This is a genomic window from Streptomyces sp. NPDC048192, assembly GCF_043202415.1.
Lineage (GTDB): Bacteria > Actinomycetota > Actinomycetes > Streptomycetales > Streptomycetaceae > Streptomyces.
The window spans coordinates 573,806-631,476 of record NZ_JBIDAL010000001.1 but is presented as its reverse complement, the minus strand read 5'-3'; the positions used below and the strand labels follow the sequence as shown (position 1 = coordinate 631,476).

The following is a 57,671-nucleotide window of genomic DNA, read 5'->3' as shown; positions in this document are numbered from 1 at the left end:
GTGAGACGAGCGGCGCCCCCGCTCCTCCCCCCGCCGCATCCGTGGCTCCCGACTCCCTCGGCCGAAAGGTCCGTTCGGCGGCCCGGTGGAGCCTGATCAACACCGTCGTCCTGCGCCTGGGCAACTTCGCGACCGGCATCGTGCTGGCCCGCTTCGCCCTGGGCCCCGCGGCCTGGGGCGTGTACGGCGTCGCCCAGACCGTGCTGCTGGTCCTGCTGTCCGCGAACGAGCTGGGCGTGGGCCTGGCCATCGTGCGCTGGGAGGGGGACGCGCGGCGGTTCGCGCCGACCGTCCTCACCCTCAGCACCGTCTCCAGCGGCCTGCTGTACGCGGCCCTGTTCGCGGCCGCTCCGGCGGTGGCCGGCCTGCTCGGCTCGCCGGACGCCGCGGGCGTGCTGCGGGTGATGTGCCTGTGCGTGGTGATCGACGGGGTGGCACAGGTGCCCGGCGGCTTCCTCACCCGCGAGTTCGCCCAGCGCAGGCGGCTGATCGTCGACGGGCTGAACTTCGTGGTCGCCACCGCGGTGACGCTGCTGCTGGCCTTCGCCGGCTGGGGCGCGATGAGCTTCGCCGTGGGCGCCGTGACGGGCAACGTCGTCACGCTGGTCGGCTGCTGTCTTGCGGCGCCGGGCACCCTGCGGTTCGGCTGGGACCCGCAACAGGCCCGGGCGCTGCTCAGGTTCGGGCTTCCGCTCGCGGGGGCGAGTCTGCTGGCCCTGGCGGTGGTCAACGTCGACACCATGGTGGTGGGCGCGACGCTGGGCAACGTGTCCCTGGGGTTCTACGTGCTCGCCTTCAACATCTCAGGCTGGCCCGTGCGGATCATCTCCGAGGCCGCCCGCCGGGTGTCCTTCGCCGGGTTCTCCCGCCTGGCCGGCTCGCCGCAGGCGCTCGCGCGGGGCTTCAGCCGCGCCCTGGGCGTGCTGATCACCGCCACCGTCCCGCTGTGCGTGCTGCCGGCCGCGCTCGCGGAACCGGTCATCCGGCTGATCTACGGCGACCGGTGGACCCCCGCCGCCGCCGCGCTGCCCTGGCTGATGGCCCTCGGCCTGATCCGCATCGGCAGCGAACTCGCCTACGACTGCCTGGTGGCGACCGGGCAGCGCCGTGCGCTCTTCCTGGTGCAGGGCCTGTGGCTGGCGGCCCTGGTCCCGGCGCTCGTGGTCGCCGCCCGCCTCAACGGCATCGTCGGCGTGTCGCAGGGCCATGTGCTGGTCGCCGGCGGCCTGGTGGTGCCCGTGTTCCTGATCGCCCTGCGCCGTGGCGGCATCGGCGTCGGCCACGTCGCCAGGGCCTGCGCGTGGCCGTTCCTCGGCGGGGCGGTGATGGCCGCGGTCGTCCTCGGCCTGGAGCGTCCGCTCGGCGACGGCCGGTTCGCGCTCCTCGCCGTCGGCGCGCTGGCCCTGGCCGGCTACACGGTGTGCGTCCTGCCCAGCCTGGACTTCCTGCGCGGCACCGCCCGCGCCGACCGGCCCCGACGCGGCCGGCACCGGTCGCCCGCACCGGTGCGATCGGCCCGACAGGACACGAGGTGAGCCGGATGCCACGACGTACCAGCCGCAGCCCGCTCGTCGGAGTGCTGCTCGCCGCCCTGCTCACGGCCCTGTGCGCGGCCTGCTCGAGTACGCATCCGGTCATCCGTCCCGAGCCCGATCACGTCAAGGCGCCGACGCGCTCCGCCGCGCCGCCCTCCGCGTCGGTGCAGCCCTCGGCGGCGTCCGGCACGCCCGGCGCGGGTGGCCCCTCCCGCACTCCCGCGACCGGGACCGCTACGGGGGCCGGGGCGGGGGCCGCCTGTTCCTCTCCGGCCGCCTGCGGCTTCCCCGACGCCCGTACGACCGGGCCCCGTATCCCGCTCAAACCCCACAGGACCGGGTATCTGGCCGTCCGCACCGACGGGCTGGTCATACGCGGCTGGGACATCACCGGCTCGCTCGACGTCTACGCGAACGACGTCACCGTCATCGACACGAAGATCACCTCCGACAACTGGTGGGGCGTCAACCTGCGCCCCGGCTACCACGGCCTGCGGGTGCTGCACTCCACCATCACCGCCGTGCCCGGCAAGGGGCCCGACAACGGCGGCGTGGACTACGCGGTGTCCAACATGGGAGGCAGCTCCATCGAGGTCGGCTGGTGCGACGTCTCGGTGTTCGGGGACGCCCTGTCCATGGGGCAGGGCCATCTGCACGACAACTACGTCCACGACATCGTCCCGTTCGTCAACCAGGGCGGCGAGTGGCAGCACACCAACGCCGTGATCAGCGGCGGCGGCAACACCGGGCAGCTGATCATCCGCCACAACACCCTGCTGAACCCAACGAGCCTGAAACAAGGGGCCTCAGGCAGCATCGGCCTGTTCGCGGACACCGGAGTGGTCCGCAACGTCACCGTCGACCACAACTGGATCGCGGGCGGCGCATACGCCCTCTACGGCGGGGACACGGGCGCCACCGGGATCAGGGTCACCGGCAACGTCTTCTCCACGCAGTACCACCCCGTCTCCGGCGGCTACGGCGTGGTCGGCCACTGGAACGCGGGCGGCGCCGGAAACGTGTGGCGCGACAACCGGATGTCCGACGGCCGGCCCGTCACCCCGGAGCCGTCCTCGTGAGCGCGGCCCTGGCGCGCCGCGCCGCGCGGGCGCCCTGGACGCTGCTGAAGGCGGCGTTCGGCTGGCTGGTCCTCTTCGAGGCCAGGAACAAGCTCCTGCTCGCGCCCTCCGCGGTGCGGCTGCGCCGTATCGAGGACGCCGAGACCCGGCGGCTGGCCGCCGTCCTGCCGGCACCGCCCTCGGCGCTGGTCGCGACGGTGATCGCCACGCACCGGCGCCCGGAGGCGCTGCGCGCCGCCGTGCGCTCGGCCCTGGACCAGACGGTGCGCGACCAGGTCGTCATCGTGGTCGACGACGGCGCCGGACTGCCCGAACTGCCCGCCGACCCGCGGCTGTTCGCCGTCTCGCTGACCCGCAACACCGCTGTCGCGGGCGTCGTGCGCAACGTGGGCATCCGCCTCACCCGCTCGCCTTACGTGGCCTTCCTGGACGACGACAACCGGTGGGAACCCGACCACCTGGAAAGAGCGCTGGCGGTCCTCCGGTCCCCCGGCGGCCCCGACGGCGTCTACACGGCGCTGCGCCGCGTCCTGCCCGACGGCAGCGAGAAGGACGTCCTGTCGGTGCCGTTCGACCGGCGCCGGGCCGCCCGCGAGGCCTTCCTGGACACCAACGCCTTCGTCGCCCGCCGCACCCGCTCCCTGCACTTCAGCCGGCTGCGCCGCACACCTCGGGTGCTGCCCCGGGAGGACTGGGAGCTGATCCGCCGCTACGGCCGCGGCCACCGGGTGCTGCACGTGCCGCATCCGACCGTCCGGTACCTGGTGAACCCGGCCAGCTTCTACACGGACTGGTGACGGCCCGTGCCCTGCACTCCTGTTCCGCTCCTCTTCCGCTCCGACGTCAGGTGGTCGATGCCATGCCCCAGTCCCGCGCCCTCAGAAACAGATTCGTCGACGCGCCCGGCTCGCTGGGCGAACGACTGCGCACCGCCCGCTGGGAACGGTTCCGGCGCTGCTTCCCCGGCATCGAGAGCATGCGCGTCGTGGACCTGGGCGGGACGGCCGAGATGTGGCTGCGCGCACCGGTGCGCGCCAAGCACGTCCACCTGATCAACCTGGAGGAGCACCCCGCCGAGCTGCCCGACTGGATCACCGCGGAGGTCGCCGACGTCACCGATCCGGCGGTCGCCGCCGAACTGAGCGGCAGCGGCGGCTACGACCTGGTGTTCTCCAACTCGACCATCGAGCACGTGGGCGGCCCGAGCCAGCGCCGGAAGTTCGTCGCGGCCGTCGAGCAGCTGGCGCCGCTGCACTGGATCCAGACGCCGTACCGCTACTTCCCGGTCGAGCCGCACTTCGTGGCGCCCGGCTTCCAGTTCCTTCCCCTGGCCGCCAGGGCGCGTCTGGTGCGGCACTGGCCGCTCGTCCACAGCCGCCCCGACAGCGCCGAGTCGGCGATGAACGCCGTGATCGGCATCGAGCTGCTGACCCGCGCCGAGATGCGCCACCTGTTCCCGCGGTCGGCGCTGCTCGGCGAGCGGGTGCTCGGCGTGACGAAGTCGCTCATCGCCGTGCGGAGGGAGCCGGGATGCTGAACAACCTGGTCAACAGGCACGACGCGGACCGGCTGCTGCGCAAGGTGCGCAAGCGGGAACTCGACCGGGTGCTCGCCAAGCTGCGGGTGCGCGGCGGCGCGCGCGTGGTCCGGCACTGGTCCCAGGTCGACCCGTCGCTGACCGAGTGGTGGGCGATACCGGCGGTGATCAAGCGGTGGAACCTGCTGATGACCGGTGACGCGGACACCTCGTTCCCCGCGTACGTCGCCGCGAAGCACTTCGCGCCGCGCACCGGGCTGCGCGGCCTGTCCCTGGGGTGCGGCACCGGCGGCAACGAGCTGCTGTGGGCGAAGACCGGTGCGTTCTCCCTGCTTCAGGGCGTGGACGTGGCGCCGGAGCGCATCGGCTTCGCCACCCGCGCCGCCGCCGAGCACGGGCTCGCCGACATGCTGCGCTTCCGGGTCACCGACGTCCACCGGATGACCGGCGACGGGGAACGCTTCGACGTCCTGCTGGGCCTGCAGTCGCTGCACCACTTCGACCACCTCGACGAGACGCTGCCGCGGCTGGCCCGGCTCATCGAGCCGGACGGGCTGTTCGTGGTGGACGAGTTCGTCGGGCCGACCCGGTTCCAGTGGAGCGACGGGCAGCTGGATGCGGCCAACGCGCTGCTGGCCATCCTGCCCGAGGAGCGGCGGCGGTTGGCCGACGGGCGGATCAAGCGGCGGGTCGTGCGGCCCAGCAGGCTGTCGATGGTGCTGGACGACCCCTCGGAAGCGGTCGACGCCGCTTCCCTGCTGCCCGGGCTGCGGCGGCATTTCGAGGTCGTGGAGGAACGGCCCTACGGCGGCACGGTGCTGCACATCGCGTTCTCCGGGATCGCGCACAACTTCCGTGACCAGGAGCCGGAGACGCTGGCGCTGCTGGAGCGGTGCTTCGCGATGGAGGACGCCGCGTTGAAGGACGTGGGGCACGACTTCGTCGCGATGGTGTGCCGGCGACGGAGCCCTGCCTGAGGACGGCGATGAGTCCCTTCGGGAGGCCCGTCACGGCCCCGGCGTCCCGCGCAGCGCGCCCGGTCGGAGCAGGGCCGCCGCGGCCGCTCGGCTGGCCGGGCGGCCCAGCACGGCGCGGGAGGTCTCCCGGAGCAGGACCGCGGCGCGGAACACGGCCGTGGCCAGGGGGCCGTGACGACGCCGGTACAGGCGGACCCGGTTGAGGGTGAGCAGGGTCCACAGACGGGGTGACACCTGGGAGTCGCCGCCCAGGTGGACGGCTTCGGCGCCGGGCTCGAGCTGTGTGGCGTACCCCCGGTCGCGTGCCCGCAGGCAGAACTCCGTCTCCTCCGAGTACAGGAAGAAGGACTCGTCCCAGGGGCCGCACGCGGCCAGGCACTCCCCCGAGACGGCCATGAGCGCGCCGGTCGCCCAGTCGGCCCGGGTGGGACGCCGGTACGCGGCCGGGTCGGTGACGAGTTCGCTCAGGGCCGGGAAGCGGCCCGCCCGGGTGTTGCCGATGACGGCCTCGCCCAGGGCGCGCAGCACGCTCGACTCGCGGCGCAGCGAGTGGTGCGGCGTGTCCCGGCCCTCCTCGTAGAGAAGGGGTACGGCGATCCCCACGCCGTGCCCGAGCCGGCCGACGAGGCGTTTGGCGCAGCCCTGCCGCATGCGGATGTCCGGGTTGCAGACGAGGACGGCGCCGTACTCGCCGGCCGCGCCCAGCGCCGCGTTGACACCGGCCGCGTATCCGGCGTTGCGTCCGGTCTGGACGACCGTGGCCTCGGGTGCCAGCCTCCGCAGCACCTCGACGGTGTCGTCGCGGGAGGCGTTGTCGGCGACGACGAGCCGCCAGTCGAGGCCGGCCATGCCGTCGGGGAGCGCGGCGAGGAACCCGGGGAGCACCGAGGCGCTGTTCCAGGTGACGACGAGGACGGCGACAGGGCTCATCGGGACTCCGCGAGGTGGGGAAGCCGGTCGGATGCCGGGCGTGGAGCGGGAAGGGCGGCGGCGGCCGCCTCGCGGCGGACGAAGCCGAGGTAGCTTCCGCCGGCGCCGAGGGTCAGGAAGAACATGCCCGCGTACATGGGGAAGCTGAGCGCGTCGAAGGTGGCGCTGATGACCAGGGCGACCAGCGCGGAGGCGAGGAACGCCTGCCCGAGTTCCCGGTCGGACTCGGTGCGGGCGAGCCGGCGGATGGCACCGCCGGTGTGGATCCCGGTGACGAACAGGACGAGCAGCGCCACCAGGCCCACCACGCCCGTCTCGGCCAGGGTCAGCATGTACTGGTTGTCGGTGAAGAAGTACAGGTCGGGCGTGAAGGTGCCGAACCCCCGCCCGAACCAGGGGCGTTCGCTGAGGTAGGGCACGATCGCGCTGTACTTCACGGTGCGTGCCTGGGTGCTGCTGTCGGAGTTGGACAGGAAGCTGGCGAACAGGCCGGTGATGGTTCCGATCAGCCCCGGAATGATCACCTTGAAGCCGGCGACCGAGCCGAGGATCAGCCCGATCGCGGCCCAGCGCCGCTGCGGCTTCCAGCGGGGCACCATCACCAGGATCACGATGAAGACGCCGATGATGGACGTCCGGGACACCGTGAGCGGCAGCGCACCCGCCATGATCGCCACCGGGGCCCAGCGGCGCAGCGCCCCGGCGTGCCGCCGTACCGGATCGAACGCCTGGTGGACGGCGAAGGGCACGAGGATGGCCAGCATCCCGCCGAACTCCAGCGGATGGGCGGTGGTGGAGCGCGGCCGGGTGAAGGAGCCGCGGCCCATCGCGCTGATCCCGGCGGTGCTGGAGTGCAGGCCGGGGATGTGGATGGAGTCGGCGATGTTGGTCGCGGCGAAGAAGTCGTAGTAGCCGATCAGGGCGACGACCGTGCCCAGGACGACGAGGCGGCGCATCAGGGTCTCCAGCCGGCCGCGCTCCTGGATGCCGGCCGAGGCCAGCACCACCAGCGCCACCCACACGCCGAGCCCGATGAGCCCGCGGTCGGCGCCGAGGACCTCCTCGTGGGAGCTGTCGCGTGTGGCCTCCGCGAGGTACGACAGCAGCACGGCGGCGGCGAGCACGCACATCGCCACGCGCGGCAGCCTGGTGCCCGGCGCCGGGAGGATGCGGCCGCCGAGCCAGGTGGCGAGGTACCACAGAAGTCCCAGCAGGGCGAAGACGTTGGCCGGGGTGCCGACGCCGCCGAGCGCGGGCAGGGTGAGGTTCGACGGGATGAAGAAGGCCAGCACCAGATAGCCGGTGAGGACGGTCGTGGCGTCCAGCCTCCGCACGAGCAGGCCCTTGGGGCGCTCGGGCGGCCGGGCGCGGTGGCGCCGGGGTACGTACCCGGCCAGGGCGCGTCCGCGGCGGCGGACCACCGCGACGCCCTCGGCGAGGATGGACAGCAGGAACGCGCCGACCATGCCGACGATGACGACCGCCGCGATGCCCTGGTAGCGGCCCTTGGACTGGGAGACCGGGGTCTGCGGCAGGACCACCGGCGCGGTCTGCACCGCGTACACGGCCGGCACCTTCGACGCGGCCTGCAGGGCCTTGAGCTGCTCCCCGGTGAACTTGGTGAGGGTGGTGGTCTCCCGGAGCACCTTCGCCCGGTCGGTGCCGGTGACGCTCAGGGTGAGCAGCGGGCTGTCGGCCTGCGGCGCGAAACCGACCGTGTACTGGTCGGTGACGCCGCGGGAGTGCAGTTCCTTCGCCGAGTCGCTGGACTGGAGCGTCCTGATCAGCACGTCGGCCGTCACCACCAGTGAACCTCCCGCGTTCGACAGGGGGTTGCCGAAGGTCGGGGCGAGATCGGCGATCGCGGTGGAGTCGAGGAGCGTGACGGAGCTCTGCGACTCGTAGGAGACCGGGATGGTCCGGTACAGGTATCCGCCGGCGAGGACGCTGAGCAGCGTGAGCGGCACCATGAAGTACCAGCGCCTGCGCATGATCGCCAAAAGGTCGGCAAGGCTCATGAGATCTCCCTTTTGGTGGCGAACCGCCCGTGCGCCTGCGAGGATCGGTGCCGACGGAAGGAATCCCCGTGTCGCCTCGTGACGTCGCCGAAGCGCTGCTCCGCCGCTGGTACGTGCTGCTGCTCGCGCTCCTGCTGACGGCCGCCGGAGCCTACAAGGTGCTGCACCCGGCGCCGCGCTATCTGAGTTCGGCGGTGGTCGTCCTCAAACCGCCGGTGACCGGCTCCCAGCCGAACCAGCTGACGAACCTCCAGCCGCCGCTGGCCACGCTGTCGTACGGCGTCATCCAGCAGCTCCAGTCGCCCGCCGGGCGCAGGGAGCTGGACGCCGCCGGCGTGCACGGGCCGTACCAGCTCGTCCCGCGCAACAGCGGCACCAGCGCGACGCCGCGCTATCTGATCCCCTCGGTGCAGGTCCAGGCGCAGCGCGGTGGCGCCGTCGAGGCCGACACGGCGGTGCAGCGGGTCGTCGACGCCTACTCCCGGCACGTGGCGCGGTTGCAGGACGCGCAGGGCATCGCGCCCGCGGCGCGGATCAGCGCGTCGGTCCTGGTGGCGCCGAGCGCGGCTCCGGTGCAGGGCACGAGGTCCCGTGCGCTGGCCGGCACGGGTCTGCTGGGCGCGACGGCCGGGATCCTGGGCGCGCTGTGGTGCGACCGGTACCTGCTGCGGCGCCGGCGCGGGACGGCGGGCCCCCCGGAGCCGCGGCGCCATGGCGACGAGGTCGCGGCGGTGGGCTGAGTTCCTTCCGCGCATCAGATGCCGCGGCGCTTCCAGGACTCCCACCACAGCCACTCCCGGCCGCGCTCGGCCACGGCCGACCACACCAGCGGCTGCAGGTACGGCATGGCCTTCGGGCCGATCCGTCTGCGCAGCCGCAGGGCGCGGTACTCGGGCAGCTTCCGGTACTCCGGAAGGCACCGCTCGGCGAACGCGACGCATTCGTCGACCGGTACGACGGCGGTGCGCCCCCGGTCGTAGGCCCGGTACGCCCGGCGCAGCGCGTGGCGGGCGAGCCGGGTGTGGACCTGTTCGGCGAGGCGGTCGGCCTGGGGCAGCCGGTCGGCGCATTTGGCGAGCACCGAGTCGAAGGCGACCAGGCGCTGGCGCAGGTCGTCCAGTTGGCCACCGAAGTCCGTGGTGGACATGTTCTTGCCGTGGACTCGGTAGAAGGCCTGGTCGGCGCCGCGTACGTAGCCGACGTCGGCGTGTGCGGCGAGCCGCATCCACATCTCGATGTCGCCGGCGTGCGGCAGCTTCGGGTCGTAGCCGCCGACCGTGCGCTGCAGGCTGGTGCGGACGACCACCTCCGGTGAGGTGATGCAGCCGGTGCCTTCCCTGAAGCGCCGTTCCAGCCACCACTGCCCGGGGTAGACGACCGCACCGGTGCTCCGGGTGCGGGCCCTGGGCAGGGGGCCGCCGTGCCGGAAGCGCAGGGGACGCCCGTAGGCGAACCCCGCCTCGGGGTGGGCGTCGAGGAGCGCGGCGGCGCGGACCAGGGCGCCCGGGACCAGCCGGTCGTCGGCGGAGAGCAGGGCGACGTAGTCGCCGTCGGCCCACTCCAGGAGCCCCTCGTTGTAGGTGGCGATGTGGCCCTTGTTGGCCTGGTGGACCCGGACCTCGATCCTGGGGTCGGCTGCGGCGAGTTTGTGCGCGGTCTCCGCGGAGTCGTCGGGCGAGGCGTCGTCGATGATGAGCACCCGGACGTCGACGCCGTCCTGCTCGTCCAGGACGCTGCTGACGCAGTCGGCGAGGAAATGGCCGTACTTGTAGCAGGGGATCACAACACTGACGGTGCTCATCGGTGGCGAGGCCAATCCCCGGTGGCGGCCTCCGCGTCGGGCGCAGGCCGCCACCGGTGCGCTGTGGTGGGTCAGTTCTTCTTCTTGCGGACGGTCTTGCCGGTCAGCGTCCAGCTGTGGGACTTCACCGGGTGCCGGTGCTTGTCCCGGGCCGTGACGATGATCTTGAACCGGGTGCCGTCCGGCAGGGGGGCGGACAGGTGGACGGACGCCTTGTGGCCGGCCCGGTCGTAGGAGACGACGGCCATGACGTGGAGCTTCTTCGCGGCCTTGGTGCCCTTCAGGACGGTCACGGTCGCCGTGACGGACGACACCGCCGTCCTGCCCGGTACGGTCATGACGAGGGGGCTGGCCGCGTCGGCGGTGTGCGCCACCGAGGAGGCGGTCACCTCCGACGCGGTGGCCGTCGACAGGGACGCGCTCGGGTTGTCGGCGGTGAAGACGGGCCCCACCCAGTAGTTCGCGGAGCCGTAGGAACCGGTCGGGAAGGCGGGGTCGGCACCGTACTTGTAGAGCCCGTTGTGATGGGCGGTGGTGTCGGCGGTGGCGGTGAGCGGGTAGGACTGGTGGGCCGCCGCGAAGTAGCCTCCGTCGACCGCGTAGTTGCCGTTCGGCGCGTGGTAGGAGACCACGTACGGGGTGCCGGCGGTGATCGCCACCGGGGTGGCGAAGGTCAGCGTCTGCCAGCCGGAGGCCGTCTCGTTGGTGAAGGTGCCGGCGGCGAGCAGGGTGCCGTCGTCGGTCCACAGGCTTCCGGTGTGGGTGCCGGTGTTGCCGGTGCCCTTGTAGAAGGTGACACCGGTGACCCAGCCGTCCGCCGACGACGTGAACCGGGTGCCCAGCTCGACGGAGTTGGGGTCGCCGGTCATGTCGGTGGTCGCCGGCAGGGTGCCGGAGTTCCACAGGCCGCAGGGGCAGGTCACCGCGGGCGGGGTGGAGCTGGTGGTGAAGGACCAGGTCACCGGGTCCGCCATGGTGTTGCCCCACAGGTCGGTGGCCTGGACGGAGGCGGTGTACCGGGTGTTCAGGTCCAGTTCCGTCGACGGCGTGAAGGTCGCCTTGTTCGACACCGGAAGCGTCGTGCTGCCCGGGACGGTGCTGCCGTCCGGGCCCTTCAGGGTGAAGGTCAGGCTGTCGGCGTCGACGGCGGAGCTGAAGACGGCCGACATCGGCGCGGTGATCGACACGCCGGTGGCCCCGGACGTCGGCGAGGTGGAGCTGACGGTGGGCGGGGTCGTGCTGGCCGTGGAGGTGTCCAGCACCACGTCGACCCAGTAGTTGCTGCCGGAGGACTGCGAGGACGGGAAGGCGCTGCTGGAGCCGTAGTGGTAGACGCCGTTGCCGCCGTCGGTGCCGGACTTCAGCGCCGTGAGCGGGGCCAGGCCGGCGTCGCCGTTGCCGAAGTAGCCACCGTCGTAGGAATATCCGCCGTTGGGGGCGAAGTACGAGGCGACGTAGGTGGCGTTGGCCTTGACGGGCACCGGCGTGGCGAAGTTCAGCTGCTGCCAGCCGGAGGAGGTCTCGTTGGTGAAGGTGCCGGTGGCCAGGCGGGTGCCGGAGGCGGTCCACAGGCTGCCGGTGTGGGTGCCGGTGTTGGCGGGCGACTTGTAGAAGCGCACACCGGTGATCGAACCGGGCACCGTGGTGCGGAACTTGACGCCGAGCTCGACCGAGCCGCCGTCGCCCGCGTTGACGGTGCCGGGCACGGCGGAGGCCGGCCAGACGGTGCACGGGCAGGCCTGGGGGCCGACGGTCAGCGGGACGGTGGTGACGGCGCCGATGTTGACGCTGTCGTCGACCGCGCGGACCTCGACCGACGCCGGGCCGGGGGTGGTGGGGGTCCAGCTGTAGCTCCAGGACGTCAGGCCGGTGGCGGCCTTCCAGGTGGTTCCGCCGTCCGTGGAGACCTCGACGCGGGCCACCACGCCGCCGCCGGAGTCGGTGGCGGTGCCCTTGATCGTGACAGGTTTCAGGGCCGGGACGGTCACCCCGGAGGCCGGGCTGGTCACGGTCACGGCCGGTCCCGTGGTGTCGGTGGAGGCGGAGGCGGCGACGAGGTTGCTCTGCCGGGTCGCCGGCTGGACGCCCATGTCGGCGAGGACGTTCATCGTCGCCTGCTGCATCCGGGAGTCCTCGGTGACCACCGCGTTCGCGGGATCGCTGGTGGGCACGTTGGTCAGGCCCCACGACCACTGCACGGTCCCCGAGCCGAACACCAGGGCTCCGGAGTCCTGGTCGCGGAACTCGACGAGGTTGTGGGTCGCCGTGCCGTTGCCGTAGATGTTGCCCCAGTCCGTGCGGAGCTTGCCGTCCTCGATGTCCACCGTGGTGGAGGAGACGTCGATCGCCCCGGCGGGCCGGGTGCTGTTGTCGATGTCGCTGTCCCACTCGTAGCCGAGGGTGCCCGTCGGGAACGTGGCGGTCTGGCCGGCGGTGAGACCGGCGATGGAGGTGTTGCGCCAGATCCGGTTCCTGCCGTACGAGCCGGGGACGGTGATCGCGTCGCTGCGGTAGCCGTTCACCTGGAACATCGAGCCGGTGAGGATGTTCGGCGGCTGGTAGGTCTGGCCGTACTGGGTGCTGGCCGGGTCCATCCAGGTGCCGGTCCAGACTCCGCTGGGGTCGGCGATGCCGTTGTTCTGGGCCATCTTGGTCATCTTGTAGCAGACCAGGGTGCGGTCCGCCGTGTTCGTGCCGTCGATGCTCGGGGCCAGCCGCGTCTTCCAGAACACCTCGTTGCCGCTGAAGAAGGCCTCCCGGACGCCGGCCTTGCGGGCGGCGAGGACGTTGGAGTACTGGCTCTGCGTCCAGTACTCGTCGTGGCCGGAGGACATGTACACCTTGTGCTTCTTCAGCAGCGTGGCGCCGTTCGCCGAGGAGACGTCCACGCCGGACAGGTAGCTGACGTCGTAGCCGTTGCGCTCCAGCCAGGACAGCATCATGTACTCGGAGCCGTAGATGCCGTTGTCGCCGCCGATGTCCAGGGGCCGGTTGTAGCTGACCTCGTAGGCGCGGCCGTCCGGGGCGGGGCCGCCGCCTCCGTACAGGTCCTGGCCGCCGTAGTCGTTGTAGGCCTGCCAGGTCTGGTCGCTGGTCTGCACGACCAGCCCGGAGGTGCTGGCGTCGTTGCGGACGACGAAGGGGTACGGCATCACGCCGTCGTTGTCGTTCTGCGTGAGGTTGGCGATGTACAGGCCGGACACGGCGTCGCTGGGCACCGTCCAGGTCGCGGTGACAGGCCAGTTGCCGCAGTCGACCAGCCCGGTGCTGCTCTTGGTGGTGCAACCGGCGGGCTTGGTGGTGAAGTTGGCCGGGTAGGTGACCGCCGCCTGGGCCGCGGTCGAGATCTCGCGCGCGCCGTCGCCGCCGTACCAGCCGAGCCGGTAGATCTCGATGTGGTAGGCGACCGGCGACTGCACCTTGAACTGCACGGTGTCGCCGGCCTGGACGCTCTCCTTGGTGGAGAAGCCCTTGATGCCACCGTAGGCGTTGGGGGCGAACCAGTCGGACATGGGGCTGCCCGGCCTGGAGTTCTCGCAGACGATCGGGTTCGAGCCCGCCCCGCACGGGTCGGAGGCCGCCTGGGCTGTCACGGCCTGCGGGAGCACCGCCCATACGAGTGCTGCCACGACGGCGAGGCGCAGGCCCCGGATCCGTCTGCTCCATCTGTTCATGAGTACCTCTCAGCGGTGCTGTGCAGGACCGGCCCGTGAGGCGCCGGGTGAAGCGTGGGAACCGGGGCCGGTCAGCCCGCGAGCGCGTCGGTGAGGGCGTCCACGACGCGCTGCTGCTGGTCGGGGGTGATCTGCGGGTACAGCGGCAGGGACAGGATCCGTTCCGCCGCCTTCTCGGCGTTCGGGAAGTCGCCGGGGCCGTACCCGAGGTGGCGGTAGGCGGGCGTCAGGTGGACCGGCGCGGGGTAGTGCACGCCCGCGCCGATGCCCTCCGCGTTGAGCTTGCCGACGACGTCGTCGCGGTCGGCGCCGACGACCTGGACGACGTACAGGTGCCATACGTGGACGTTGCCCGGCGCGGTCGCCGGGAGGACGACCCGGCCGGCCGCGGACAGCCGCGCGAGCAGCGTGTCGTAGCGGGCCGCCGCCGCGCGCCGGGCCGCGTTGCTGTCCGCGAGCCGGGCCAGTTTGGCCCGCAGCACGACGGCCTGCAGTCCGTCCAGCCGGCTGTTGAAGCCGGGCACGTCGTGGCGGTACTTGGCGGTGCCGCCGTGGTTGGCGATCGCGCGCACCAGGCCTGCCCGTTCCTCGTCGTCGGTGAGCACGGCGCCCGCGTCGCCGTAGGCGCCCAGGTTCTTGCCCGGGTAGAAACTGGTGGCCGCGATCCCGCCGCTGCCCGGCGTCCGGCCGTCGCGGGTGGCGCCCTGGCACTGGGCGGCGTCCTCGATCAGCCGTACGTGGCTGGGGAGTTGGGCGCGCAGTGCCGTCACGTCGGCCATCTGCCCGTAGAGGTGGACGGGTACGACGGCTCGGGTGGCCGGGCCGACCGCGTCCAGTGCGGCCTGCGGGTCGAGGAGGTGGGTGCCGGGCAGGCAGTCCGCGAGGACCGGGCGGGCGCCGATCCTGGCCACCGCGCCGGCGGTGGCGATGAAGGTGTTGGCCGGTACGACGACCTCGTCGCCGGGACCCACCCCGCTCGCCCGCAGGGCGAGTTCGACGGCGTCGGTGCCGTTGGCGACACCCACGCAGTGCGCGACGCCGCCGAAGTCGGCGTATGCGCGCTCGAAGCGGCGGACCTCGTCGCCGCCGACGAACGCGGTGCCCGCAAGGACGCGTTCGAACCCGGCCCGTACCTCGTCGGCGACCTCCTCGTGGGCGGCCTTGAGGTCGACAAGCGGAATCTGGTTCATGTCAGCGGTCCCCCCACTGGTCGCGGCGCGGGCCCTGTGCGCCTCGCGTGTTCGTCGAGCGCGGACGCGTCCGCCGCGCGCAGCCGCCGGGCCGGGCTGCCCGCCCAGACCTCGCCCGGCGGCACGTCGCCGAGCACGGTGCTGCCCATCCCGATCAGCGACCAGGCGCCGATCGTGGTGCCCTCCCTGATCAGGGCGCCGGAGCCGACGTAGGCGCCCGGCTCCAGTCGCGCTCCTCCGCCAAGCCGGACTCCGGAGGCGAGCGTGGTGTGGTCCCCGACCACGTCGTCGTGCGTGAGGACGACGTGCGGCATCACCGCGACATGCGCGCCCACCTGTACGGCGGCGGTCAGCGCGCAGTGCGCGAGCAGCACCGAGCCGGGGCCGATCCGGGAGCTGGCCGACACGGCGGCCGTCGGGTGGATCACGGTGGCGTACCGGTCCGCGGGCAGGCCGAGCCTGCGGACCAGCCGGGCGCGGGCCGCGTAGTCCCGGGGGTTGCCCACGCAGACGACCGCCTGGGCGCCGGGCAGGTCGTGGACCATGTCGCAGCCGCCGAGGACGGGCACGCCGTCCACCTCTTTGCCGTGCAGTGCGGGGTCGTCGTCGAGGTGGCCGAGCAGTGTGAACCCGCCCGCGTCGCGTACGGCCTGTGCGGTCTCCCGGGCGAATCCGCCCGCGCCGATGATCACAAGTCCGGTCATCTTCGGGCCTGTTCGCACAGTACGGCCACGACGCGGTCCTGCTGGGCCTCGGTCATGGTGTGGAACAGCGGCAGGATCAGCGAGTCGCGGGTGAGCCGCTCGGTGACCGGGAGCGGCGCGTGGGGATGGCCCGCGTAGGCGGGTTCGAGGTGCGCGGCCATGATGCCGCGCCGGGCGGAGACGCCGGCCGCGGCGAGCGCGCCGAGCAGGTCGTCCCGGCCGGTGGGGAAGTCCTCGTCCAGCAGCACCCAGTAGGACTGGAAGTTGCTCTGCCCGTGCGCAGGGTCGCGTACGGGGGTGAGGCCGGGGACGTCGTGCAGCAGCGCGGCGTAGCGGGCGGCCAGTGCGCGGCGGCGGGCGATCATCGCGTCGAGCCTGCCGAGCTGGACCAGGCCGATGGCGGCCTGCACGTCCGTCATCCGGTAGTTGAAGCCGACTTCCAGGTAGCTCTCCAGGACCGGCTTGTCGCTGGCGTGGCGCTGCGCCGCCGAGGCGTTCATGCCGTGCTCGCGCAGCCGGCGCAGACGGGCCGCCCAGTCGGCGTCGTCGGTGGTGATCATGCCGCCCTCGCCCGTGGTGACGAGCTTGCGCGGGTGGAAGGACCAGGCGGCGAGCAGCGCGCCGTGGCCGACGGGCTTGCCGCCGGCCGTGGAGCCGATGGCGCAGGCCGCGTCCTCGATCAGGGGCAGGTCCCAGTCGGCGCAGGCGGCGCGCAGGCCGTGCACGTCGGCGGGTACGCCGCCCTGGTGGACGGCGAGGACGGCCCTGGTGCGCGCGGTGCGGACGGCGTCCACGGTGGCGGCGGTGAGGTTGCCGGTGGCGAGGCCGACGTCGGCGAAGACCGGTTCGGCGCCGACGTACCGTACGGCGTTGGCGGTGGCGATGAACGACAGCGAGGGCACCACGACCTCGTCGCCGGGGCCGAGGCCGAGCGCGACCAGCGACAGGTGCAGGGCGGTGGTGCAGGAGCTGACGGCGACGGCGTGCTCGGCGCCCACCCGCTCGGCGAAGGCCCGCTCGAAGGCGGCGACGCGGGGTCCCTGGGCGACCCACCCGGACAGTACGGCGTCGGCGGCGGCCTGAGCCTCCTCCTCGCCGAGCCAGGGGATCATCACCGGGATGCGGTCGGTGCTCACTTGTCCGCCTCCCGCTCCGCGCGCCACCACTCGACCAGGTCGCGCAGGCCCGTGCGCAGGTCGATGCGGGCCGTGAAGCCGAGCCGTTCGGCGGCCCGGGTGGTGTCGGCGAGTCGCCGGACCACCCCGTTCACGGCGCGGGCGGGCCCGTGCACCGGCTCGAGGCCGGTCGCGCCCATCGCCTCCAGCAGGCCCTCGGCGAGCTGTTTCAGCGAGGTCTCCGTACCGCTGGCGATGTTGAACACCTCGTCGGTGAGGTCCGACTCGGCGGCCAGCACGTTGGCGCGGGCGATGTCGCGGACGTCGACGAAGTCCATGGTCTGCCTGCCGTCGCCGAGGATCAGCGGCGGCTCGCCCGCCTGGATGCGCTCCATCCAGCGGATGAGCACCTCGGTGTAGAGGCCGTGGATGTCCATCCGGGGGCCGTAGACGTTGAAGTAGCGCAGGGCCACGTAGTCCAGGCCGTACATGGCGTGGAAGCTGCGCAGCATGCCCTCGTTGAAGGCCTTGGCGGCGCCGTAGAAGGTGTCGTTGTTGTAGGGGTGGTGGCGCTCGGTCGTCGGGAAGGTCTCGGCCATGCCGTAGACGGACGCCGACGAGGAGGCGATCACCTTGGCCACTCCGGCGTCGGCGGCGGCCTCCAGGACGTTGAAGGTGCCGTCGACCAGGACCTCGTTGGCGAGGCGGGGTTCCTCCGCGCACTGGGTGATGCGGAGGGCGGCGAGGTGGAACACCAGGTCGGCGCCCTCGGTGACCTTCCGGACGGTGGCGGCGTCCCGGATGTCGCCCTCGACGACCTCCACGACACCGCTGGACAGGGCCTGGGCGAGATTGGCCCGGCGGCCGCGCACGAAGGTGTCGAGCACGGTGATCTCGCGGGCGCCGCCCTCGGCCAGGAGGTCGACGAGATGGGACCCGATGGTGCCCGCTCCCCCGGTGACCAGGATCTTCTTTCCTCGTACGCTGCTCAACTCGCTTGCCCTCTCGGTGGATTGGGGGCGCTCAACGCGCCGCGCGCAGGCCCACGACCGCGCCCTTGAACTCGAGGCTGCGGGAGGCCGCCTCGAGGATGTCCAGTACGCGCAGGCCGGCCCGGCCGTCGGTGAGCGGCACCCGGCCCGCCCGGATCGCGTCGCCGAACTCGTCGACCATGCTGCGCAGCGCTTCCTTCTCACCGATCGCGGGCGCGATCATGTCGCCGGTGCGGTAGGAGACGAGCATCTCCCGGCGCTCGTCGGCGCCGATCTCCTGCGGTGCCGCCAGGTCGACGCCCCGGTCGTAGACGGACACCCGCTGCAGGGGGTTGAGGTCGTCCCAGAGCAGGGTGCGTTTGGAGCCGCCCACCATGGTGGTGCGCACCTTGGTCGGGGAGAGCCAGTTGACGTGCACGTGGGCGATGGCCCCCGTGTTCAGCTGCAGCGTCAGATAGGCCACGCAGGCCTGTCCGGCGCCGATCGGGTCGGCCCCGTGGGCCGCGACGGCGACCGGCTCGACGCCCGCGGGGAGGATGAAGTCCAGGATCGACAGGTCGTGCGGGGCGAGGTCCCACAGCACGTCGATGTCCTTCTGGACGAGCCCGAGGTTGATCCGTACCGAGTCGACGAAGTGGATCTCGCCGAGTTCGCCGGAGCGGACCAGCTCCCGGATCCGGCCGACCGCGGGCGTGTAGCAGTAGGTGTGGTCGCACATCAGGGTGAGCCCGCGCTCCTCGGCCTCGGCGACCAGGCGCATCCCGTCGGCGTAGGTCGCGGCGAGCGGCTTCTCGACGAGGACGTGCTTGCCGGCGCGCAGGGCGGCGAGGGCGATGTCGAGGTGGGTTCCGGCGGGGGTGGCCACGGCGACGGCGTGCACGGCGGGGTCGGCGAGGACGGCCGCGTAGTCGTCGGTGGCCTGGACGGTGGAGTAGCCGCCGAGGACCCGCCGGGCCCGGTCCGCGTCGAGGTCGCACAGCCAGCGCAGCCGGAACCCCTCCCCGGCCTGGAAGTTGCGGACGAGATTGGGGCCCCAGTAGCCGGCTCCGACGACGGCGACCCCCAACGGCTCCGCGGTCAGCGTCACGTGCTTGCTCTGTTCCCGGTCCATCAGTACGCCCCCGTTCCGCGCACCACCGCGGACCCGGTGCGCAGCAGGATCGACAGGTCGAGGCCCATCGACCAGTTGTCCACGTATCCGAGATCGAGGCGGACCGCCTCGTCCCAGGGCAGGTCGGAGCGGCCGCTGACCTGCCACAGTCCGGTGAGGCCGGGCTTGACGAGCAGCCGGCGCCTGATGTCGGGCGGGTAGGCCTCCACCTCTTCGGGCAGCGGCGGCCGTGGGCCGACGAGGGACATGTGGCCCTTGACAACGTTGAGCAGCTGCGGCAGTTCGTCGAGCGAGCTGCGCCGCAGGAAGGAGCCGACCCGGGTGATCCGCGGGTCCTGGCGCACCTTGAACAGCAGGCCGTCGCTGTTCTGGTTCAGGTGCGCCAGTTCCGCCTTCAGGGCCTCCGAATCCGGCCGCATGGTGCGGAACTTCAGCATGGTGAAGTGGTCGCCGTAGCGGCCCACCCGCTGTTGCCGGAACAGCGCCGGTCCGGTGCTGTCCAGCCGGACGATCAGGGCGATCAGCAGCATGGGCGGCGCGAGGAGGAGAAGGAGGACCGCGGCGAGCGTCCGGTCCAGCAGTTCCTTGGGCATCCGGGACAGCGGCGAGAGCTTCGGGGCCTGTATCCGCACCAGCGGCACCCCGTTGACGGGCCGTACCGCGAGGCGGGAGGCGGACACGTCGGTGAGCACGGGGGCCAGCAGGAAGTCGACGCCCTGCGCGGCCGCGGTCCAGGACATCCGGCGCAGCACGTCGGCGTCGAACTCGGGCGCCGGCAGGGCCACCACGGTGCTGATGCCGAGGGCGTGGATGACGTCGTTCATGTCGTCGACGCCGCCGACCAGGGGCAGGCCCAGTCTGCGGATCTCGGGCGCGTTCCGCGGATCGCTCAGGCAGACTCCGGCGACCTGTATGTCGTCGGTTCCGGACGCGCGCCGCAGTACGGCGACCAGCTCGGCCACGCCGTGCGCCGGTCCCACCAGGAGGGCGGCGCTGCGGTCGCGGCCCCGCGCCCAGCGCCGGTGCATCCGGCGGCGCAGCGTGTAGCGCACCGGCAGGGCGAGGGCCACGGCCGGTAAAGCTGCCATGATCATGTCATGCAGAAGTGCGGAATCGCGGGTGAACAGCCAGTGCACGGCCACGGCCAGCGCCGGCAGCGCGAGGGCGCCGCGCAGGACCCGCACGTACTCCTCGGTGCCCGCACCGAGGGCGCTGCGATCGTAGGAGCGGTGGGCCAGCATGGCCGCGATCCACATCGGCGGCAGCACCAGGGCCACCGCCCAGCGGCCGTACGTCCCGTGGATGATCAGGGCGGCGGCGACGGCCGTGAGACCGTCCGCCGTCAGCAGGATGGACCGGTACTTGCGTTCCCAGCGTCTTCGACGGGCTTCCGGGCGTCTGTGTGCCACCACCCGGTGCTCATGCGTGACCTCAATGGTCATGAACCCCCCACCACATGCTCGGCCACACCCCTGACCGAACGAAACCGGGCACGCGGCCATGCGGCCGCAGCCAGGACTGGAACGGCGCCGATGCGTCTCCTCAGCACAGCGGCGTCGCAAAGCAGGAGTCTTCAGCGGTTCCCCAACCGCCTCACGCCCCCAGCGTGTTCGTCACTGCCGGTGTCGCGTCCGGTCCACGACGACGCGCGCTGACGTACCGTCAGCAGCGCACGCCATGCCCAAACCGGTCCGGCGGGCCTCAATCTAGACCACTGGAGGCAGTCACGGGAACAGTTGGACGAAACACGCAGCGCAATGACGACTTCGCGGCCATACTGCCCGGGTGACGAGCATCGTGATCCCCGCCCACAACGAGGCGCGCGTCATCGGCCGGCTCCTCGATTCGCTGGTGGACGGCCCCGGCGGGGACGAGACCGACATCGTGGTCGTGTGCAACGGCTGCACGGACGACACCGCGCGCATCGCGGCGGCTCGCGGCCCGCGCGTCCGGGTGATCGAGATCCCCGTCCCCTCCAAGCACGCCGCCCTGCGGGCGGGCGACGACCACGCACACGGTTTCCCCCGCCTCTACGTGGACGCCGACGTCGTGATCACGGGCGACGACGTGCGGGCGCTGACCGAGCCGCTGCACGATGCCGCCTCGAGCATCCTCGCCACCGCTCCCGAACGGCACATTCCGCTGGCCGGCTGCGCCTGGCGGGTGCGGGCCTACTACCGGGTGTGGCAGCGGCTGCCCGCCGTGCGCGAGGGGCTCTTCGGCCGGGGCGTCATCGCGGTGTCCAAGGCCGGGCACGCGCGGATCGCCGCGCTGCCGCCGCTGATGGCGGACGACCTGGCCGCGTCCCTGGCGTTCGCCCCGCCGGAGCGGCTCGTCGTCGGCGCGGCCCGGGCCGTGATCCAGCCGCCACGCACGTGGCCGGACCTGATCAGACGCCGGATCCGGGCGGCGGTGTCCACCACCCAGGTCGAGCAGCATCAGGAGCCGGGAGGGGCTTCGGCCCGCACCAGCACGGCGGATCTCGCGGCCATGCTCCGCCGGGAGCCGAAGCTGCTCCCCGCCGTCGTGGTCTTCCTCGCCGCCGCGGTCACCGGCCGGCGCCGGGCCCGAAAGGCCGTCCGCGCCAAGGACTTCGGCACCTGGCTCCGGGACGAGAGCAGCCGGCAGAACTGACCGCACCGCACCTGGAGCCCCGTCTTGTACCTCACCGACCGTTCCGCGCCGCCGAAGCCGGGCACCGCCGCGGGCCGAAGACGCGGCCCGGGGCCGAAGATCGCCCCGGTCGTGCTCGTGCTGGGCACGGTCAGCCTGATCACCGACGTCTCCTCGGAGATGGTCACCGCCGTCCTGCCGCTCTATCTCGTCACGACCCTCGGTTTCAGCCCGCTCGGCTTCGGCACCCTCGACGGCGTCTACAACGGCGTCAGCGCGCTGGTCCAGCTCACCGGCGGCCATCTCGCCGACCGGGTGCGGGGCCACAAGCTGCTGGCCGGGCTGGGCTACGGCCTGTCCGCGGTGTGCAAGCCGCTGCTGCTCATCGCCGGCAGCCTCGGCACCCTCGGCGCGGTCCTCGCCCTGGAGCGGACCGGCAAGGGCCTGCGCACCGCTCCGCGCGACGCGATGATCTCCCTGTCCACCCCGGCGGACGTCCAGGGCCGGGCCTTCGGCGTGCACCGGGCGATGGACACCACCGGCGCGATGCTCGGCCCGCTGGCCGCCTTCCTCATCCTCCGCGCGGCGGCCGACGGTTACGACGCCGTGTTCGGCGTGAGCGCGTGCGTCGCCGCGCTCGGCGTGCTGATCCTCGTGCTGTTCGTACCGGGGAGACGCGACGGCGTGGGGGCGGGGGTGGCTGCCGGCAGGTGGCCCGGTCCGGCGGGTACGGCTGCCGGTGCTTCGGGTACGGCTGCCGATCCGGCAGGCATGGCTGCCGCTGCGGCCGGTACGACCGCCGGCCATGCGGGCGCAGTTGCCGCCGGCGCCCGGGTGGCGGGCGACGTCACGATGGGCGAGGCCGGTGGGGGCGATCCCGTCGGCGTGCAGTCCGAAACCCCGGCGGGCGGGGGCGCAAAGCCGCCCGTCCGCCTGCGCGAGGCTGTGGGGCTGCTGCGGCTGCCCCGGCTGCGGGCGCTCGCCGGCTGTGCGGCACTGCTCGGCCTGACCACCGTCAGCGACGCCTTCGTCTACCTGCTCCTCCAACGGCGGGCGGGGGTCGGCGAGCAGTGGTTCACGCTGCTGCCGCTGGGCACGGCGGTGGTGTTCCTGCTGCTGGCGGTGCCGCTGGGCGCGCTGGCGGACCGGATCGGGCGGCGCACCGTGTTCCTCGCCGGGCACGCGGGGCTGCTCACAGCCTACGGCCTGCTGCTGTGGGCGCCGGCCACGCCCGTGCTCGCGCCGGCCGTCCTCGCGCTGCACGGCATCTTCTACGCGGCCACCGACGGCGTTCTTCCGGCCGCCGTCGCCGGCCTCGTGCCCGCGCAGCTGCGCGCCACCGGCCTCGCGGTCGTCGGCACCAGTCAGGCGCTGGCGCGGTTCTGCTGCTCGCTGGCCTTCGGCGCCGCGTGGACGGTGTGGGGCGACGGCCCGGCACTGGCCGGCTCGGCGATCGGCCTGCTGTGCTGCGCCGCGGTGGCGGGCACGGTGCTGCGGCCGAGCGGCAGGATCTCATGACCACCACAGCCCCGAGGACAGGGATGACATCGCTGCGCCGCCGCCTGCTCGTACTCGTTACGGCGGTCCTGCTCCTCACGGGACTGGGCACCGCCGTGGTGCTGCACGCCGCCGCCCGCGCGGACCGGGCGGACCAGCGGCGGCCGGGCGATCCCGCCGCCATTTCCGGGAAGTTGACGCTCCGTCAAAAGGGTCGGCTGGCCTTCGTCAACACGGCGTCCGGGCCCCTCCGGGGCGCGGTGGCCTCCGTTCCGTCCGCCGAGCCCGGGAGCGGCCGGACCGCCTCGCACCTGAAGTGCGTGCGGTTCTACGCGGCGGCAGGCACGGGCATCTGCCTCCAGTCCAGCCCCGGTGTCCTCAGGCAGAGCAACCGCGCCCTGCTCGTCGACGCCGATCTGCGGACCCGGCGCAGCTTCCCGCTGGCGGGTGCCCCCAGCCGGGCCCGGGTCTCGCCCAGCGGCCGCTTCGCCGCCTGGACCGTCTTCGTCTCCGGCGAGTCCTACTCGTCCGCCTTCTTCTCCACGCGGACCTCCGTCCTGGACACCCGCACCATGCGGCTGACTCCCAGTCTGGAGACGTACTCCATCGTCAAGGACGGCAAGCCGTACCACGCCTCGGACGTCAACTTCTGGGGCGTCACCTTCGCCTCCGACGACGACACCTTCTACGCCACCCTCAACACCGCCAACCGCACCTATCTGGTCCGCGGTTCCCTCTCCCGGCGCACGGTCACCACGCTGGTCCAGAACGCGGAATGCCCCTCGCTCTCCCCGGACGGCACCCGTGTCGCCTTCAAGAAGCGGGTGCTGTCCCGTACCGCTCTCTGGCACGAGTACGTCCTCGATCTGCGCACCCTGCGCGAGACGGCGCTGGCCGAGCGCCACAGCGTCGACGACCAGGCCACCTGGCTCGACAACCGCACCCTCGCCTACGCCCTGCCCAGCAACGGCAAGATCGGCGGCAGCGACCTGTGGAGCGTGCCGGCGGACGGCACGGGAACCCCGCGGCTGCTGATCGCGGACGGATCCTCCCCGGCGCCGCTGTAGGAGGTGGGCCACGCAGAGCGCCGGGTCCACGACGGTCGGTGGGCTATGACCTGGGCCACAATCCGGGGGGCTTCCGCCGCGACCGGTGGAGGCGTAGGTTCCGTTTACCCCGCGAGAGCGCCTCTCCGGCGCCGGTCCGCCAGTCCCGGGTCCGTGGACCAGCGGGGGCCAACTTGCATACACGGGCGGGGGCGGCCACGGAGCGACGGCCGCCGGCCCTCCGGAACGGTGGCCGACGACCGCGCACAGCCACTAGGGTGCGGTGAGCGATCGCTTACGCGCCCGTGCGCACGCCGCGGTGCCGGAAGAGAGGCGAGGAGCCCTTGTCGGTCATCGACGTGTGGATGCAGCACCCCACGCTCCGTCACTCCCGCCACGAGATGTTCGAGTCGCTGCGCCGGTGGACGGGGCAGGGGCCGCTGGAGGAGCCCCTGCCGGTCGAAGCCACCGTGGCGGCCATGGCTGCGGCGGACGTGGAGATCGGGCTTGCGGCGGCCTGGTACGGCCCTGAGGGCCCGCTGATCAGCAACGACGAGGTGGCCGGGTTCGTCGCCCAGTCCGGGGGCCGGCTGCGCGGGGTCGCCGGCGCGGACCTCACCCGCCCGGTCCTGGCCGTGCGAGAGCTGCGCCGCGCCGTCGAGGACCTCGGCTTCGTGGCCCTGCGGATCATCCCCTGGCTATGGCAACTGCCGCCCACCGACCGGCTGTACTACCCGCTGTACGCCGCCTGCGTCGACCTAGGCGTCCCCTTCTGCACCCAGGTCGGCCACACCGGCCCGCTGCGCCCCTCGGAAACCGGCCGGCCCATCCCGTACATCGACCAGGTCGCGCTCGACTTCCCGGAACTGACCATCGTCTGCGGGCACATCGGCTATCCGTGGACGACCGAGATGATCGCCGTGGCCGACAAACACCCCAACGTCTACATCGACACCAGCGCCTACACCGCCCGCCGCTACCCGCCGGAACTGGTGGACTATCTGCGCGGCCGGGGCCGCCGGAAGGTGCTGTTCGGCACCAACTACCCCATGATCACCCCGGCGCGTGCGCTGGAGCACCTCGCCGGTCTCGGCCTGGACGAGGAAACCACCGGCCTGTTCCTCTCCGGGAACGCCCGCCGGATCTTCAGCCTCTGAGCCCGCTCGGCGATCTCCCGCGATCGCCGGACGCCCTCCCCGCGCCGGATCGTTGCTGCATGATGATCGGCATGACTTCGATCGCCCAGACCCCGATCACCGGCCTGGACCTCACCGGATTCACCGAGCGCGAGCCCGGTGTGTGGACCGACGCGACCGGACTCGTCCTGTCGGTCCACTTCTTTCCGCTCGTCCCGGACCTGCCGGCCCCGCTGCACGAGCCGGAGCGGCTCCGGTTCGGGTGTGCACAGGGCGTGGCGGCGTCCGGCGGCGGTCTCATCGAGGCGCTGACCGGGACCGTGGACGGGGTCCCGGCGCTGCGTCAGCTGATCAAGATGCCGTTGCAGAGCAGGCGGGGGCAGGCCTTCATCGGGAGCTGGACGCTGCCCAAGGACCGGTGCAGCGCCGTCGTGAAGGTGCAGGCCGCGGAGGGCGCGACGACCGGTCTGCGGGAGGCCGTGGTACTGGACCAGGTGGGGCCGGCCGACTACTTCCGGCCGCACCCGTACGCCGGCGGAGCGCAGCTCGGCGGGCTGCCGTACCACGTGGCCGATCTGGAGCAGTGGGACAGCCGGTTCCCGGACCACCCCTTGACCCTGGTGCGCGCCGCGCTGAGCCGCATCACACCGACGATCACCCTCCACGAGCAGTTCAAGGTCCTCCCGGCGTTCCCGGGCCCCACACCGCCCCCCGCCTTTCCCGCCCCGCCGCCCCCGTACGGCGGCCCGGTCCCGCCCACGCCGCCCGGCCCCACTCCCCCGCCGTACCCGCCCCCGGCCGCCCCGCAGGCGCCGCGTCGCGGGTGGTTCCGCCGAGGAGGCACGTGACCGCGGTCGCGCGCGGCGCACACCGCTTCCCCGCACACGAGGGGCCGGCCGATGTGTCACCTGTGACGGCGGTAGTAGGTGATGTCGTCCGTGGTGGCGTAGTCGCCGTGGTCGACGTCGATGACGGTGAGCACCGCGATGTCGCCGGTCGTCGTGTCGCGCAGGCAGAAGGTGGTGCCCGGGGGGACCTGGCGGAAGTGCAGCCGGCCGTGGGCGGGGCGGTCGGTGGCCCCGGCGGCGCACCGGGCGACGGTGGGGACGGTCCTGCCCGGTGCGACGAACACGTCGGTCAGCGGCTGGAGTTCGAAGGCGCCGTTGCCGTCGCCCCCGGCGTCCGTGCTGACGCTCCAGGCGGTCTCCGATGCGCTGACCGCGCCCGCGCGCAGGTCGAAGTAGAACGTGTAGTTCTTCAGGGCCAGCGTCCGGTGCCGGTAGACCAGGGTGTAGTCGTGCGCACCCGCGGTCGTCGTCCCGGTGGTGCCGGACGGGCGGGTGCCGGGGGCGGTCGTGGTGGCTGCCGCGCGGGCGTGGCCGGTCCCGGGTGCCAGTGCCCCGTAGACCACGGCGCACATCGCGGCCGTGACGGCCGCCGACACCACGGCGGTCGTCACGCGGTCCCGGGTCGGCCACCGGCGTCCGCCGGGCGCCTGCGGCGGAGGGCCCGCGGGATCGGGTGAGGGCCTGGAGGGATCCGGCTGGGCGCCGTCCGGGCCGGTGTCGCGGCGGCCTGGCGGATCGGTGCCGGGAGGCGCCGTCGACGCGGCCGGCCGGCCGTTGCCCTGATCCTCGGAGGCGTCGTGCGGGGCCTGGGCGGCCCACGGGGTGAGTGCCTTGTCCGCGGCGCCGGAAGCGGCCACGGCGAAGGCGATGGCGACGGCCCAGCGGTCGGCCGCGTCGTGTGTCAGCCAGAGGCCCGTCAGGGCGTAGAGCCCGGCCAGCGCGGCGGCGAAGGTCCCCAACGTCGCCAGCAGCAGGGCCAGACGCCGGCGTCCCGCGCTCACATCCGCTCCCCCCGGTATCCGTGGCACCGCGACCCGCTCCAGCTTGACATGGAACGGACACGATGGGGAGTGCGCGCTCGAGTCCGCCCGCATCGGCCGGCCTCGTCCGGCCCGACAAGACTTGACGAGGGCGCACTCAAGTTTTATCTCGTTCAGTGAGACAGTCCGGACCGAAAAGGGCAGCTCGCGGTGGTCGGCCGGGTGGCCGAAAATGGAGGTGCCCACCGCCGAGGGGGTACCCGGCCGCCGCCCGGGCGTGCCGTTCCGGCGAGCCCCGGCGGACAGGGCACAGACGAGGAGGGTGAGTCCCGATGGCGCGTCCAGTCGGTATAGACCTGGGAACGACGAACTCCGTGGTCTCGGTCCTCGAGGGCGGCGAGCCCACCGTGGTCACCAACGCGGAAGGCGCCCGGACGACGCCTTCGGTGGTGGCGTTCGCCAAGAACGGCGAGGTGCTGGTCGGCGAGGTCGCCAAGCGGCAGGCCGTGACCAACGTGGAGCGCACCGCGCGCTCGGTCAAGCGGCACATGGGCGACCACACCTGGCGGTTCCCGGAGCACGGTGACGTCGACGGCAAGCGGTACACCGCGCAGGAGATCTCCGCCCGCGTGCTGCAGAAGCTCAAGCGGGACGCGGAGGCCCACCTGGGCGAGGACGTCACCGACGCCGTCATCACGGTGCCCGCCTACTTCGACGACGCCCAGCGGCAGGCCACCAAGGAGGCCGGTGAGATCGCCGGTCTGAACGTGCTGCGGATCATCAACGAGCCGACCGCGGCGGCGCTGGCGTACGGTCTGGACAAGGAGAACGACCAGACCGTCCTCGTCTTCGACCTGGGCGGCGGCACCTTCGACGTGTCCCTGCTGGAGATCGGCGAGGGCGTCATCGAGGTCAAGGCCACCAACGGCGACACCCATCTCGGGGGCGACGACTGGGACCAGCGGATCGTCGACCACCTGGTCAAGACCTTCAAGAACAACTACGGCATCGATCTCGCCCAGGACAAGATGGCCGTGCAGCGGCTGCGGGAAGCGGCGGAACGGGCCAAGGTCGAGCTGTCCAGCTCGACGGAGACGAACATCAACCTGCCCTACATCACGGCGTCCGCCGAGGGCCCGCTGCACCTGGACGAGAAGCTGACGCGCGCCCAGTTCCAGCAGCTGACGGCGGACCTGCTGGACCGCTGCAAGGCGCCGTTCCACAACGCGATCAAGGATGCCGGGATCAAGGTCTCCGACATCAACCACGTCATCCTCGTCGGCGGCTCCACCCGCATGCCCGCCGTCACCGACCTGGTGCGGGAGCTGACCGGCAAGGACCCGCACAAGGGCGTCAACCCCGACGAGGTCGTGGCCATGGGCGCCTCGCTTCAGGCCGGTGTCCTCAAGGGCGAGGTCAAGGACGTCCTGCTGCTCGACGTCACCCCGCTGTCCCTCGGCATCGAGACCAAGGGCGGCATCATGACCAAGCTGATCGAGCGCAACACCACGATCCCGACCCGCCGTTCGGAGATCTTCACCACCGCCGAGGACAACCAGCCCTCGGTGACCATCCAGGTCTACCAGGGCGAACGGGAGATCGCCGCGTACAACAAGAAGCTCGGCATGTTCGAGCTGACCGGCATCGCGCCCGCCCCGCGCGGAGTGCCGCAGGTCGAGGTCGCCTTCGACATCGACGCCAACGGCATCATGCACGTCTCCGCCAAGGACCTGGGTACCGGCAAGGAGCAGAAGATGACCGTCACCGGCGGCTCCGCGCTGCCCCGGGACGACATCGACCGCATGGTCCGCGAGGCCGAGCAGCACGCCGAGGAGGACCGCCGGCGCCGGGAGGCCGCCGAGACCCGCAACCAGGCCGAACAGCTCGTCTACTCCACGGAGAAACTCATCAGGGACAACCCCGACAAGATCCCGGCGGACGCGAAGAACGAGACCGAGACCGCGCTGGCCGACCTGAAGGAGAAGCTGAAAGGGGAGGACACGACCGCGATCCGGCAGTCGATGGAGCGTGCGGCCGAGGCGGCGCAGAAGATCGGCACGGCGATGTACCAGCGGTCCGGCGCGGAGGGTCAGGCAGGCGCGGGCGCGTCCGCCGAATCGGCCGCCTCCTCCCCGGACGAGGACGTGGTGGACGCCGAGATCGTCGACGACGACAAGAAGGACAGGCCGGAGGCGGGCTGACGATGGACAAGGGCCGGCTGCAGAATCCGGACCCCGCCCAGCTGCAGCGTCTGCTTCAGGAACGCACTGCCGACCTGCAGCGGGTGAAGGCCGAGTACGACAACTACCGCAAGCGGGTGCGCCGGGACCGGATGGCCGTGCGCGAGATCGCCGTGGCCAATGTCCTGCGCGCCCTGCTGCCCGTCCTGGACGCCGTGGACCGCACCTGCGCCCACGAGCCCATGACACCGGGTCTGAAGGACATCACCGACACCCTGGCCACACAGTTGGGGTCCCTGGGAGTCGAGGCGTTCGGTGAGGTGGGCGATCCGTTCGACCCGGCGCGCCACGACGCGGTCACCCACCACGTCCGCCCCGGCGCCGACGAGCTGATCTGCACCAAGATCCTGCGCCCCGGCTACCGGCTCGGCCTCCAGCTGCTGCGGCCGGCCCATGTGGAGGTCACCGGTCCGCCGCCGCCCACGAGAAATCCGCTCGGACCGGAGCGGGCGGAAACCCCGCCCGGTCCGGTCCGCGAGCTGCGGCGCTGAGCAGAGCACGGCACCGGGCCCCGGTCCCGCGCGCCGCCCGCGGCATCCCGGCGCACCGGATCAGCCGGCCCGGCTCAGCCGCGTACGGCGAACGCTTCGGCCACGGCGTCGCCCCCGGCGCCGGACGCCAGCAGGAGCCGGAGCAGGACCCGGGCCTTGAACGGGTCGAGGAAGCCGCCGTCGATCAGCCCGCGGCGCCGCAGGTCCGTCTCCGAGCCCGGCGCGCGGTAGGTGTGCCGCAGCACCGAACCGCTCCCGGTGCGCGACGTCAGCACGACCGGCATGCGCTCGGCCAGGGCGCCGAGCCGGGGCGCGAGCGCACCCGGCACATGCCCGGCGCCGAAACCGGCGACGACCAGGCCCCGGTGCGTGGTCTCCAGTCCCTGCAGCTGCGCGCCGTCGTCGTCCAGGGTGACCACGTGCAGCGCGACACGGGTGGCCTCGAGGCGTTCCCGGTCCACTCCGGCCTTCAGCGGCTCGTGCTGCGGCGCCGCCAGCAGCATCCGTACCCGGCCCTCCACGACGTGCCCGAGCGGGCCGGCGCTCGGTGAGCCGAAGGCCGCGGGGTTCGTGCTGTGCGTCTTGCGCACCCATCGCGCCGCGTGCACCTCGTCGTTGAGGACGACCAGCGCCCCCGCGCCGCGCGCCTGGGGCGCCGCCGCGACGCGTACGGCGGCGAGCACGTTGGCCGGCCCGTCCGCGCCCGCCATGGCCGGCTGCCGCAGGGCGCCGGTCAGCACGAACGGCGCCTCGTGCGGCCACACCAGGTCGGCCAGGAAGGCGGTCTCCTCCAGGGTGTCGGTGCCCTGTGTGACGACGACGCCCTCCGCGCCCTCCGTCACGGCCCGCGACGCGAGCTCGACGACGTCGAGGATCTGCCCGAAGGTGAGGCTTCCGCTCGGTACGGCGTGCACGTCCCGCACGTCCAGGGTGACGCCCAGCTCGGCCAGTCCGGGTACGGCCGCGGCGATCTCGGTGCCGCTCAGCCGCGCTCCCCGCGCGCCGCCGGGCACCGATATGGTCCCCCCGAGTGCCAGCATCACGACGGCCAACGCCCGCCCCCTCACCCCGCTCCGCGCCCGGCGGGGTTCCGCCGGACGCCCTCAACCTACAAGGCGAGAGGGGGAGAAGAGGAAGCCAAGGGGCTCACGGCTGTGCGCCGCGGGTGAGGATGACGGCGTAACGGCACTCGGCGCCGGTGGTGTTGGCGAAGACGCGCTCGGCGGGCTCCCCGAGTTCGAGGGTGTCGCCGGCGTCGAGTTCGTGGACGGTGTCGCCGTCGTGGAAGGTCAGGTGCCCGTCCAGGACCCAGACGACCTGGCGGACGAAGGCGAACGCGGCGGCCGGGTACGGCACTCGGGCGCCGGCGGGCAGGCGGATCTCGGCGACCTCGGCGGGGAAGTGGGGTCCGGTGATCTGGCGGCGCCGGAAGCCGGTGCCGGGGTCGCGCCACTCGGCCGCGTCCGTCCCGCGGCGTACGCCCGCCGCGCCCCGCGCGTCGTCCGGGGCCTCTTCGGCGAGGGCGAGCAGGGAGGCGATGCTCAGCTGGAACGCCGCCGACAGTTTGCCCAGGACGACCGCGGTGGGGCTGCTCTCGCCGCGTTCGACGCGGCTGATCATCGCCTGCGACACACCGGAGACGTCCGCGAGCTGGGCCAGGGTCCACCGGCGCCGCTCCCGCTCGGTGCGGACGCGGGCGGCGATCCGCACCACCAGCGGATCTACTATGTTGGACATGAATCCAATATACGAGAGGAGCGGCGTGACCGTCACCGTGCGCCCGGCCCGCTCCGGTGACGCGGAGGCGGTCCGCGCGATCCGCAACCACGCGATCGAGCACTCCCTGGCCCTGTGGACCGAGACGCCGCAGTCCCCCGCGGAGGGCTCCGCCTGGCTCGCCGCCCACCTCGGGCGGGGCTCGGCGTTCGTGGCCGAGACGGGAGGCGAGGTGGCCGGGTTCGCCGTCTACGGCCCCTGGCGGGACCTGCCCGGCTACCGCCACACCGTGGAGGACTCGGTCTACGTCCGCGAGGGCCGGCACGGCCTCGGCATCGGCTCCGCACTGCTGACGGCCCTCATCGCCTCGGCACGGGACGCCGGGCACCATGTCATGATCGCCGGTATCGAGGCGGGCAACGGCGCGTCGGTCCGGCTGCACGAGCGGTTCGGCTTCGAGCGCGTCGGCACCGTGCCGGAGGTCGGCACCAAGTTCGGCCGGTGGCTCGACCTGACCCTCATGCGGCTGCCCCTCACCTGACGGGCACCCGGACCCGGCCGCGCCGCTGTCCTTTCGGGCCGGACGGCGTCAGCGCCGCTGGGCGGCGATCATCGCCTTGTACCAGTGGTAGCTGTCCTTCGGCGTGCGCCGCTGGGTGCCGTAGTCGACGCGGACGATCCCGAACCGCTTGCCGTAGCCGTACGCCCACTCGAAGTTGTCCAGCAGGGACCAGACGTAGTAGCCGCGGACGTCCACGCCGGCGTCCAGCGCGGCACGCAGCGCGGCGAGATGGTCGCGCAGGTAGGCCACCCGGTCGGCGTCGTGGACCGATCCGTCGGGGCTCACCTCGTCGTGCTCCGCGGAGCCGTTCTCGGTGATGTGCACGGGCGGCAGGGCGTCGCCGTAGCGGTCCTTCAGCCGTACCAGCAGATCGGTGAAGGTGGCGGGGGCGACCGGCCAGTCCATGGCGGTGTGCCGTACGCCCGGCAGCCGTACCTCCGCGTAGCGGTTGTCCGTGGCCACGCGCCGCGCGGGGTCGGCCTCGCGGTGCGGGGCGTCGGCGACGACGATGGGGCGGTAGTAGTTGATCCCGAGGAAGTCCAGCGGCCGGGAGATCAGTTCCAGGTCGCCGTCCCGCCGGAAGTCCTGCCCGGTGATCAGTTCGCCCCAGGTCTCCTCCTCGCCGGCCGGGTAGCGGCCGGTCAGGATCGGCTCGGTCCACACCAGGTTGTGCTGGGTGTCCGCGCGGACGACGGCCGCGAGATCGGCCGGCGCGTCGGTGGCCGGCAGGTTGTGGTCGAGGTTGAGCGTGATGCCCACCTCGCGTGCTCCGGCCTCCCGCAGGGCCTGTACGGCCAGGCCGTGGCCGACCAGGAGGTGGTGGGCGGCGGCCAGCGCTCCCCTGCCCTCCCGGGCGCCGGGCGCGTGCCGGCCGACCGAGTAGCCCAGGAAGGCGCTGCACCAGGGCTCGTTGAGGGTGATCCAGCGCGGCACGCGGTCGGCGAGGTGTTCGGCGACGACTGCCGTGTACTCCGCGAACCGCTCCGCCGTCTCCCGTACCCGCCAGCCGCCCCGGTCCTCGAGCGCCTGCGGCAGGTCCCAGTGGTACAGGGTGGCGGCGGGCTCGATGCCGGCGGCGAGCAGCTCGTCGACCAGCCGGGAGTAGAAGTCGAGGCCCTTGGGGTTGACCGGTCCGGTGCCCTCGGGCAGCACGCGCGGCCAGGCGATCGAGAACCGGTACGATCCCACGCCCAGCTCGCGCAGCAGCGCCACGTCCTCGCGGAAGCGGTGGTAGTGGTCGCAGGCGACGTCGCCGGTGTCGCCGTCTGCCACGAGGCCGGGGGTGTGGCTGTAGGTGTCCCAGATGGACGGGCCGCGGCCGTCCTCGCGGGCCGCGCCCTCGATCTGGTAGGCGGCGGTCGCGGCGCCGAACACGAAGCCGGGCGGGAAGCGGGGGAAGTCACTCATGCGATGCGTCCGATTCGATGCGGGAACGGGTCACTTGACGGAACCGCCGGTGATGCCGGCGGCGATGTACTTCTGGGCGAGGACGAGCAGGATCGCGGCGGGCACGGCGGACAGCACGGAGGCGGCCATCACCGAGCCCCAGTCACCGACGTGCGCCCCGATGTACTGGTAGATGCCCAGCGTTACCGGCTTGACGTGGTCGGTGGTGTTCAGGGTGAGCGCGAACATGAAGTCGCTCCACGCGAAGAGGAAGGCGAACAGGCCGGAGGTGATCAGGGCGTTGCGGCTCATCGGCAGCACCACCCGCAGGAACGTCCGCACCGGCCCGGCGCCGTCGAGCTGGGCCGCCTCGATCACCTCGCCGGGGATCGAGACCATGAACGACCGCATGAGCACGATGGAGAAGGGGATGCCCAGCGAGGCGTCCGCCAGCATCAGGCCGGCGTAGGAGTTGACCAGGCCCAGGGAGACGTAGGAGTTGTAGAGGGCGTTGGCGATGACGATGCCCGGCACCATCTGGGTGATCAGTGTGCCGAACACGATCGTGCGGGTGCCCCGCAGCCCGAACCGGGCCAGCCCGTACGCCGCCGGTGCGGAGACCGCCAGGCAGACGACGACCGCGCCGAGCGCGACCACCAGCGAGGTCAGCAGATGACCGCCCTGGTCGCTGAGGGCCTTGGAGAAGCCGGACAGGTCCAGGCTGCCGGGCACCGGGTCGGTCTGGAGGAGCCCGGTGCCGGGCTGGAGCGCGGTGTTGAGCATCCAGTAGAGCGGGAACAGCATCACGCACAGGATGAGCACGCCGGCGAGGGTGGAGCCCCAGCGGCGCCGGGATGTCGTGGGTGCGGGAGCGGCCACGGACGTCACTTCCCCTCGGTGCGGTTGGCCCGCAGGTAGAACACCGCGAACACGGCGGAGATCAGGATGAGGACATTGCCGACGACCGCGCCGGCGCCGAAGTCCAGCTGCACGAAGGACTCCTGGTAGGTGAGCGTGCCCAGGGTCTGGGTGGCGTCGGCGGGGCCGCCGTCGGTGAGGGCGAGGATCAGGTCGAGGATCTTGACCGTCGACATGAAGCCGAGCACCAGGACGACCGTGATCACCGGCCTGAGCAGGGGCAGGGTGACGGAGCGGAAGGTCCGCCAGGCGGAGGCGCCGTCGAGGGAGGCCGCCTCGTACAGCTCCGCGGGGATCTCCTGCAGGCCGCCGTAGAGGATGACCATGTTGAAGGGGATGCCGATCCAGATGTTGACCAGGACCGCGGACAGCAGGGCCATGCCGGGGCTGGTCAGCCAGGGGGTGTGCCCGCCGAGGCCCAGGGCGCCCAGGAAGGAGTTCAGCACGCCGGTGTCCTGGTCGAGGATGCGCCGCCAGACGACGCCGGACACCACCATGGGCACCAGCCAGGGCAGCAGGATCAGCGAGCGCAGGACGCCGCCGAGGGGGAACCTGCGGTTGAAGAACACGGCGAGCGCGAGGCCGATGCAGAACTGCCCGAGCAGGGAGCCGGCGGTGAACAGCAGGGTGTGCCACAGCGCCTTGCCGAACAGGGCGTCCTGGAAGACCTTCGACCAGTTGCCGGCTCCGTTGAAGGGGGCGTCGCCGGTGAAGAAGGTCTTCGGCGTGTAGTGCTGGAAGCTCATCACGACGTTCCGGACGAGCGGGTAGCCGAAGAACAGCAGCATGAAGACGACGGCGGGAGCGACGAACCCCCACTGCGTGAGGCGGCCGCGAAGCCGGAGCCGTCGGGGATCCGGGGTGCCGGCCCGCTTCGGGGCCGTGGAGGCCGCCGGGACGGTGACGGTGGACGTGGTCATGTGCGCTTACCTCAGTTCCCGCTCGTGGCCCGCTGCTGGGCGCGCGTCAGGGCGGCCTTGCTCGACTCGCCGGTCAGGGCCGACTGGAAGGCGCTCTGCAGCGCGAGCGACACGCTCGTCCAGCCGGCGCCGAGTTCGGCCGTACGGGAGCGGGCCGCGGCCACCTGGTCGGCGAGCGCGTCCAGTTGGGGCACCCGCTTGCGCCACACCGCCGCGGCCTTCTCGTTGGCGGGGACCATCCAGCTGTTGAGCGCGTAGGTCAGCTGCTCCTTCTCGCTCGACAGGCAGCCGACGATCCGCCCGGCCATCCGCTCCCGCGTGCGGTCCCCGGTGTTCGGCACGGTGAGCACGGCGCCGCCGAGCGGCCCCACGGACCTGCCCCCGGCCTTCGGCACCGGGATCCGGGCGATGCCCCAGTGCAGGGACTTCTTCGTGTTCAGCGTCTCGACCTGCCAGGGCCCGTTGATCATCATGGCGGCGTTGCCCGCCATGAACTGGTCGTTGACGTCGGCCTGGGTCCAGCTGACCGTCGACTTCGACAGCGAGCCGTCCTTCAGCAGGCTCTTCCAGAAGTCCAGGGCCTCGACGACGCGCGGTGCGTCGAGCCGTCTCTCGTCCCCGCCGTTGGACCACATGAACGGCGTGAACTGGAAGACGCCGTCCTCGGCGCCGCCCGCGCTCAGGGCCAGGCCGTACTGCTTGCCGTGGGTCAACTGCTTGGCGGTGCGGCGCAGTTCGTCCCAGGTGCCGGGGACCTTCAGGCCGGCCTCGGCGAGGATGTCCTTGTTGTAGAACAGCGCGAGGGTGTTCACCGAGCGGGCCGCGCCGTAGTACGTCCCCTTGTACGAGCCGAAGCCGACGATGCCCTGGGGGATGTCCCGGGTGCTCAGCCCGAGAGTCCTGAGGTCGATCAGCCCGCCGGCGTCGGCGAACGTCGGCATCTCCGAGGCGTCGAACTGCACGATGTCCGGCAGCGACTTCGACGACGCCATGCGCAGCGCCTTCGTCATCACCTGTGCGGCGGGAACGCTCTGCTGCTCGATGGTGATGCCGAGCCGCTTGCCGCAGCGGGCCATCGCCTCGGCGTCCCAGCGGTGGTAGGTCTCGTCGGTCGAGGAGTTCAGCACGGTGAACACGTGGCTGTCACGCTGCTGACCGCATCCGGTCAGGCCCGCCCCGGCCACCAGCACGGAGACGACGGCGAGCGGCGCCACGGCCCTGCCGGGGCGCCCGCGGGTGCTGCGGCCGACGGTACGAAGTCCGAGAGGGAACCTCTCCTCAGGAGTGGTGTTGAAGCGCTTCAACATGTGGCGGCCCTTGCTGTCGTCACTCCCGGCGCCCTCGCCCCGAGAATATGTTTGCCGTGATGACTAATACGTCAATCCCGGATGCCGCGCTAGCCCCGTACGCGTGTCCGTTTCCCTACGCTCCGAGACCCCACCCCGTGGCCATATCCAAGTAGTCGCAGGTCACAGCCCATCTACGCGCGATGAACAAGGAAGTGGCACCCCGTGTGCTGTGTACGATCAAGTCGCCGGGCGACAGTCTCTTCCCAGCCATCGCCGACCACCCCCGCTCCCTTGAGGAAGACCATGAAGTTCACCAACGGGTTCTGGCGCATCCGCGACGGCGTCCAGGTGGCCTACGCCACCGAGGTGCGCGACGTGCGCGTTCAGTCGAAGCGCTTCACCGGCTTTGCGGCCGTGCAGAAGGTGACACGCAGAGGGGACACCCTGAACGCGCCGCTGATCACCGTCGACTGCTTCTCGCCCGCCGACGGGGTCATCGGTGTCCGCATCACCCATCACGCCGGCAAGCGGCACCCGGGACCCGACTTCGCGCTCGCGGCCGAACCCGGCGGTGCGGGCGGGGTCCGCCGGCACGGCACCGTAACCGAGCTGGTCAGCGGCCCGCTCACGCTGCGCCTGGACCGGGCCGCGCCCTGGTCGCTGACCTTCCACGGCGCGGACGGCCGGGAGCTGACCCGCGCGGGCCGCAAGGGCACCGCGTTCGCCACGACCGACGAGGGCGCGCACCACGTGCTCGCCCAGCTCGCGCTGGGCGTCGGCGAGCAGATCTACGGACTGGGCGAGCGCTTCACGCCGTTCGTCAAGAACGGCCAGGTGGTGGACATCTGGCAGGCGGACGGCGGCACCAGCAGCGAACAGGCCTACAAGAACGTCCCGTTCTACCTGTCCTCACGCGGCTACGGCGTCTTCGTCAACCACCCCGGCAAGGTCTCCTTCGAGGTCGGCTCCGAGTCGGTCGGGCAGGTCCAGTTCAGCGTCGAGGACCAGACGCTGGAGTACTACGTCGTCGCCGGACCCACCCCGAAGGACGTCCTCACCCGCTACACCGCCCTCACCGGCCGCCCGGCGCTCCCGCCCGCCTGGTCCTTCGGGCTGTGGCTGACCACGTCCTTCACCACGGACTACGACGAGGCGACGGTGATGTCGTTCGTCGACGGCATGGCCGAGCGGGGCATCCCGCTGTCCGTCTTCCACTTCGACTGCTTCTGGATGCGCGAGTACCAGTGGTGCGACTTCACGTGGGACCCCGAGGTCTTCCCCGACCCCGAGGGCATGCTCGCCCGGCTGAAGGCCAAGGGCCTGCGCGTCAGCGCCTGGATCAACCCGTACATCGCGCAGAAGTCCCCGCTGTTCGAGGAGGCCGCGGCGCTCGGTCACCTCGTGCGCCGGCCGAACGGCGACGTGTGGCAGTGGGACCTGTGGCAGGCCGGCATGGGACTGGTCGACTTCACCAGCCCGGACGCCCGCGCCTGGTTCCAGTCCAAGCTGAAGCCGCTGCTGGACCAGGGCGTGGACTGCTTCAAGACCGACTTCGGCGAGCGCGTCCCCACCGACGTGGTCTGGCACGACGGCTCCGACCCGGAGCGGATGCACAACTACTACACACACCTGTACAACCAGACCGTCTTCGAACTCCTCGAAAAGGAGCGGGGTCAGGGCGAGGCCGTGCTCTTCGCCCGCTCGGCGACCGCGGGCGGCCAGCAGTACCCCGTGCACTGGGGCGGCGACTGCTGGTCGTCGTTCGAGGCCATGGCCGAGTCGCTCAGGGGCGGCCTGTCCCTGTCCCTGAGCGGCTTCGGTTTCTGGAGCCATGACATCGGAGGGTTCGAGGGGACGCCGGAACCGTCGGTCTTCAAGCGCTGGCTGGCCTTCGGCCTGCTGTCCTCGCACAGCCGGCTGCACGGTTCGTCGTCCTACCGGGTGCCGTGGGAGTTCGGCGACGAGGCCGTCGCCGTGGCCCGGCGCTTCGCCCGGCTCAAGCACCGCCTCATGCCGTACCTGTACGGCGCCGCCGTCGAGGCCCACCGCACCGGCGTCCCGCTGATGCGCCCCATGGTCCTGGAGTTCCCGCACGACCCGGCCTGCCGCACGCTCGACCGCCAGTACATGCTCGGCCCCGACCTGCTGGTGGCGCCGGTGTTCAGCGAGGACGGCGAGGTGGAGGTGTACCTCCCGGAGGGCGTCTGGACCCATCTCCTCTCCGGCGAGCAGGTCACCGGCCCGGCGTGGCGCATCGAACGGCACGGCTACGACAGCCTGCCGCTGTACGTGCGCGAGGGCGCCGTGCTCCCGCTGGCCTCGGACGACAGCCGGCCCGACGGCGACTGGCTGGACCGTCCGACGCTGCTCGTCCACCCGACGGCGGCGGCCGGCCACACCGCCCGGGTCACCGTGCCCGACCCCGCGGGCGCGCCGGCCGCCGTGTTCCACGTCCGCGGCGAGGGCGGCGTCCTGCGCGTCACCGCGGAGGGCACCGACCGGCCCTTCACCGTGCGGGTCCACAACGGCGCGAGCGCGGAGGGGACGGGCGAGGTGACGGTGCCGCTGGGGTGACGGCGCGGCCGGCACGAGCGCCGCGACGGGGGCGGCCGCCTTGCGGTGGCCGCCCCGCAGCCGCTGCTGCCCGGTGCCGTGGCAATATCACTGGCGGCGCTGCGCCGTCGGCCTCAGCCGCGCGGTGAGCAGGGAGCGTTCGGCGGGGTTCGCGGTGAGGTCCAGGGCCTGCCGGTCGGCCTCGGCGGCCTCCTCGTCGCGGCCGAGATCGCGCAGCAGTGCGGCGCGCGTGGCGTGGAACAGGTGGTAGCGGCCCAACCGGTCCGCGAGGGCGTCGACGTGGGCGAGGGCGGTGGCCGGACCGTCGGTGTGGCTGAGCACGACGGCACGGTTCAGGCGCACCACGGGCGAGGGGTCGACGGCGAGCAACATGTCGTACAGGCGCAGCAGTTGGGGCCAGTCGGTGTCCTTCCAGGCGGGCGCCTCGCAGTGCACGGCGGCGATCGCGGCCTCGATCTGGTACGGCCCCGGCCGGCCGAAGCCGGCCGCCCGCTCGATCAGCGCGGTGGCGCTGCGGATGCGCCGGCGGTCCCAGCGGGTGCGGTCCTGCTCGGCGAGCGGGATCAGCCGCCCGTCCGCGTCCAGGCGGGCGGGCCAGCGGGCCGCGTGCAGCCGGATCAGGGCGAGCAGGCCGAGCGGTTCCGGCTCCTCGGGCAGTGCGCCGGCCAGGAGCGCGGCGAGCCATTCGGCGTCGTCGACGAGTTCGCGCCGTACGCCGACGTCTCCTCCGGTGGTGAAGCAGCCCTCGTTGAAGACGAGGTACACCACCCGCATGACCTGGGGCAGCCGTGCCGGGCGCTCCTCCGGCTCGGGCGCCCGGTAGGGGATCCCGGCGGTCGCGATCTTGTGCTTGGCCCGGGTGATCCGCTTGGCGAGGGTGGCCTCGGGCACCAGGAACGCCCGCGCGATCTCGGCGGTGGTCAGGCCGGCCACGGCGCGCAGCGTCAGGGCGACCTGGGCGTCGGGATCGAGGGACGGATGGCAGCAGGTGAAGATGAGCCGCAGCCGGTCGTCGGGCTCGCGCTCGGCCGAGTCGGGCAGGGCCTCGATGCGGGCCGCGAGCTGCGGGAGCCGGTCGTGGAAGCGGGCCTCGCGCCGGATGCGGTCCAGGGCCTTGTTGCGGGCGCACGTCAGCAGCCAGGCTCCGGGCCGCCGGGGCGGCCCCGTGCTCGGCCAGTGGCGCAGCGCCTCCACGACGGCCTCGCCGACCATCTCCTCGGCCAGGTCGAAGTCGCCCAGGAGGCGGACCAGGCTGGCGGTCAGCCGGCCCGCCTCCTCGCGGAAGACCCGCTCGATCAGCGACCGGGTGTCCCGGTCGCCGGCCGGGTCAGCGTTCGACAAGCGGACGCACCTCCACCTTGCCGTCGGGCACCGGGAAGCTCGCCGCCAGCTCCAGCGCCGCGTCCAGGTCCGGCACCTCCACCACCGCGTAGCCGCCGATCGCCTCCTTGGCCTCCAGCAGCGGACGGTCGATCATGGTGGAGCGGCCCTCCTCGACGACGACGGTGGTCGCGGTCTCGGGTTCGCGCAGCTGCTGGGCCTCGACGATCGTCGCGTCGGCGCGGTGCTTCGTGAACCACTCCATGATCCGGCCGTAGACCTCGCCGCGCTCCTGGTCGGAGCCCTCCTCCTGCCAGGCGCCCCGGGTCAGCAGCAGTACGTACTTCATCGTGTCCTCCTCGGTCGTCGTGCCTGTCACACCTACACGACGAACAAGCCGGCACCGACAGGACAGCACCGCGGCCCCGATGTGTCACGGCGCCCGGCGTACCGCGGCCTCGGGTGCGCGTTCGCGCAGTGCGCCGTAGGCGATGAAGTACGCGGGCAGCCGGCGCAACGGCGATCCGGCGACCAGGCGCGCCAGGCGCCGGGCCCGGTCCGGACTGCCGAGCGCCGGCCGGCCCTGCAGGACGGGTGCGATGAAGCGGGCGTGGGCCATCCGCTGGAGGGTCTGGGTGGCGACCGTGGTGGGACGGCGGCGGCGCTGCAGACGGCGCAGGTCGCGCGGGCGCACCCGCCCCTGGCGCAGTGGCCCGGCGAGGTAGCGGGCGGCGGCCACGGCGTCCTGGACCGCGAGGTTGATACCGATGCCGAAGACCGGGGACATGGCGTGCGCGGCGTCGCCGATGCACAGCAGCCCGGGGCGGTACCAGCGGCGCAGCCGCTCCAGGCGTACGTCGAGGAGCTTGACTTCGTCCCACGAGCGCACGGCGTGGGTGCGGTCGGCGATCCAGGGCACCGCCGCCGCGAAGTCGGCCAGGAAGCGGTCGAGGCCTGCGGCGCGCCGTCGGCTGTCGGTGCCCTTGGGGATGAGCCCGGCGCACTGCCAGTAGTCGCCACGGTCGATCATGGCGGTCAGGAAGCCGTCGCCGACGCCGCCGTACAGCCCCTGGGGGTCGCTCTCGCGGCGGGGCAGCCGGAACCACCAGGCGTCCATCGGGCAGGCGAAGCGGCGCAGACCCAGTTCCGGGCGGGCGCGGGCGAGTGAGCCGCGGCCGTCGCAGGCGACGGTCAGCAGGGCGCGCAGCTCGCCGGTGCGGCCGTCGGCGGTGCGGTAGCGCACGCCCGTGACGCGGCCGGACTCGACGAGGAAGCCGGTCGCCTCCGTGTTCATCCGCAGGTCGAAGCACGGCTCACGGCGGGCCTCGTCGGCGAGCAGATCCAGCAGGTCCCACTGGGGCACCATCGCCACGTAGTCGTACGGGCCGCGCAGGACGGTGAGGTCGCCGACCGTGACGGTCGAGCCGTCGGCCCCGACCGGCAACTGGACGGTGCGCAGCCGGCGTTGGGGCAGCCGGGCGAAGCGCTCGGCCAGGCCGAGATCGTCCAGCAGCGCCAGGGTGGACGGGTGGACCGTGTCGCCTCGGAAGTCGCGCAGGAAGTCGCCGTGCTTCTCCAGCACCGTCACCGGGACGCCGGCCCGGGCCAGCAGCAGGGCGAGCACCATGCCCGCGGGGCCGCCGCCGACCACGCAGCAGGTGGTCCGTTCCATCGCGTCCCGCCCTTCGGGAGAACGTCAATTCATCGGTCGATGAATATCCTATCCCCACGCGGGTCCGGCCGCGGCCCGGGAGAGCCGTTCACCGGCGTACGATCCGTGCTCCGGCCGCGGTGAGCACCGCGCCCAGAGCGACGGCCGCCGAGACCCTCAGTGCCCGGGTGGTCAGGGGAGGCTTCGGCAGCGGGGCGGCGGCGCGTTCCGGGCGGCCGGCCACCGCGTGCCTGCCCTTGTCGCGGGCCAGCTTCATCACCTCGGCGAGGTGCAGGGCGTGCCGTCCGGTGCCGGCGTCCTTGATCTGGGTCTTGCAGGAGAAGCCGTCGGCCACCACCAGGCAGTCCTCGTCGGCGTCGCGGACGGCGGGCAGCAGCGCCTGTTCGCCGCAGTCCATCGAGATCCCGTACTTGCCGGACTCGAAGCCCCAGGAGCCGGCCAGGCCGCAGCAGCCGCCCTGGAGGTTCTGCACCCGCAGGCCCATCTTCTCCAGCACGTCCTGCTCCGGGCTCATGCCGCCGGTGGCGCGGTGGTGGCAGTGGCCCCAGAGGAGGGCCTCGCCGTCGAGCTTCGGCGGTTCGATGCCGAAGGTCTGGAAGAACTCCGGGAAGTGGTAGGCGTTCTTCGTCAGCCGGGCCGCGTCGTCGTCGTGCGGGAGCAGCTTGGGCAGCTCGTCCTTGAACACCGCCAGGCAGCTCGGTTCCATGCCGACGACGGGCGTGTCGGCGCGCAGGTGCGGGCGGAGGGTGTCCAGGACGCGGTGCAGGTAGCGCTCGGCGGCGTCGAGGAAGCCGTAGTCGTACAGTGGCCGGCCGCAGCAGATGTGCCCCTCCGGCATGATCACCTGCCAGCCGGCGGCCTCGATGGCCTCCACGCAGGCCACTCCGACGTTCGTGTGGAAGTGGTTGTTGAAGGTGTCGGGGAAGAGCACGACCGGGCGGCCGGCGGGGTTGGCGGTGCCGCCGCGGCGGGCGAACCACTCCTGGAGGGTCATGGGCGCGAAGCGGGGCAGCGGGCGGCGCCGGTCGATGCCCGCCGCCAGCTTGGCCAGCCGGGCGAGTCCGGGGGTGTGGGTGGCGAGGTTGGCGAGTTCGGGGAAGCGGGAGGCGATCCTCGCCGCCTGGTCGATGAAGCCGAAGGCGTAGGCGTACCGGGGGCGCCTGCGCTTCGGTGACTTGAAGTGGTGGTAGAGGAACTCCGCCTTGTAGGTGGGCATGTCGACGTTGACGGGGCAGTCGTTGGTGCAGCCCTTGCAGGCCAGGCACAGGTCGAGGGCGTCGTACACCTCCTGGGACTGCCAGCCGTCGGTGATCACGTCGCCCTTCAGCATCTCGTAGAGCAGGTGGGCCCGGCCGCGGGTGGTGTGCTTCTCCTCGCGGGTGACCTGGTAGCTGGGGCACATCGTCGTCTCGGCCCGCGGCACCCGGCACTTGCCGATGCCGACGCAGCGCAGGGTGGCGTGGGCGAAGTCGCCGCCGTCCTCCTCGTAGGCGAACTTCAGGGGCTGGCGGGGCGGGTTGTAGTCGGTGCCGAGCTTGAGGTTCTCGTCCAGGCGGTAGGGGTCGACGACCTTGCCCGGGTTCATCTTCCACTTCGGGTCCCAGATCGCCTTGAACTCCCGCATGGCCTGGAGGAGTTCGGGCCCGAACTGCTTCTCCAGCAGTTCGGCGCGCTGCTGTCCGTCGCCGTGCTCCCCGGAGATCGAGCCGCCCAGGGACACGCACAGGTCGGCGGCGTCCTCGAGGAACGCCCGGTAGGTGGCGATGCCCTCGGCGGTGCGCAGGTCGAAGCTGAGCCGGCTGTGGATGCATCCCTGGCCGAAGTGGCCGTACATGGCACCGGTGATGCCGTGCCGGTCCATCACCTTGCGCAGTCCGCGCACGTACGCGCCGATCCGGTCCGGGGGCACGGCGGAGTCCTCCCAGCCGGGCCAGTGGTCCTTGCCGTCGGGCGGGAAGGCGGTCGAGCCGAGGCCGCTCTCCCGGATCGCCCACAGGTGCTCGCTGGTGCCGCCTTCCTGCTCGCTCTTGGCGATCCTGATCCGGTCCCGGTCGTAGCCCTTGACGCCGGTCAGCCAGTCGGCGAAGGCGTGGGCCCGGGCGACGGACTCCTTCGCCTCGTCCGCGCCGAACTGCACCACCAGCCAGGCGCCGCCGGTGGGCCGGGGCAGTTCCTGGATGTCGTCCACGTTCATGTTCTGCAGCTGCTGGTCGCGGATCAGCTCGTCGTCCAGGGCCTCCAGACCGATGGGCTTGAAGCGCTCGACGATCTCCTCGCAGTGTTCCGCCGCGTCGGCGAGGTCGTCGTACTCCACGACGACGGTGGTGCGTTGCAGCAGGGCGGGCGTCAGCATGAGGACCGCCTGCAGAGTGGTGACGCAGGTGCTCTCGGTGCCGACCAGGGCCCGGGCGACGTTGAAGCCGCGCTCGGGCAGCAGCTCGTCCAGGTTGTAGCCGGAGACGCGGCGCGGCACCTGCTCGGCCGACCGGAATCCGGCCCTGATGGCGTCGGCGTACTTGTCGCGCAGATCCCGCAGGGCCGCGTAGATCTCCCCCTTGCGGCCGCCCTCGGCGATGATCTCGTCGAGCTGCTCCTCCTCGTTCACGCCGACCCAGAAACGGGCGCCGTCGTAGGTGACGATCTCCAGGGCGTGCACGTTGTCGCTGGTGCGCGGGCCGGGGCCGTACAGCTGGGACTGCACCGAGTGGATGCCGCAGGAGTTGTTGCCGATATTGCCGCCGATCAGACAGCGGGAGTGGGTGGAGGGGTCGGGACCGAAGATCAGACCGTGCTCGCCCGTGTGGCGGTTCAGCTCCTCGTTGATCACGCCCGGTTCGCAGGTGACCAGCCGCCGGCCGACGTCGGTCTTCCCGATGCGGGTGAGGTATTTCGAGTGGTCGATGACCACCGCCTCGTTGACGGTCTCCCCGGACAGGCTGGTGCCGCCGCCCCGGTTGAGGATGGGGGCGCCGAACTCGTGGCAGACCCTGTGCACCGCGACCACGTCGTCCAGCGTCCGCGGGACGACGACGCCGATCGGCACCTGCCGGAAGTTGGAGGCGTCCTGCGCGTACAGCCCCAGCGAGGCGGTGTCGAAGCGTACTTCGCCCTCGACGGCCCTGCGCAGCGCCCGCTCCAGCTTGCCGACGTCGAGCGTCTCGCGGCCGCGTGGCGCTCCGGGGATCTGCGGGTGGGACTTGGCCGGGATCTCGCGGGTGGTCCGGCGGGTGGGCTTCGCCATCGCTGTCAACTCTCCTTCACGAACCGGGTCAGGTGGTCCGGGTTCCGTACACGCGGTAGCGCTCGGCATCGGGCCACTTGACCTCAAGGCCGAGGCCGGGCCGGCCGGGGTCGGGGCGCAGCGCGCCGCCGTCGGGTGACAACGTGCCGTCGAACAGCAGGCGTTCGATCCGTACGTGGTCGTGGAAGTACTCCAGGTGCCGCAGCCGGCGCACGGCGCAGAACGCGTGCGCCGAGACGGCCGGCGCGCAGTGCGCGGACAGGTCCAGATGGTGGGCCGCCGCCAGGCCGGCCGTTTCCAGGACGCCGGTGATGCCGCCGCAGCGGGTGACGTCGGCCTGGAGGCAGTCCACCGCCGGGCCCTCGACGAGGTTGACGAAGTCCCGTGTGGTGTACGCGTACTCACCCGCCGCGATCTCCAGCCGCTCGGGGCCCCGCTCGCACAGCATGCGCAGGCCGTCGAGGTCGGCGGAGCTGACGGGCTCCTCGAACCACCGCACGTCCCACTCGTCGTGGAACCGGCCGGCCCAGTACAGGGCCTGCTTGCGGCCCAGGGCGCCGTTGGCGTCGGTGAAGACCTCCGGCTCGTCCCCGATGGCCTTGCGTACGGCCGTGAGGCGCTGCGGGTCCCGTTCGGGATCCCGGGAGGTCTTGAGCTTGACGCGCGGGATGCCCTGCTCCACCCATCCGGCGAGCTGGTCGGTGAGACGGTCGAGCGGATAGTTCGTGAATCCGCCGCTTCCGTACACCGGGACCCGGTCGTGGTAGGCCGGGAGCAGGTGGATCATCGGCAGCTCGAGCAGCCGCGCCTTGAGGTCCCACAGCGCGACGTCCACCGCGGAGACCGCCATGGCGCCGGCGCCGGGCCGGCCCGCGTTGCGGATCTGGCGCTGCATCAGGTGCCAGAGGGCCGGCGGCGAGGTGACGTACCGTCCCTTCAGCAGACCGGTGAGCTTGGACTCGACGAAGGAGGCCACCGACACGTCCCCGTACGTGTAGCCGATCCCGGTACGGCCGCCGGCGTGCACCCGGACCAGGACCATGGTCGTGGAGTCCCAGTCCAGGGTCCCGTCCTGCTCCGTGCCGTCCGGGCCGTCGGTCGGCACCTCGAAGGCGTGCACGTCGACGGAGTCGATCCGGACGGCGTCCAGGTCCGGTGCCGCCGCGCTCACGAGTGCCGTCCCGGCAGGTGCTCGGCGACCTCGGTGAGTTTCTGCCGCATTCCCTTGGCCGCGATGCCGGCCCGCTCCGGGTCCCGTACGGCGGCCTTGGCGGCCTTCTTGCCCTGCGCCAGCATGATGTGCGGCGGGATCGGCGCGATCTCCTGGTCCACCTTGAACTCCAGGACGACCGGTACGTCCGAGGCGAGCGCCTCGTCCCACGCCTTGCCGACCTTCTTCGGCTTGTCGCAGTAGATGCCCTTCAGGCCCAGCATCTCGGCGTACTTCGCGTAGGGGACGTCGGGGATGTACTGCGAGCCGGGGAACTTCGGGTCGCCGGCCATGGCGCGCTGCTCCCAGGTGACCTGGTTGAGGTCCTGGTTGTTGAAGACGCAGAAGACGAACGGCGCCGGGCCGGACAGCCGGTCCAGGTACCGCTTGACCGTGATCATCTCGGCCATGCCGTTCATCTGGAAGGCGCCGTCCCCTACGAACGCGATCACCGGCCGGTCCGGATAGGCGAACCGGGCCGCGATCGCGTACGGCGTGCCCGGCCCCATGGTCGCCAGGGTGCCGGACAGCGACGCCTGCATGCCCTTGCGGAGCTTGAGGTGCCGGGCCCACCAGTTGGTGCCGGAGCCGGAGTCCGCGGTGAGGATGCAGCCGTCCGGCAGCCGGGGCGACAGCTCGGACGCCACCGCCTGCGGGTTGATCGTGCCGCCGAAGCTCTGGCCGGCCCGCTTCCGGCAGAGCGCGTCCCATTCCCGGACGTCCTTCTCGATCTGCTGCCGCCAGCCGCGGTCCTGCTTGCGTTCCAGCAGCGGCAGCAGAGCCTTCAGGGTCTCCTTGGCGTCGCCGACGAGGTGGGCGTCCATGGGATAGCGAATGCCGATCATCCGCCCGTCGATGTCGATCTCGACGCCCTTGGCCTGCCCCTCGTCCGGCAGCCACTCCGCGTAGGGAAAGCTCGTGCCCACCATCAGCAGGGTGTCGCAGTTCTGGATCATGTTGTCGCTGGCCTTGCTGCCCAGCAGACCGATCGGCCCGGTCACGAACGGCAGATCGTCCGGCAGCACCTCCCGGCCCAGCAACGCCTTCGCGACCCCCGCGCCGAGCAGTTCCGCCGTCTCCACGACCTCGCTCTCGGCGTGTGCGGCGCCCTGACCGATGATCATGGCGACCTTGGAGCCCTCGTTGAGGACGGCGGCGGCCTTGCGCAGCTCGTCGGGGTCGGGCAGCAGACGGGGGCGGCTCCAGCCGACGCTGGAGAACACCGAGCCGTGCGTCTTCGGCGGGGACGGCTGGGCCTTCTCCTCCTGGATGTCGTCCGGGATGATGACCGTCGCGATACCGCGCCTGGTCAGTGCCGTCTTGAAGGCCCGGTCGATCACATGGCGGGCCTGCCCGGGGTGCACGATCATCTGGCAGAACTCGGAGACGTCGGCGAACAGCCGGGCCAGCGGGATCTCCTGCTGGTAGTGGGCGCCGAGCGAGAGCCGCTTCTGCTGGCCGACGACGGCGACCACCGGCTGGTGGTCCAGCTTCGCGTCGTACAGCCCGTTCAGCAGATGGACCGCGCCCGGACCGGAGGTCGCCGTGCAGCAGCCCACCTCCCCCGTGAACTTCGCGTGCGCGCACGCCATGAACGCGGCCATCTCCTCGTGCCGCGTCTGAATGAACTCCGGATCCCCCTTCGCCCGGTCGAAGGCGCCCAGCAGTCCGTTGATCCCGTCCCCGGGATAGCCGTAGACCCGCTTGATCCCCCATTCCCGCAGGCGTTGCAGGACGTAGTCGGCCACCAGCGTCATGACATGCTCTCCCTCGGGCGCGCACCTCTGCCGTCGGGAGTGGGTGACCCACGGGCGCGTTCCGCAAACGGCCGCCGGGCCCGGTCCCTCCGTCTGGCCGAAGAAGTGCGCGCCGGTGGAGTTCGGCGCCACTCCCCCGGTCCGTGCCGGTGACGGACGGGGCGAGGTCCGCGAGCGTGTGCCGCAGCTGTGCCAGGCACCGGGTGAGCAGGCGCGAGACGTGCATCTGCGAGAGCCCCACGGCCGCCGCGATCTGCTGCTGGGTCAGGTCGTGGAAGAAGCGCAGGACGAGGATGCGGCGCTCCCGGTCGGGGAACTGCCGCAGCGCCCTGATGACCGCGACCCGTTCGGCGGCGGCTTCGACCCGGGCGTCCTGCTCGCCCAGCGTTTCGGCGAGCGCGGGACGGGCGGTGTGGCCGGCCGCGTCCGGCGGTGCGTCGAGGGAGCGGGGGCGCAGCGCGTCCCGGGAGCGCACGGCCTCGGTCACGGCGTCCTCGGACAGGCCGCAGGCGCGGGCGATCTCGGCCCGCGAGGGCGCGCGGCCGCCGCACCGCTGCTCCAGCTCCTGCCGTGTCCGTTCGACCTGTTGCCGGGCTTCCTGCACGGACCGGGGCAGCCGGACGAGGCCCGTCCGGTCCCGCAGGTGCCGCTTCAGTTCGCCGGTGATCGTGGGCAGCGCGTACGACAGGAAGGCGTGCCCCAGGCCGGGGTCGTAGCCGTCGATCGCCCTGACCAGACCCAGACAGGCCACCTGGACCAGGTCGTCGTGCTCCTCGGCCCCGAGAGCGCGGTACCTGGCGGCGAGCCGGCGCGCGAGCGGGATCAGGGTGCGGACGGCCGTGTCCCGGGCGGCCGCCCGGTCCGGGCCCGGGGGCAGCCGGCCGATCCGGCCGACGAGTTCGTCGATCCGCTCGGAGGAGAGCGCGCCGCCGGAGGTGCGCCGTCGAGGGGATCGGAGGGTGGCGAGGGGGGTCATGAGCGCCTCTGCTGTGGCCGGGCTCCTGTGCACACCGGCTGGGTATCCACATTCCATTGCACTATGCAATGCTCGCCGGGTCGTGCGCGGTCCGCGCGGCGAGCGCCGGGCCGTACGGCCGACCGGGTGTCCCGCACCGGCCGTACGGGGCTGTTCCAAGCGGTCCTGCCGCTGCGGGAGCCCTGCGTTCGGGACGAAGGGGCATGGGTACCGGTGTCTGGTGCGCAGTGGCACACCGCGGCACCGGGTCGAGAGGAGGCCGGAGCATGGAACACATCGGGCACCGCGTGTGGGCGATCCCGGAGGGGTTCGTCCCGGACGGGAGCACCGGGCCGGAGTCGATGGCCAGCCATGAGACGGCGTGCATCCTCAACACCGGGGACGAGGACGCGCATGTGCGGATCACCCTCTTCTTCCCGGACCGCGAACCGGCCGGGCCCTACGAGGTCACCGTGCCCGCCCGCCGTACGCTGCACCAGCGGTTCAACGAACTCGCCGACGACGGCTCCGTACCGGTCGGCGCGGACTATGCGTCCGTGCTGGTCAGCGATGTGCCGGTGGTCGTGCAGCACACCCGTCTCGACAGCCGGCAGGCCGCCAACGCCCTGCTGTCGACCATCGCGTACGCCGCGGGCTGACGACCCTCCGCCGCATGGCGGCGGTGCCCGCCCGCTGGGCCGCCGGTCCGGGGCTGCTGCGGCCGGCGCGGTGCGGCGGATCGTGGCTGCGCCTGACCACTGCGCCGTCCCCCGTCGGCGTACGGGCCGTTTCCTCGGGGGGATGCGGGGAAAACCACAGTGCCATGGGTGATGGAGCGGACAGGCCGGTGCGCGTGCCGAGCGACGTGTGTCCGCCATGGGTGCTGCGGGAGTACGCGGTCCTGGCCGACGGCGAACGCGGCGCCGTGGTGGACCCCGAGGGACGGATCGTCTGGCTGTGCGCCCCCCGCTGGCACAGTGACGCGGTGTTCTCCTCGCTGATCGGCGGCTGCGGGTACTTCGGGGTGCAACCGGAGGACCGCTGGCACGTGTGGGGCGGCTACTACGAGGACGGCACGCTGATCCGGGTCAGCCGCTGGCTGACGGCCGACTCCGTCGTCGAGTGCCGTGACGCGCTGGCGATGCCGGCCTCGGTGGACCGGCTCGTCCTGCTGCGCCGCATGCGCGTCGAACGCGGGGAGGCACGGCTGCGATTCGGCCTCGACCCGCGACCCGGCTTCGGCTCCGGCCGGGTGCGCGACCCCCGGCTGGAGGGCGGGGTGTGGACCGCGGACGCCGGCGGTCTGCGGCTGCGGCTCCTCGGGGCGCACCAGGCGGCGTGGAACCCCGAGCGCGGTCTGCGCGGTGAGGTGCGCCTGCGCAAGGGCGAGCAGCACGACCTGGTCCTGGAGCTGTCGGAGAAGGGCGGCGCCGAGGTGCTGGACCCGGAGGAGCTGTGGACGCGGACCGAGGACGCCTGGCGGCGGGCCGTGCCCGACTGCTCCGGCCTGGCCGCACCGCGCGACGCGCGCCACGCCTACGCCGTCCTGCGCGGGCTGACGAGTTCCTCCGGCGGCATGGTCGCGGCCGCCACGACCTCGCTGCCGGAGCGTGCCAACACCGGCCGCAGCTACGACTACCGCTTCGCCTGGCTGCGGGACCAGAGCTACGCCGGTCTCGCGGTGGCCGCGCACGGCCCGCACGAGCTGCTCGACGACGCCGTGCGCTTCACGGCCGAACGCGTGCTCGCCGACGGTGACGGCCTGCACCCCGTGTACGCCGTCGACGGCGGCCCCGTGCCGGGCGAGCGGGGGCTTCCGCTGCGCGGCTACCCGGGGGGCAACGACCGCATCGGGAACCGCGCGGCGCGGCAGTTCCAGCTCGACGCGTTCGGTGAGGCGCTCCAGCTGTTCGCCGCCGCCGCGCACCACGACCGGCTCTCCTCCGACGCGGAGCAGGCGGTCGCGGTGGCGGTCGACGCGGTGGAGCGGTACTGGCAGCGGCCCGACTCCGGGCTGTGGGAACTGGAGGAACGCTGGTGGACCCAGTCCCGGCTGAGCGTCGTCTGCGGGCTGCGCCGGATCGCCGAGGTGCTGCCGGAGCGCCCGGCCAAGCGGTGCACCGCCCTGGCCGAGGCCGTCTTCGCCGAGACGCGGCGCCGGTGTCTGCGCGCCGACGGCCGGTGGCGCCGGGCAGCCGACGACGACGGTCCGGAGGCCGCCCTGCTGATGCCGCTGGCCCGGGGCTGTCCTTCCGCCGACGATCCGAGCAGCGCGGTCACCCGCCGTTACATCGAGGAGCAGCTGGCCGAGGACGGATACCTCTACCGCTTCGCCCACCCGGGCATCCCGTTGGGCGAGGCCGAGGGCGCCTTCCTCTTCTGCGGGTTCAGCATGGCGCTGGCCACCGATCACCTCGGCGACCGCACCGGCGCGCTCCGCTGGTTCGAACGGACCCGGGCGGCCTGCGGGCCGTCCGGGCTGTTCGCGGAGGAGTACGACGTACGTCAGCGCCAGCTGCGCGGCAATCTGCCCCAGGCGTTCGTCCACGCCCTCCTGCTGGAGTGCGCCGTCCGGCTCAACGACGCCTCGACGCTGCCGCGCTGAGACGGCCGGGCCGCGGGCGCAGGGCCGCCACGACAGCCGTGCCGGCCGCGCCCAGGGCGCCCGCCGTGAGCGCGAGGGGACGCCGGTGGCGCACGGCCCACAGCTGGAGGCTGCGGGAGTGCGCCTCGTCGTCGAAGACCCCGTGCGGGCCGTGGTCGGCGCCGTGCGTGTCGTCGACCGGCTTCCACAGGTTGGCGGGCCGCGTGGGGTCCAAAGGCTGGTCCGTCTGCTGGGAGTCGTAGCCGGTCCGGGCCAGGTACCGGTCCAGCAGGCCGGCCGCGAAGCGCTGCCCCAGCAGGGTGGCGACCGTGGAGCCGCCGATCCAGTACTCCCGCCGCTCCGGGTGGTCGGCGGCGTGCAGGATGCCCTCGGCGGCGACCTCCGGCTGGTAGACCGGGGCCACCGGCCGCGGATGCCGGGGCAGCCGCGTCTGCACCCAGCTGAACTGCGGTGTGTTCACCCCGGGCAGGTGCGCCATGGTCACCCGTACGGCGCTGCCGTCGTGCCGCAGCTCGCAGCGCAGCGCGTCGGTGAAGCCCCGGATCGCCGCCTTGGCCCCGCAGTACACCGCCTGCAGCGGCACGCTGCGGTAGGCCAGGGCCGAGCCGACCTGGACGATGGTGCCCCGGTCGCGGGGCACCATCCGGCGCAGGGCGGCCTGGGTGCCGTGGACGAAGCCGAAGTACGTCACCTCGGTGGCGCGGCGCAGCTCGTCCGGGCGGATCTCCGTCACGGGCGCGAACACGGTGGCGAACGCGGCGTTCACCCAGACGTCGATCGGCCCGAGCTGGTCCTCCACCTGCTGCGCGGCCGCTTCCACGGCCTCCGGGTCCGCGACGTCGACGACGAGGGGCAGCGCCCGTCCGCCGGCCGTGCGGACGTCGTGCGCGGCCTGCTCGAGGCCCTTCTGGCCGCGGGCCAGCAGCGCCACCGCGGCGCCGCGCGCGCCGAACGCACGGGCCGTGGCCCGGCCCACGCCGGCGCTGGCGCCGGTGACCACCACGACCTGGCCGCCGGCGTTCCCTCCCGCACTCACTTCTCGCCCCGGCCGGGGAGGTGCTCGGCGTACTCGGTGAGCTTCTGCCGTACGCCCTTGGCGGTGATGCCGGCCTTCTCCGGGTCGTGCAGCGCCGCCATCGCGGCCTTCTTGCCCTGGGCCTTCATGATGTGCGGCGGAATCGGTGCGATCTCGTTGTCGACCTTGAACTCCAGCACCACCGGCCGGTCGCAGGCCAGGGCCTCGTCCCAGGCCGAGCCGACCCTGGCGGGGTCGTCGCAGACGATGCCCTTCAGGCCGAGCAGCTGGGCGTAGGCCGCGTACGGCACGTCCGGGATCTCCTGGGAGGCCGGGTACTTCGGGTCGCCGGCCATGGCGCGCTGCTCCCAGGTCACCTGGTTGAGGTCCTGGTTGTTGAAGACGCAGAAGACGAACGGCGCCGGGCCGGACAGCCGGTCCAGGTACCGCTTGACGGTGATCATCTCGTTCATGCCGTTCATCTGGAAGGCGCCGTCACCGACGAACGCGATGACCGGCCGGTCCGGGTAGGCGAACCGCGCGGCGATCGCGTACGGCGTCCCCGGCCCCATCGTGGCCAGCGTCCCCGACAGCGACGCCCGCATGCCCTGGCGCAGTTTGAGGTGCCGCGCCCACCAGTTGGTGCCGGAGCCGGAGTCCGCGGTGAGGATGCAGCCGTCGGGCAGACGCGGGGACAGCTCGGCGGCGACGGCCTGCGGGTTGATCGTGTTCTCGAAGTGCTGGCCCGTCCAGCGCTCGCACAGGTCGTCCCATTCCCGGACGTCCTTCTCGATCTGCTCGCGCCACTTCCGGTCCTCCTTGCGGTGCAGGAGGGGGATGAGCGCGCGGAGCGTCTCCTTGGCGTCGCCGACGAGGTGGGCGTCCATGGGGTAGCGGATGCCGATCATCCGCCCGTCGATGTCGATCTCGACGCCCTTGGCCTGTCCCTCATCCGGCAGCCACTCCGCGTAGGGAAAGCTCGTGCCCACCATCAGCAGGGTGTCGCAGCCCTGGATCATGTTGTCGCTGGCCTTGCTGCCCAGCAGACCGATCGGCCCGGTCACGAACGGCAGGTCGTCCGGCAGCACCTCCCGGCCCAGCAGCGCCTTCGCGACCCCGGCCCCCAGCAGCTCGGCGACCTCGACGACCTCCTCCTCGGCCGCGGCCGCTCCCTGGCCGACGAGCATCGCGACCTTGGAGCCCTCGTTGAGGACGTCGGCGGCCTTGCGCAGCTCGTCGGGGTCCGGCAGCACGCGGGGCCGGCTCCAGCCGACGCTGGAGAACACCGAGCCGTGCATCTTCGGCGGGGACGGCTGGGCGTCCTCCTCCTGCACGTCGTTCGGGATGATGATCGTCGCGACGCCGCGCGTGGTCAGGGCCGTCTTGAAGGCCCGGTCGATCACATGGCGGGCCTGCCCGGGATGCACCACCATCTGGCAGAACTCGGACACGTCCGCGAAGAGCAGCTCGAGATCCACCTCCTGCTGGTAGTGGGCGCCCAGCGAGAGCCGCTTCTGCTGGCCCACGACGGCGACCACCGGCTGGTGGTCCAGCTTCGCGTCGTACAGCCCGTTCAGCAGATGGACCGCGCCCGGACCGGAGGTCGCCGTGCAGCAGCCCGCCTCCCCCGTGAACTTCGCGTGCGCGCACGCCATGAACGCGGCCATCTCCTCGTGCCGCGTCTGGATGAACTCCGGCTCGCCCTGCGCACGGTCGAAGGCGCCGAGGAGTCCGTTGATGCCGTCTCCGGGGTAGCCGTACACCCGTTTCACGCCCCATTCGGTGAGGCGTTGCAGGACGAAGTCGGCGACTTGGGTCATGGGGTTCTCCTCGGCCGGGGTGCGAAGCGTCGCGCCTGGGGGTTGCCTCCACGGCCCGGGCGTAAACGCTTCGCACGGCCGTCCGGGGAAGGTTCCAGCCGAGCGGCTCAACGGCCCTCGTCACCTGCCGGGTACGGCGCTCACGGGCCGGCTGGTGCAAGGGGTCTCGGACACGCCGCTGCGGCCGAGTTCCGGGCCCAGTCCGAAGTAGTGCCGGAAGTTGTAGATCAGCGGGCTCCAGGCGGCGGGATCGATGTGCTGGGTGCCGGGAACCACCAGACGCGGATCGGCGTGCACCTTCAGCACCCGCGCCTCGACGATGAGGAAGTCACCGGCGGCGGCGGTGGCCACGCGGGCGGCGCGCGCCTCCAGCTGGATCGGGCACTCGGCCACCCGGGGCGGGCGCACGGTGTGGGACGCCTGCGCCCGGAAGCCGGTGGCCCGGAACTTGTCCGGCTCGTAGCGGGCGCGGCGGGGACCGTGCCCGGCCGCTTCGGGCCGGCCGGTGAGCCCGCCCAGGTGCTCGACGGCCGGCCACTGCCGGGGTTCGGGCAGGCTGATGACCATCTCCGGCCGGACTGCCAGGTTCGCTCCGGTCTGCCCCTGCGCACCGAGCCCCAGCACCACCGTCTGCCCGAGGGCCCAGGCGGACGAGATCGGGGCCAGGTTGACGGTCCCGTCGGCGTTCTCGGTGGTCAGCAGCACGACGGGCGTGCCGAAGTAGAGGATGCTCGGAGTGATGGTCAGGTGCCCGTCGGCGGGCCTGGCGGGGTTCGGTGCGGTGTCCATGCGGTGACCGTAGGACGCCGGCCGTTCGGCCGGAGCCGAACCGATCACCGGAGATCATGGACGGCAGCGGGGAAGGAGCGGCAGCCGGGAAGGCCGTGGGGCCGGCGGCGGATCAGGGCTTCCCTTCACAGGTGCCTGGCCTCGCCTCACCTTCCCGTGGCTGCCCTCACAGCTCCCGGCCCTTGTCTCATTTCTCCCGGTGCTGGTTGCGGATCCGGGCGGCCACCTCGTTCTGCTCGGTCTCCCACCAGGGCCGTACCCGCTCGGGGGCGGGCGCCTGGTCCGGGTTCGAGGCGGGCGGCGTGACGGGGGCGAGTTCCGCGTCGAGCCGGCGGTCCAGAGCCGCGGAGTGGACGCGCTCCGCGCGCGCCCACTGGTACAGCAGCGCCAGCAGGAAGGGCAGTGCGACCAGCTCGGCGATGCTCAGCATGGCGCCGCCGCCGATCTGCTGGTCGTGCCGGACGTCCGGGGACCAGGCCGGCGCATGGTGCAGGTACCAGGCCCCCGCGATCAGCGTGCCGTGCGTCATCACGACCACGCCCGGGACCGCGTCGACGATGCCGTCCACGAACACCAGCGCCGCCCGCACCGGGTGCGTGCACCAGGCGGGCAGCGTCTCCTCGCGGGTCAGGACCGGCACGACGAACAGGCAGCCGGCCGCGAGCAGATGCAGGTACATCAGCTCGTGCAGCCAGCCCACCCGCAGGGCGGTAGCGAAGTACGGCGTGAAGTACACCGTCAACTCGGTGCCGAGCACCAGGGCGGTGCTGACCAGGGGGAACGTCAGCACCCGGATCAGGCGTCCGGTCATGGCCCGGCGCACACGCCCGCCGGCGTCCTCCGGAAGCGCCTCCACGGCGAGGCGCAGCGGGTCGCCCAGGGCCAGGCCCAGGGGGGCGACGAGGTCGAGGAGGATGTTCTGCACGGCGGCCGGCCAGAACAGCACATGGTCGTAGACGGCCAGGGCGGACATCGTGGCCACCACCAGCGCGCCCAGACCGAGCAGCGCGAACGCGGTCACCCGGAGCGGCGGCCAGGGCGTGCCCCGTTTGCGCAGCCGCGCGACGCCCCAGCCGTAGAGCGCGCCGAGGGCGAGGACCAGCAGCAGCGCGGGGACGTCCAGCTGCCATGTGGACAGCAGGCGTCCCGTGGTCAGCTCGGGGAGAGCGCCGGCCGACAGTCCGGTCATCGCGTGACCATCCATGCAGTTCGTCCTCCTTCGTCCCGGCACGGAAGAAGGCCGCTCGGATCCGTGCCGGGACGACGCTAGCCCCCGGCGGCCCGGAGCCGGGCATCGGGGTGCCGCACGTCGGGGTGACGGGGGACAGCCCCGGTCGGCGAGAACGCCGTCCGGGGCTGTTCCGTACAGGCAGGGCGGTGGATCACCGCCGGAGGGCTCAGTGGTGCCGGCCGCCCCAGCGGTGGCTGTTGCCCCAGGAGACGGTGTCGACGACGCGGCCACGGTCGTTGCGCAGGATCGCGGTGTCGGCGTTGACGTCCCACACGCGCGCGTGGCGGTCCTGGTACAGGTCGGTCCTGGTGTCCCGGCCGACGCCGGTGTGCACGCGGACGGTGGCCCGGCCCCGGAGCAGCACGTGGTGGAAGGTGTACCTGTGGCCGTCCCGGTCGGACAGCGTCCAGCCGTTCAGGTTCACCGCGCGACGGGTCGAGTTCGTGATGTCCACCCACTGCGCGTTCAGCGCGCGGTTGGAACGGTCGTCGCGGATCAGCCGGGCGTGCTGCACGCCGCTGATGAGCACCTCTGCGCGGTGCATGCGGCCCGGCTGGTGACCGGCCGCCGCGGCCGGGAGGGCCGTGGCGCCCACGACGGCGGTGGCCACTGCGGCGGCTGCGGTCATACGGCGGACGGAAGAAGAAACGGACACGAGGTCCCCCTTCGCGAGATGCGCTGGTCAGCGGCCGGTCGGCCGCACAGCCACACCTTGCGGCTTACGTCCGTTTTTGCGAGGGAAACCGCGCACGCCATTACGGATCCTGCAACATTCCATGACTCTCGCGTGTATCGTCCATTTAATTCCTGAACGTAGCGCTTGAGCGCCATATGGTTGCATATTTCTGTGTAAACACGAGCCTGAGGCAACCAATCGCCGGCTCCCGCCACCCCACCCGATTCCCGTGCGGCCACTCGAAAGTGGGTAACAAGGGCTACGCCGACCGGAGCAGCCGCACGAGGGCGCGGGTTCAGCGCACGGGCAGCGCCGGTGTGTGTTCGGTGCGCACGGCGTCCAGGTCACGCGGGTCCAGGCCGAGCAGCCGCAGGATCGTCGGGGCGATCTGGGTGGTGTGCACCCCTGCGGCCACGCGTACGCCGTGCGGGGTGGCGGCGCCGGAGACGACGAGCGGGACGTCGAGGTCGTCGGCGTGGGCGCCGCCGTGCTCGGCGATCT

The 57,671-nt window shown here is 72.3% G+C and carries 47 protein-coding genes and 1 pseudogene (3 of these 48 only partly in view); 18 read left to right on the top strand and 30 right to left on the bottom strand.

Going from position 1 to position 57,671, the window contains the following annotated elements:
* Positions 1-4, top strand: partial view of a chain length determinant protein gene (locus tag ACGFZN_RS02745; RefSeq protein WP_393856637.1) — the 3' portion only. It extends 854 nt beyond the left edge of the window; only the last 4 of its 858 coding nucleotides appear in the window; its start codon lies off the left edge, out of view; the stop codon is at positions 2-4.
* On the top strand, positions 1-1,535 hold the 3' portion of the coding sequence (locus tag ACGFZN_RS02740) for an oligosaccharide flippase family protein (RefSeq protein ID WP_393856636.1). The gene continues 34 nt to the left of window position 1, outside the view; the window shows 1,535 of its 1,569 coding nt (coding positions 35-1,569); its start codon lies off the left edge, out of view; its stop codon occupies positions 1,533-1,535. Before ACGFZN_RS02745 ends, ACGFZN_RS02740 begins: the two co-directional genes overlap by 38 nt.
* Before the next feature lie 5 nt (positions 1,536-1,540).
* The gene (locus ACGFZN_RS02735) at positions 1,541-2,614 is read left to right on the top strand and encodes a hypothetical protein (RefSeq protein WP_393856635.1); all 1,074 of its coding nucleotides are present in this window, start codon (positions 1,541-1,543) and stop codon (positions 2,612-2,614) included.
* Complete coding sequence (locus ACGFZN_RS02730; protein WP_393856634.1) at positions 2,611-3,411, top strand: glycosyltransferase family 2 protein; 801 nt, start codon at positions 2,611-2,613, stop codon at positions 3,409-3,411. Before ACGFZN_RS02735 ends, ACGFZN_RS02730 begins: the two co-directional genes overlap by 4 nt.
* Before the next feature lie 62 nt (positions 3,412-3,473).
* Entirely contained in the window at positions 3,474-4,151 is a 678-nt protein-coding gene (locus tag ACGFZN_RS02725; RefSeq protein WP_393856633.1) for a class I SAM-dependent methyltransferase, read from the top strand.
* Entirely contained in the window at positions 4,145-5,128 is a 984-nt protein-coding gene (locus tag ACGFZN_RS02720) for a class I SAM-dependent methyltransferase (protein WP_393856632.1), read from the top strand. Before ACGFZN_RS02725 ends, ACGFZN_RS02720 begins: the two co-directional genes overlap by 7 nt.
* Before the next feature lie 30 nt (positions 5,129-5,158).
* Here the strand turns inward: ACGFZN_RS02720 and ACGFZN_RS02715 are convergent, their stop codons facing one another.
* Complete coding sequence (locus ACGFZN_RS02715; RefSeq protein WP_393856631.1) at positions 5,159-6,058, bottom strand: glycosyltransferase family 2 protein; 900 nt, start codon at positions 6,056-6,058, stop codon at positions 5,159-5,161.
* Complete coding sequence (locus ACGFZN_RS02710; protein WP_393856630.1) at positions 6,055-8,076, bottom strand: O-antigen ligase family protein; 2,022 nt, start codon at positions 8,074-8,076, stop codon at positions 6,055-6,057. Before ACGFZN_RS02710 ends, ACGFZN_RS02715 begins: the two co-directional genes overlap by 4 nt.
* Before the next feature lie 68 nt (positions 8,077-8,144).
* Here ACGFZN_RS02710 and ACGFZN_RS02705 point away from each other — a divergent pair, with 68 nt between their 5' ends.
* On the top strand, positions 8,145-8,816 hold the full coding sequence (locus ACGFZN_RS02705) for a hypothetical protein (RefSeq protein ID WP_393856629.1): 672 nt from the start codon (positions 8,145-8,147) through the stop codon (positions 8,814-8,816).
* A gap of 14 nt (positions 8,817-8,830) precedes the next feature.
* Here ACGFZN_RS02705 and ACGFZN_RS02700 read toward each other — a convergent pair whose 3' ends face one another.
* From ACGFZN_RS02700 to ACGFZN_RS02665, 8 genes are all read right to left on the bottom strand, one after another.
* Entirely contained in the window at positions 8,831-9,877 is a 1,047-nt protein-coding gene (locus tag ACGFZN_RS02700; protein ID WP_393856628.1) for a glycosyltransferase family 2 protein, read from the bottom strand.
* 71 nt (positions 9,878-9,948) lie between these two features.
* Positions 9,949-13,506 (bottom strand): DUF4082 domain-containing protein, encoded by a 3,558-nt coding sequence (locus ACGFZN_RS02695; protein ID WP_393856627.1) that lies wholly within the window; start codon positions 13,504-13,506, stop codon positions 9,949-9,951.
* Positions 13,507-13,622: 116 nt separating this feature from the next.
* A complete protein-coding gene (locus ACGFZN_RS02690) occupies positions 13,623-14,741 on the bottom strand; it encodes a DegT/DnrJ/EryC1/StrS family aminotransferase (RefSeq protein ID WP_393856626.1) in 1,119 nt (372 codons plus the stop codon).
* Entirely contained in the window at positions 14,738-15,445 is a 708-nt protein-coding gene (locus ACGFZN_RS02685; protein ID WP_393856625.1) for an acetyltransferase, read from the bottom strand. Before ACGFZN_RS02685 ends, ACGFZN_RS02690 begins: the two co-directional genes overlap by 4 nt.
* The gene (locus ACGFZN_RS02680) at positions 15,442-16,581 is read right to left on the bottom strand and encodes a DegT/DnrJ/EryC1/StrS family aminotransferase (RefSeq protein ID WP_393856624.1); all 1,140 of its coding nucleotides are present in this window, start codon (positions 16,579-16,581) and stop codon (positions 15,442-15,444) included. The genes ACGFZN_RS02685 and ACGFZN_RS02680 overlap by 4 nt, the downstream gene beginning before the upstream one ends.
* Complete coding sequence (locus ACGFZN_RS02675) at positions 16,578-17,552, bottom strand: NAD-dependent epimerase/dehydratase family protein (protein ID WP_393856623.1); 975 nt, start codon at positions 17,550-17,552, stop codon at positions 16,578-16,580. The genes ACGFZN_RS02680 and ACGFZN_RS02675 overlap by 4 nt, the downstream gene beginning before the upstream one ends.
* Positions 17,553-17,583: 31 nt before the next feature.
* Positions 17,584-18,663 carry a Gfo/Idh/MocA family protein gene (locus tag ACGFZN_RS02670; protein WP_393856622.1) on the bottom strand — a complete coding sequence of 360 codons (1,080 nt, stop codon included), beginning with the start codon at positions 18,661-18,663 and terminating at the stop codon, positions 17,584-17,586.
* Positions 18,663-20,105 (bottom strand): sugar transferase, encoded by a 1,443-nt coding sequence (locus tag ACGFZN_RS02665; protein WP_393856621.1) that lies wholly within the window; start codon positions 20,103-20,105, stop codon positions 18,663-18,665. The genes ACGFZN_RS02670 and ACGFZN_RS02665 overlap by 1 nt, the downstream gene beginning before the upstream one ends.
* A gap of 343 nt (positions 20,106-20,448) precedes the next feature.
* On the opposite strand from ACGFZN_RS02665, the gene ACGFZN_RS02660 reads away from it, so the two are divergent.
* The 5 genes from ACGFZN_RS02660 (at position 20,449) to ACGFZN_RS02640 (ending at position 25,803) form a co-directional block, all read left to right on the top strand.
* Entirely contained in the window at positions 20,449-21,297 is an 849-nt protein-coding gene (locus ACGFZN_RS02660) for a glycosyltransferase (RefSeq protein WP_393856620.1), read from the top strand.
* 24 nt (positions 21,298-21,321) lie between these two features.
* Positions 21,322-22,794, top strand: a complete 1,473-nt coding sequence (locus tag ACGFZN_RS02655) for an MFS transporter (RefSeq protein ID WP_393856619.1) — start codon at positions 21,322-21,324, stop codon at positions 22,792-22,794.
* Complete coding sequence (locus tag ACGFZN_RS02650; protein ID WP_393856618.1) at positions 22,791-23,840, top strand: TolB family protein; 1,050 nt, start codon at positions 22,791-22,793, stop codon at positions 23,838-23,840. The genes ACGFZN_RS02655 and ACGFZN_RS02650 overlap by 4 nt, the downstream gene beginning before the upstream one ends.
* A gap of 323 nt (positions 23,841-24,163) precedes the next feature.
* Positions 24,164-24,976, top strand: a complete 813-nt coding sequence (locus ACGFZN_RS02645; RefSeq protein WP_393856617.1) for an amidohydrolase family protein — start codon at positions 24,164-24,166, stop codon at positions 24,974-24,976.
* A 71-nt stretch (positions 24,977-25,047) separates the two neighbouring features.
* Positions 25,048-25,803 (top strand): hypothetical protein, encoded by a 756-nt coding sequence (locus ACGFZN_RS02640; RefSeq protein WP_393856616.1) that lies wholly within the window; start codon positions 25,048-25,050, stop codon positions 25,801-25,803.
* A gap of 56 nt (positions 25,804-25,859) precedes the next feature.
* Here ACGFZN_RS02640 and ACGFZN_RS02635 read toward each other — a convergent pair whose 3' ends face one another.
* Positions 25,860-26,804 carry a hypothetical protein gene (locus ACGFZN_RS02635; RefSeq protein WP_393856615.1) on the bottom strand — a complete coding sequence of 315 codons (945 nt, stop codon included), beginning with the start codon at positions 26,802-26,804 and terminating at the stop codon, positions 25,860-25,862.
* A 311-nt stretch (positions 26,805-27,115) separates the two neighbouring features.
* Between ACGFZN_RS02635 and dnaK the strand changes: the two genes are divergently transcribed.
* Together dnaK and grpE are read left to right on the top strand one after the other, a co-directional pair.
* Positions 27,116-28,984: a molecular chaperone DnaK gene (gene dnaK / locus ACGFZN_RS02630; protein WP_393856614.1), complete on the top strand. Its 1,869-nt coding sequence runs from the start codon at positions 27,116-27,118 to the stop codon at positions 28,982-28,984.
* 2 nt (positions 28,985-28,986) lie between these two features.
* A complete protein-coding gene (gene grpE, locus ACGFZN_RS02625) occupies positions 28,987-29,514 on the top strand; it encodes a nucleotide exchange factor GrpE (protein ID WP_393856613.1) in 528 nt (175 codons plus the stop codon).
* 74 nt (positions 29,515-29,588) lie between these two features.
* On the opposite strand, the gene ACGFZN_RS02620 is transcribed toward grpE, so the two are convergent.
* Positions 29,589-30,557: an asparaginase gene (locus ACGFZN_RS02620; RefSeq protein WP_393856677.1), complete on the bottom strand. Its 969-nt coding sequence runs from the start codon at positions 30,555-30,557 to the stop codon at positions 29,589-29,591.
* A 103-nt stretch (positions 30,558-30,660) separates the two neighbouring features.
* Positions 30,661-31,251 (bottom strand): helix-turn-helix domain-containing protein, encoded by a 591-nt coding sequence (locus ACGFZN_RS02615; RefSeq protein WP_393856612.1) that lies wholly within the window; start codon positions 31,249-31,251, stop codon positions 30,661-30,663.
* Here ACGFZN_RS02615 and ACGFZN_RS02610 point away from each other — a divergent pair.
* Complete coding sequence (locus ACGFZN_RS02610; RefSeq protein WP_393856611.1) at positions 31,250-31,771, top strand: GNAT family N-acetyltransferase; 522 nt, start codon at positions 31,250-31,252, stop codon at positions 31,769-31,771. The genes ACGFZN_RS02615 and ACGFZN_RS02610 overlap by 2 nt on opposite strands.
* A 48-nt stretch (positions 31,772-31,819) precedes the next feature.
* On the opposite strand, the gene ACGFZN_RS02605 is transcribed toward ACGFZN_RS02610, so the two are convergent.
* Genes ACGFZN_RS02605 through ACGFZN_RS02590 form a run of 4 tightly spaced genes read right to left on the bottom strand, consistent with a single transcriptional unit; the run spans position 31,820 to position 36,323 of the window.
* The gene (locus ACGFZN_RS02605; RefSeq protein ID WP_393856610.1) at positions 31,820-33,199 is read right to left on the bottom strand and encodes a GH1 family beta-glucosidase; all 1,380 of its coding nucleotides are present in this window, start codon (positions 33,197-33,199) and stop codon (positions 31,820-31,822) included.
* 30 nt (positions 33,200-33,229) lie between these two features.
* The gene (locus tag ACGFZN_RS02600; RefSeq protein ID WP_393856609.1) at positions 33,230-34,057 is read right to left on the bottom strand and encodes a carbohydrate ABC transporter permease; all 828 of its coding nucleotides are present in this window, start codon (positions 34,055-34,057) and stop codon (positions 33,230-33,232) included.
* A 5-nt stretch (positions 34,058-34,062) separates the two neighbouring features.
* The gene (locus ACGFZN_RS02595) at positions 34,063-35,016 is read right to left on the bottom strand and encodes a carbohydrate ABC transporter permease (protein ID WP_393856608.1); all 954 of its coding nucleotides are present in this window, start codon (positions 35,014-35,016) and stop codon (positions 34,063-34,065) included.
* Positions 35,017-35,027: 11 nt separating this feature from the next.
* Positions 35,028-36,323, bottom strand: coding sequence for an ABC transporter substrate-binding protein (locus ACGFZN_RS02590; RefSeq protein WP_393856607.1), 1,296 nt, complete (start codon positions 36,321-36,323; stop codon positions 35,028-35,030).
* 285 nt (positions 36,324-36,608) lie between these two features.
* On the opposite strand from ACGFZN_RS02590, the gene yicI reads away from it, so the two are divergent.
* Complete coding sequence (gene yicI, locus ACGFZN_RS02585; protein ID WP_393856606.1) at positions 36,609-38,879, top strand: alpha-xylosidase; 2,271 nt, start codon at positions 36,609-36,611, stop codon at positions 38,877-38,879.
* Positions 38,880-38,966: 87 nt separating this feature from the next.
* Here yicI and ACGFZN_RS02580 read toward each other — a convergent pair whose 3' ends face one another.
* The 7 genes and pseudogenes from ACGFZN_RS02580 to ACGFZN_RS02550 form a co-directional block, all read right to left on the bottom strand.
* Positions 38,967-40,220, bottom strand: coding sequence for an RNA polymerase sigma factor (locus tag ACGFZN_RS02580; RefSeq protein WP_393856605.1), 1,254 nt, complete (start codon positions 40,218-40,220; stop codon positions 38,967-38,969).
* Positions 40,207-40,548: a YciI family protein gene (locus ACGFZN_RS02575; RefSeq protein WP_393856604.1), complete on the bottom strand. Its 342-nt coding sequence runs from the start codon at positions 40,546-40,548 to the stop codon at positions 40,207-40,209. The genes ACGFZN_RS02580 and ACGFZN_RS02575 overlap by 14 nt, the downstream gene beginning before the upstream one ends.
* Before the next feature lie 84 nt (positions 40,549-40,632).
* A complete protein-coding gene (locus ACGFZN_RS02570) occupies positions 40,633-41,871 on the bottom strand; it encodes an FAD-dependent oxidoreductase (protein WP_393856603.1) in 1,239 nt (412 codons plus the stop codon).
* A gap of 88 nt (positions 41,872-41,959) precedes the next feature.
* On the bottom strand, positions 41,960-45,112 hold the full coding sequence (locus ACGFZN_RS02565; protein ID WP_393856602.1) for an FAD-binding and (Fe-S)-binding domain-containing protein: 3,153 nt from the start codon (positions 45,110-45,112) through the stop codon (positions 41,960-41,962).
* A 28-nt stretch (positions 45,113-45,140) separates the two neighbouring features.
* Positions 45,141-46,283, bottom strand: a complete 1,143-nt coding sequence (locus ACGFZN_RS02560) for an enolase C-terminal domain-like protein (protein ID WP_393856676.1) — start codon at positions 46,281-46,283, stop codon at positions 45,141-45,143.
* Positions 46,280-48,079, bottom strand: a complete 1,800-nt coding sequence (locus ACGFZN_RS02555) for a thiamine pyrophosphate-requiring protein (RefSeq protein ID WP_393856601.1) — start codon at positions 48,077-48,079, stop codon at positions 46,280-46,282. The genes ACGFZN_RS02560 and ACGFZN_RS02555 overlap by 4 nt, the downstream gene beginning before the upstream one ends.
* Positions 48,080-48,266: 187 nt before the next feature.
* A pseudogene (locus ACGFZN_RS02550) lies at positions 48,267-49,055 on the bottom strand (sigma-70 family RNA polymerase sigma factor); the annotation flags it as partial.
* Between the two features lie 266 nt (positions 49,056-49,321).
* Here ACGFZN_RS02550 and ACGFZN_RS02545 point away from each other — a divergent pair.
* Together ACGFZN_RS02545 and ACGFZN_RS02540 are read left to right on the top strand one after the other, a co-directional pair.
* Positions 49,322-49,693, top strand: a complete 372-nt coding sequence (locus ACGFZN_RS02545; protein WP_393856600.1) for a sensory rhodopsin transducer — start codon at positions 49,322-49,324, stop codon at positions 49,691-49,693.
* Between the two features lie 164 nt (positions 49,694-49,857).
* Positions 49,858-51,639 carry a glycoside hydrolase family 15 protein gene (locus tag ACGFZN_RS02540; RefSeq protein ID WP_393856599.1) on the top strand — a complete coding sequence of 594 codons (1,782 nt, stop codon included), beginning with the start codon at positions 49,858-49,860 and terminating at the stop codon, positions 51,637-51,639.
* On the opposite strand, the gene ACGFZN_RS02535 is transcribed toward ACGFZN_RS02540, so the two are convergent.
* The 6 genes from ACGFZN_RS02535 to ACGFZN_RS02510 all read right to left on the bottom strand — a co-directional run.
* Positions 51,611-52,675, bottom strand: coding sequence for an SDR family oxidoreductase (locus ACGFZN_RS02535; RefSeq protein ID WP_393856598.1), 1,065 nt, complete (start codon positions 52,673-52,675; stop codon positions 51,611-51,613). The two genes, ACGFZN_RS02540 and ACGFZN_RS02535, sit on opposite strands and share 29 nt — an antisense overlap.
* Complete coding sequence (locus ACGFZN_RS02530; protein WP_393856597.1) at positions 52,672-54,474, bottom strand: thiamine pyrophosphate-requiring protein; 1,803 nt, start codon at positions 54,472-54,474, stop codon at positions 52,672-52,674. Before ACGFZN_RS02530 ends, ACGFZN_RS02535 begins: the two co-directional genes overlap by 4 nt.
* Positions 54,475-54,594: 120 nt before the next feature.
* On the bottom strand, positions 54,595-55,263 hold the full coding sequence (locus ACGFZN_RS02525; RefSeq protein WP_393856596.1) for a flavin reductase family protein: 669 nt from the start codon (positions 55,261-55,263) through the stop codon (positions 54,595-54,597).
* A 187-nt stretch (positions 55,264-55,450) separates the two neighbouring features.
* Positions 55,451-56,467 (bottom strand): cytochrome c oxidase assembly protein, encoded by a 1,017-nt coding sequence (locus ACGFZN_RS02520; RefSeq protein WP_393856595.1) that lies wholly within the window; start codon positions 56,465-56,467, stop codon positions 55,451-55,453.
* Between the two features lie 193 nt (positions 56,468-56,660).
* Positions 56,661-57,122, bottom strand: a complete 462-nt coding sequence (locus ACGFZN_RS02515) for a lamin tail domain-containing protein (protein WP_393856594.1) — start codon at positions 57,120-57,122, stop codon at positions 56,661-56,663.
* Between the two features lie 343 nt (positions 57,123-57,465).
* Positions 57,466-57,671, bottom strand: partial view of an alkaline phosphatase family protein gene (locus ACGFZN_RS02510; RefSeq protein ID WP_393856593.1) — the 3' portion only. It continues 1,447 nt past the right edge of the window; 206 of the gene's 1,653 nt are visible here — the last part of the coding sequence; its start codon lies beyond the right edge, outside the window — the gene reads right to left on this strand; its stop codon occupies positions 57,466-57,468.

Bases quoted from the DNA above. Each gene is read 5' to 3' on its own strand.
- ACGFZN_RS02735 (WP_393856635.1), top strand. From the start codon at position 1,541: ATGCCACGACGTACCAGCCGCAGCCCGCTCGTCGGAGTGCTGCTCGCC.
- ACGFZN_RS02725 (WP_393856633.1), top strand. From the start codon at position 3,474: ATGCCCCAGTCCCGCGCCCTCAGAAACAGATTCGTCGACGCGCCCGGC.
- ACGFZN_RS02720 (WP_393856632.1), top strand. From the start codon at position 4,145: ATGCTGAACAACCTGGTCAACAGGCACGACGCGGACCGGCTGCTGCGC.
- ACGFZN_RS02715 (WP_393856631.1), bottom strand. From the start codon at position 6,058: ATGAGCCCTGTCGCCGTCCTCGTCGTCACCTGGAACAGCGCCTCGGTG.
- ACGFZN_RS02710 (WP_393856630.1), bottom strand. From the start codon at position 8,076: ATGAGCCTTGCCGACCTTTTGGCGATCATGCGCAGGCGCTGGTACTTC.
- ACGFZN_RS02700 (WP_393856628.1), bottom strand. From the start codon at position 9,877: ATGAGCACCGTCAGTGTTGTGATCCCCTGCTACAAGTACGGCCATTTC.
- ACGFZN_RS02690 (WP_393856626.1), bottom strand. From the start codon at position 14,741: ATGAACCAGATTCCGCTTGTCGACCTCAAGGCCGCCCACGAGGAGGTC.
- ACGFZN_RS02685 (WP_393856625.1), bottom strand. From the start codon at position 15,445: ATGACCGGACTTGTGATCATCGGCGCGGGCGGATTCGCCCGGGAGACC.
- ACGFZN_RS02670 (WP_393856622.1), bottom strand. From the start codon at position 18,663: ATGGACCGGGAACAGAGCAAGCACGTGACGCTGACCGCGGAGCCGTTG.
- ACGFZN_RS02665 (WP_393856621.1), bottom strand. From the start codon at position 20,105: ATGACCATTGAGGTCACGCATGAGCACCGGGTGGTGGCACACAGACGC.
- ACGFZN_RS02650 (WP_393856618.1), top strand. From the start codon at position 22,791: ATGACCACCACAGCCCCGAGGACAGGGATGACATCGCTGCGCCGCCGC.
- ACGFZN_RS02640 (WP_393856616.1), top strand. From the start codon at position 25,048: ATGACTTCGATCGCCCAGACCCCGATCACCGGCCTGGACCTCACCGGA.
- dnaK (WP_393856614.1), top strand. From the start codon at position 27,116: ATGGCGCGTCCAGTCGGTATAGACCTGGGAACGACGAACTCCGTGGTC.
- grpE (WP_393856613.1), top strand. From the start codon at position 28,987: ATGGACAAGGGCCGGCTGCAGAATCCGGACCCCGCCCAGCTGCAGCGT.
- ACGFZN_RS02610 (WP_393856611.1), top strand. From the start codon at position 31,250: ATGAATCCAATATACGAGAGGAGCGGCGTGACCGTCACCGTGCGCCCG.
- ACGFZN_RS02615 (WP_393856612.1), bottom strand. From the start codon at position 31,251: ATGTCCAACATAGTAGATCCGCTGGTGGTGCGGATCGCCGCCCGCGTC.
- ACGFZN_RS02605 (WP_393856610.1), bottom strand. From the start codon at position 33,199: ATGAGTGACTTCCCCCGCTTCCCGCCCGGCTTCGTGTTCGGCGCCGCG.
- ACGFZN_RS02595 (WP_393856608.1), bottom strand. From the start codon at position 35,016: ATGACCACGTCCACCGTCACCGTCCCGGCGGCCTCCACGGCCCCGAAG.
- ACGFZN_RS02590 (WP_393856607.1), bottom strand. From the start codon at position 36,323: ATGTTGAAGCGCTTCAACACCACTCCTGAGGAGAGGTTCCCTCTCGGA.
- yicI (WP_393856606.1), top strand. From the start codon at position 36,609: ATGAAGTTCACCAACGGGTTCTGGCGCATCCGCGACGGCGTCCAGGTG.
- ACGFZN_RS02575 (WP_393856604.1), bottom strand. From the start codon at position 40,548: ATGAAGTACGTACTGCTGCTGACCCGGGGCGCCTGGCAGGAGGAGGGC.
- ACGFZN_RS02570 (WP_393856603.1), bottom strand. From the start codon at position 41,871: ATGGAACGGACCACCTGCTGCGTGGTCGGCGGCGGCCCCGCGGGCATG.
- ACGFZN_RS02565 (WP_393856602.1), bottom strand. From the start codon at position 45,112: ATGGCGAAGCCCACCCGCCGGACCACCCGCGAGATCCCGGCCAAGTCC.
- ACGFZN_RS02555 (WP_393856601.1), bottom strand. From the start codon at position 48,079: ATGACGCTGGTGGCCGACTACGTCCTGCAACGCCTGCGGGAATGGGGG.
- ACGFZN_RS02545 (WP_393856600.1), top strand. From the start codon at position 49,322: ATGGAACACATCGGGCACCGCGTGTGGGCGATCCCGGAGGGGTTCGTC.
- ACGFZN_RS02540 (WP_393856599.1), top strand. From the start codon at position 49,858: ATGGGTGATGGAGCGGACAGGCCGGTGCGCGTGCCGAGCGACGTGTGT.
- ACGFZN_RS02530 (WP_393856597.1), bottom strand. From the start codon at position 54,474: ATGACCCAAGTCGCCGACTTCGTCCTGCAACGCCTCACCGAATGGGGC.
- ACGFZN_RS02525 (WP_393856596.1), bottom strand. From the start codon at position 55,263: ATGGACACCGCACCGAACCCCGCCAGGCCCGCCGACGGGCACCTGACC.
- ACGFZN_RS02520 (WP_393856595.1), bottom strand. From the start codon at position 56,467: ATGGATGGTCACGCGATGACCGGACTGTCGGCCGGCGCTCTCCCCGAG.
- ACGFZN_RS02515 (WP_393856594.1), bottom strand. From the start codon at position 57,122: ATGACCGCAGCCGCCGCAGTGGCCACCGCCGTCGTGGGCGCCACGGCC.